Below are 54,315 nucleotides of genomic sequence, written 5' to 3'. Positions count from 1 at the left end.
CCACATGAGTCAGCTTCAAGCCGTCCAGCTTGTTCGGCAACAGTTTCAGGAAGGCCTCGAAATCGTCGGCCTCGAACTTCTTGGTCGGTGCGAACTGCCAGAGCAGCGGCCCGAGATGATCGCCGAGCTCGGTCAGGCCCTGGGTCAGGAATTTTTCGATCGACTCTCCCGCCTCGGCCAGAACCTTGCGGTTGGTGGTGAAGCGGCTGGCTTTGAGCGAAAAGATGAAGCCGTCCGGCACGTCCGACGCCCATTTGGCGAAGGTCTCCGGCTTCTGCGATCCGTAATAGGTGCCGTTGACCTCGATGACCTTCAGCTTGCTTGCGGCATATTCAAGCTGTTTTTTCTTGGCCAGTTTTTCAGGGTAGAATGTGCCTTCCCACGGCTCGAAGGTCCAGCCGCCGATGCCCGTGCGAATAGTGCCGGCTTTGGTCATGAATTCCCTCCCGTATGCGAAGAATTACTCCGCCGCTTCCACCTTCTTCATCGGCCGACGCTCCAGCAGTTCTTTCAGGAAATGGCCGGTATAGGAGCGCTTTTCCTTGACGATCTGCTCGGGCGTGCCGGCCGCGACCACTTCGCCGCCGCCCGTGCCGCCTTCCGGGCCGATATCGATGATCCAGTCGGCCGTCTTGATGACTTCCAGATTGTGCTCGATGACCACCACGGAATTTCCCTGGTTGACCAGTTCGTGCAACATTTCCAGGAGCTTGGCGACATCATGGAAATGCAGGCCGGTTGTCGGTTCGTCGAGAATGTAGAGCGTGCGTCCCGTCGAGCGTTTCGACAATTCCTTGGCTAGCTTGACGCGCTGCGCCTCGCCACCCGAAAGCGTATTGGCCTGCTGGCCGACCTTGATATAGCCGAGGCCGACATCGAAGAGCGACTGCAGCTTGTCGCGCACCGCCGGCACTGCCGAGAAGAACTCGACGCCTTCCTCGACCGTCATGTCGAGCACGTCGGCGATCGACTTGCCCTTGAAGGTGACGTCGAGCGTCTCGCGATTATAGCGTTTCCCGTGGCAGACGTCGCAGGTGACATAGACATCCGGCAGGAAGTGCATCTCGATCTTGATGACGCCGTCGCCCTGGCAGGCCTCGCAACGGCCGCCCTTGACGTTGAACGAGAAACGGCCGGGCTGGTAGCCACGAGCTTTTGCCTCCGGCAAGCCGGCAAACCAGTCGCGGATCGGCGTGAAGGCGCCGGTATAGGTCGCCGGGTTGGATCGTGGCGTACGGCCGATCGGCGACTGGTCGATATCGATCACCTTGTCGATATGCTCGAAACCGTCGATCCTGTCGTGCTCGGCCGGGATTTCGCGCGCGCCCATGACGCGGCGAGCGGCGGATTTATAAAGCGTCTCGATCAGGAAGGTCGACTTGCCGCCGCCGGAAACGCCGGTCACGGCGGTAAACACGCCGAGCGGAATGGCGGCTGTGACATTCTTGAGGTTGTTGCCGCGGGCGCCAAAAACCTTAATTTCCTTGCCCTTCTTCGGCTTGCGGCGCTCCATCGGAACCGGCACGCCGAGTTCGCCCGACAGATACTTGCCAGTCAGCGACTTCGGATTGGCCATCACTTCGTGTGGCGTGCCTTCGGCCACCACCTGTCCGCCATGAATGCCGGCTGCCGGGCCGATATCGACGACGTAGTCAGCCGACAGGATCGCATCCTCGTCGTGTTCGACGACAATGACCGTGTTGCCGATGTCGCGCAGGTGTTTCAGCGTATCGAGCAGGCGGGCATTGTCGCGCTGGTGCAGGCCGATCGACGGTTCGTCGAGCACGTAAAGAACGCCGGTCAGGCCCGAGCCGATCTGCGAGGCGAGTCGGATGCGCTGGCTTTCGCCACCGGACAATGTGCCGGAATTTCGCGACAGGCTGAGATAATCGAGGCCGACATCGTTCAGGAACCGCAGGCGTTCGCGGATTTCTTTCAGAATGCGGACTGCGATCTCGTTCTGCTTGGCATTCAGCTGTTCCGGCAGCACCTCGAACCAGTCGCGGGCGAGGCGTATGGACATCTCCGTGACCTGGCCGATATGCAGCTTGTTGATCTTGACTGCCAGCGCTTCCGGCTTCAGGCGATAACCGTTGCAGGCCGGGCAGGGCGCCGCCGACATGTAGCGTTCGATCTCCTCGCGGGCCCAGGCGGAATCGGTTTCCTTCCAGCGGCGTTCGAGGTTCGGCACGATGCCTTCGAAATTCTTGACCGTCTTGTAGGAACGGGCACCATCGGCATAGTGGAACTCGATCTTTTCCTCGGTCCCTTCCAGGATGGCCTTTTGTGCTTCTTCGGAAAGTTCGTTCCAGCGGCTGGACAGCTTGAAACCGAAAACTTTCCCGAGCGCTTCGAGCGTCTGGTTATAATAGGGCGAGGTGGATTTCGCCCAAGGGGCGATCGCGCCATCCCGCAGCGTGCGGGCGGGTTCCGGCACGATCAGCGCTTCGTCCACCTTCTGCTGTGAGCCGAGGCCGTCGCAGGTCGGGCAGGCGCCGAAGGGATTGTTGAACGAAAACAGCCGCGGCTCGATTTCCGGAATGGTGAAACCGGAGACGGGGCAGGCGAATTTTTCCGAAAACAGCACCCGCTCGTGCGTTTCGTTGAGCGACTTGTTGGCGGAGCCCCCGGCTGAGGTATCCTCGGCGCGCAGCGGCTTGTCGGCGAATTCGGCGACGGCCAGCCCGTCGGCCAGTTTCAGCGAGGTTTCGAGACTGTCGGCCAGGCGTGCGGAGATGTCGGAGCGTACCACGAGGCGGTCCACGACGATATCGATATCGTGCTTGTATTTCTTGTCGAGCGCCGGAACGTCGGCGATCTCGTAGAACTGGCCATCGACCTTCACCCGCTGAAAGCCCTTTTTCATCAGGTCTGCCAGTTCCTTCTTGTACTCGCCTTTCCGGCCGCGGATCATCGGCGCCAGAATATAAAGACGCGTGCCTTCCTCGAAAGCGAGGATGCGGTCGACCATCTGGCTGACCGTCTGGCTTTCGATCGGCAGTCCTGTTGCCGGAGAATAAGGCACCCCGACACGGGCAAAAAGCAGGCGCATATAGTCGTAGATCTCGGTAACCGTGCCGACCGTCGAGCGCGGATTGCGCGAGGTGGTCTTCTGCTCGATCGAGATTGCCGGCGAAAGCCCGTCGATCTGGTCGACATCCGGCTTCTGCATCATCTCCAGGAACTGGCGTGCATAGGCCGAAAGGCTTTCCACATACCGCCGCTGGCCTTCCGCATAGATCGTGTCGAAGGCGAGCGACGATTTGCCCGAACCCGATAGGCCGGTCATGACGATCAGCGAGTTGCGCGGCAGATCGAGATCGATGCCCTTCAAATTGTGCTCGCGCGCACCACGTATAGAAATGCTCTTCAGTTCACTCATCTTCATGCTCTCGGGAGGATTGAAGGTCCTTATGTAGTGATAGATCCTCGGCTGTCGAGACGAAACTGCTGCGATGCGGCGCCGTTCCCGAGTCGGTTGACAGCACTATAGGAATAAACTAGAACAAATAAAGAACAAATTTGCCTGTGGATTAAAGGTCGCAAAAACCCCAATGGCTGCGCCCGATGGGCTAAAGTGCCGCGATTGATTTTTGGTGCCGCCGGGCGGGTGGCAGATGAGGTGACGAATATGGCTGGTAGTGTGAACAAGGTAATCCTGGTGGGGAATGTGGGGGCTGATCCTGAAATCCGCCGGACGCAGGACGGCCGGCCGATCGCCAACCTTCGCATCGCCACGTCCGAAACCTGGCGTGATCGCAACAATGGCGAACGCCGCGAGAAGACCGAATGGCACACGGTCGTCGTCTTCAACGAGGGCCTCTGCAAGGTCGTCGAACAATATGTGAAAAAGGGCGCCAAGCTTTATATCGAAGGCGCGCTGCAGACCCGCAAGTGGCAGGACCAGACAGGCAACGACCGCTATTCGACGGAAATCGTGCTCCAGGGCTTCAACTCGACGCTGACCATGCTGGACGGTCGCGGCGAGGGCGGCGGCGACCGTGGTGGTGCTGGCGGCAATCGTGTCGGCAATGACTTCGGCGGCAACGATTTTGGTGGCGGTGACGATTACGAGCGCCGGCCTGCCGCGGGCGGTGCGAGCCGTGGCGGTCAGTCCTCGGGCGGTCAGCCGGCCGGCGGTAATTTCTCGCGTGATCTCGATGACGACATTCCGTTCTGATCGGTCGGTCGCCATCGATTTCTGAAACGGCAGCTGCCTGAATTATTGCTCAGGCGGCCGCCTTGTCGGCGAGCATCGCGACCAGGACGTCGGATTGCGACAGAATGCCGACCAGTTTGTTGTTCTCCCGGGTTACCGGCAGGTAGTGCAGCGCCTCTTCGGCGAAGATAACGATCGCGTCTGCGATCGGCGTGTCCGGGCCAACCGTTTTGACCGGCGTCGTCATGATGTCCTTGACCGTGTCGTTCGGCGCGCTGGCGCCCGACAGAACGAGGCGCAGGCGCTGCGCAAATCCGATTTTTGGCCGGCCTCTCGTCCAATACGCCTTGTCGAGAAAATCGGTCTGGGTGACGATGCCAACCACTTCCGCCCTGTCATTGGTGACCGGCAGGGCCTTGAAATGGTGGACGCGCATCAGATCATGTGCCTCCTTCAGCGAATTGTCCGGAGCCACCGCCACCACATCGCGTGACATGATGCTGGCGCAATCGAGATGACCGGCGCGCCGGCGATAGGAGCGCAGTTCCGTCCGCCGCAGGATCGTTTCGAGGTCGTCGCGGTCGATATCCAGGAACTCGTCGTATTCTTTCAGGACATCGTCGAGGTCGGCGGAGGTGAAGCCGATGCGCTGGATCGAGGCGGGATCGGTCGTGCCGTGATCGGCCGCCGGCTTGGCCGCGTGCGGGTACCGACGTCCCGTCAGATTGTTGAAGACCAGCGCGATCAACAGCAGGGCCAGCGAATTGCCGGCGATCGGCCAGATCACGAAGCCATATCCGAGTTCGTGGATCGCCGGTCCGCCGAGCACGGCGGTGAGCGCGATCGCGCCACTCGGGGGATGCAGGCACCGAAGCGTCATCATCGCGGCGATGGCAACAGCGATCGCCACCGCCGAGGCCAGGAACGGGTCGGTTATCAGAAGAGCGGCGGTCACTCCAACCAGGGCCGCGACGATATTGCCGCCAAGGATCGACCAGGGTTGGGCAAGCGGGCTGGAAGGCACCGCAAACAGCAGCACGGCCGAAGCGCCCATGGGGGCGACCAGCGCCGGAAGCGTTGCATCTGCTTTCAAAGCCAGGCTTCCCAGCAATCCCGTCACCAGAATTCCCGCAAGCGCGCCAAGTGCTGCGCGCAGTCTTTCCCTGGGGCTGACGGGGGTGGCTTCCGGCAGGAGCCGGCGCAACAGACGGCGCATCATGGAGACCTTCGAGTGAGGTGGGATTGAATCGCGTTTTATCAGAAAATTCCGCTCTGTCGCCCGTGTCTTACCTAAGGCTGGGTCTTGCCCAAAGACTGAGGCCTAAAGATTGAAGGCCGAGCGCACCCCGTCGACCACGAACTGAACGGAGAGTGCCGCGAGGATGACGCCGAGCAGGCGGGTGAGGATTGCCCTTCCGGTGACGCCGAGGAAACGGTCGAGCCGCTCGGCGACCAGAAGCGTCGCGTAGACGAGCAGCATGATCAGCGCGATGACGCCGATGAAGAGTGCACGGTCGACAATGCCGGGCAGGGTGCCGGAAAGCAGGACGGTGGCGGAGATCGCGCCCGGTCCGGCAATCAGCGGCAGCGCCAGCGGAAAGACCGCGATATTGTGGATATGGTCGATGGTAATTGCCGCCTGGGATGTCTTCTCCTTCCGCTCCTGGCGTTTCTCGAACACCATTTCGAAGGAGATCCAGAAGAGCAGCAGGCCGCCGGCAATGCGGAAGGCACCGATCGATATCCCGAGCATCCCGAGCACGCTGGAGCCGAACAGCGCGAAGACGGCGAGGATGCCGAAGGCGATCAGCGATCCGCGGAAGGCGACCTGGCGCCGCTGGACGGCGGTCATGCCGACGGTCAGGCCCAGAAAGACCGGCGCCAGCCCCGGCGGATCGAGTGTCACGAGCATCGTGGTCAGGGCATTGACCAGCATATCGGGGGTCGCCATATCCTCTCCCTGTCGGGCTGCAATCCTTGCAGTCGCATGCGAAGATTGTTAGGACAGGCCGGCAGCGAAAGAAAGCCCACCCTATTCGCGTCGCGGCATGTTTCGGCCTCGTTCAAAAGCCGCGTCAAAGCCGCAAAAGCTGTTCAAAACCATCGTGGAAATTGGCGCTCGGAACCGCTTTCCGCTATAAAAAAGAAACTGATTCCGAACAGAGATCGTGATCCGATTTGACTGAGCAAAGCACACCCGGCGGCGGAAAGCTGCCTCCAGGCATCGAACCCATTTCCATCATGGAAGAGATGCAGCGGTCCTACCTCGATTACGCCATGAGCGTCATCGTCAGCCGCGCCCTTCCTGACGTCCGCGACGGATTGAAGCCGGTTCACCGGCGTATCCTCTACGGCATGTCGGAACTCGGCATCGACTGGAACAAGAAATACGTCAAATGCGCCCGTGTGACCGGGGACGTGATGGGTAAGTTCCATCCGCACGGCAACTCGGCGATCTATGACGCGCTGGCGCGCATGGCGCAGGATTGGTCGCTCCGCCTGCCGCTGATCGATGGTCAGGGCAATTTCGGTTCGATCGACGGCGACCCGCCGGCGGCCGAACGTTACACCGAGTGCCGCCTCGAGAAAGCGGCCCACGCCCTGCTCGACGATCTCGACAAGGAAACCGTCGATTTCCGCGACAACTATGACGGCACGCTGTCCGAGCCCGTCGTGGTGCCGGCGAAATTCCCGAACCTGCTGGTCAACGGCGCCGGCGGCATCGCCGTCGGCATGGCGACCAATATCCCGCCGCACAATCTGGTGGAAGTGATCAACGGCTGTATCGCCCTGATCGACAACCCGGCGATCGAACTTCCGGAAATGATGGAGATCATTCCCGGTCCGGACTTTCCGACAGGCGCATTGATCCTCGGGCGGGCCGGCATCCGTTCCGCCTACGAGACCGGTCGCGGCTCGGTGATCATGCGTGGCGTCGCAGCGATCGAGCCGATGCGCGGCGACCGCGAGCAGATCATCATCACCGAAGTTCCCTTTCAGGTGAACAAGGCGACCATGGTCGAGAAGATCGGCGAACTGGTGCGTGAAAAGCGCATCGAGGGCATTTCCGACCTGCGCGACGAATCCGACCGCCAGGGCTACCGGGTCGTCGTCGAACTGAAGCGCGATGCCAATGCGGACGTGATCCTCAACCAGCTCTATCGCTACACGCCGCTGCAGACCTCCTTCGGCTGCAACATGGTGGCGCTGAACGGCGGCAAGCCGGAACAGCTCGCGCTGCTCGACATGCTGCGCGCCTTCGTGTCCTTCCGCGAGGAAGTGGTTAGCCGGCGCACGAAATATCTGCTGCGCAAAGCTCGCGAACGCGCCCACGTCCTGGTGGGCCTTGCGATCGCTGTCGCCAATATCGACGAGATCATCCTTCTGATCCGCCGCGCGCCCGATCCGCAGACGGCGCGCGAGCAGTTGATGACCCGTCGTTGGCCGGCTCAGGACGTCGATGCGCTGATCCGCCTCATCGACGATCCGCGCCACCGTATCAACGAGGACGGCACCTACAATCTCTCCGAGGAACAGGCCCGCGCCATCCTCGAGCTCCGTCTCGCCCGCCTGACGGCACTTGGCCGTGACGAAATCGGCGACGAACTCAACAAGATCGGCGCCGAAATCAGCGACTATCTCGACATCCTGTCGTCGCGCCTGCGCATCCAGACGATCGTCAAGGAAGAGCTCGCTGCCGTGCGCGACGAATTCGGCACGCCGCGCCGCACGCAGATTCTCGATGCCGGCCTGGAAATGGACGATGAGGATCTCATCGCCCGCGAGGACATGGTCGTCACCGTTTCACATCTCGGGTATATCAAGCGCGTCACGCTCGGCACCTATCGCGCCCAGCGTCGCGGCGGCAAGGGCCGTTCCGGCATGGCGACGCGCGACGAGGATTTCGTCACGCGCCTGTTCGTGGCCAATACCCACACGCCGGTTCTGTTCTTCTCCTCGCGCGGCATCGTCTACAAGGAAAAGGTCTGGCGCCTGCCGATCGGCACGCCGCAGTCCCGCGGCAAGGCGCTGATCAACATGCTGCCGCTGGAGCCGGGCGAGCGCATCACCACGATCATGCCGCTGCCCGAGGACGAAACGACCTGGGAAAACCTGGACGTGATGTTCTCGACGACCCGCGGCACCGTTCGCCGCAACAAGCTGTCGGACTTCGTGCAGGTGAACCGCAACGGCAAGATCGCCATGAAGCTGGAGGAGGAGGGCGATGAAATCCTCTCCGTCGAGACCTGCAAGGGTCCGAACCTCGACCTCGGTGAACCCGGCGACGACGTGCTTCTGACGACCGCGCTCGGCCAGTGCATCCGCTTCCCCGTCGACGACGTGCGTGTCTTTGCCGGCCGCAATTCGATCGGCGTGCGCGGCATCTCGCTCGGCGAAGGCGACCGTATCATCTCGATGACGATTGTCGGCCATGTCGATGCAGAACCGTGGGAACGTGCGGCCTACCTCAAGCGCTCGGCTGCCGAACGGCGTGCGGCAGGCGTCGACGAGGAGGATATCGCGCTGGTCGGCGAAGAAGTCACCGAAGAGGGACAGCTTCCCGATGATCGCTACGAGTATCTCAAGGAACACGAGCAGTTCGTGCTGACGGTGTCCGAGAAGGGCTTCGGCAAGCGGTCGTCTTCCTACGACTTCCGCACCTCTGGCCGCGGCGGCAAGGGCATCCGCGCCACCGATACCTCCAAGACCACGGAGATCGGCGAACTGGTTGCCGCCTTCCCGATCGAAGACAACGACCAGATCATGCTCGTGTCCGATGGCGGCGTGCTGATCCGTGTGCCGGTCAACGGTATCCGCATTGCCAGCCGCGCGACGAAGGGCGTTACGATCTTCTCGACCGCCAAGGACGAGAAGGTTGTTTCGGTCGAACGTATCAGCGAGCCGGAAGGCGACGAGGAAAACGGCAATGGTCTGCCGGAGGAAATCGTCAGCGAGACCGGCGATCTCGGCGCCGCCGCGCCGGAAGCCGGCCCGACGGATGAGGGTGCGGCCGAATAGGCCGCACTCCCATCAAAGCTGGGCAAAATAAAAAGCCGGAGGATGAAAATCCTCCGGCTTTTGTGTGAACCGCTTGCGACGGGAAGTCTGCGTGAACGCGGTTCGCTACCGTCAAATCGTCAGAATGCGCTGTGGCGGCGCGCGAAATCACTGAAATCCTTCATGTCCGCGCGTTCGCGCCGGAGCTCGGAAATCGTTGAGGCCACGGAAGCCACGAACATGATGCTGATCAAACCTGCAAGTACTGTCAACGTCACGAACATGGGATTCCTTTCTCGTCCGTGTATCCGCCTCAGTAATAAGAGAGATCGCTATAACGACCGGTTACCTGCGGATAATTCAGATCTGCCAATTGGGATTTATCTTGATAAAGGGTTACTGTTGCCGTCAGCATCACCGCAATCATGGCCGTCCAGACCAGGTTGATCATGGTGATCTTGTCCAGCATGACCGTTTTCCTTCTCGCGATCATCGCCATCTGTCCTTCTTGTTAGCCTGAACGCGCATCGCGCAAACAGGTTCCACCGCATTTTGAGAGATACTTAACCTTGTCGCTCTGAAGCGTCCTTGAATGCTCTGTTCATCTGGCGTTCAGAATTCGAAGTCTTTCAGGCTTCTTCCGGTCCGAAGGCAACAACGAAGGCCTCCAGTGCAAAAGCGATAATCACGGCTCCCATCACCATCAAAGCCAGCATTTCCGGTCGTTTCTCCCGAGATACGGACGGGTCTTTCGCCCGCCACGATCGTCATAAGACCACGGTGCCGCTGAAACGCCCTTGAACGGGCCATTCATATTTCGTTCAGAATTGGAGATGCTTGCGGTAAAGCGGCTTCCGTGACAAAAGGCGCGTGAAATTTCGCTGAAACAGGCCCGGACTTCGGCATGACCACTGCTTTCTATCCCGGTTCTTTCGACCCGATGACGCATGGCCACCTGGACGTACTCGTCCAGGCGCTCAATGTGGCGGACAAGGTGATCGTCGCGATCGGCATTCATCCGGGTAAGGTGCCGATGTTCACCTTCGAGGAGCGGGCAGAACTCATCAGCGCCTCGCTCAGTGAGGCGCTGCCGGGCAGGGCCGGCCATGTTTCGGTCGTTTCCTTCGACAAGCTGGTGGTCGATGCCGCCCGCGCCAATGGCGCCGGCCTTCTGATCCGCGGCCTGCGCGACGGCACCGATCTCGACTATGAAATGCAGATGGCCGGCATGAACCGCCAGATGGCGCCGGATATCCAGACCGTTTTCCTGCCGGCGGGCACCGCCTCGCGGCCCATTACGGCCACATTGGTCCGGCAGATCGCGGCGATGGGCGGCGACGTCAGCGCCTTCGTGCCTGCCGCGGTCCTCAAGGCCCTGAACAACAAGCTGAAACGCTGATCGTTTCCGAAACCCGGAGTTCTTTCCATGAAACTGCTTCGTCTTGCCGTCGCTGGCGTTTTCGCCCTTGCATCGATGGTCCTGCCGGCGCTTGCCGCACCGGATGATTTCCTGACCATCCAGTTGAAGGACGGTCCGGTGGTGATCCAGCTGATGCCGGAAGTCGCGCCGAAACATGTGGCGCAGATCAAGGCGCTCGCCGCCAAGGGTGAATACGACAATGTCGTTTTCCACCGCGTCATCAACGGCTTCATGGCCCAGACCGGTGACGTCCAATTCGGCAAGCAGGGGGGCAAGAGCTTCAACCCGGCTCGCGCCGGCATGGGCGGATCGGAAATGCCGAATATTCCGGCCGAATTTTCGAAGGTACCGTTTGAACGCGGCGTCGTCGGCATGGCGCGGTCGCAGGACCCGAATTCCGCCAACTCGCAATTCTTCATCATGTTCACCAAATATCCGAGCCTGGACGGCCAGTACACCGTCGTCGGCAAGGTCGTGTCGGGCATGGAACTCGTCGACAAGATCAAGCGCGGCCAGGGTGGCAATGGCGAAGTCACCGATCCCGACAAGATGATCAAAGTCACCGTCGGCAAGAAGTAAGCCGCAGGAATTAAACGAAGGGCGCCCCGTCGCTGACGACAATCGGGCGCCGTACCAAGGAGAAAGCATATGGCCGAGATCAAGGATCCGGAAAACACCCTCATCATGGAAACCACCAAGGGCAAGGTCGTCATCTCGCTTCTGCCCGACCTGGCGCCGGGCCACGTCGCCCGCATCAAGGAACTCGCTCGCGAGAATGCCTATGATGGCGTCGTTTTCCACCGCGTCATTCCCGATTTCATGGCCCAGACCGGCGACGTGAAGTTCGGCAAGCAGGGTGGTGCGGACTTCAACCCGGCCCGCGCCGGCATGGGTGGATCCGAGAAGCCGGATCTGAAGGCTGAATTCTCCGCCGTTCCGCACGTGCGCGGCACCTGCTCCATGGCCCGCTCGCAGAGCCCGAACTCCGCCAATTCGCAGTTCTTCATCTGCTTCACCGACGCCCCGTGGCTGAACAAGCAGTACACCGTCTGGGGCCAGGTCATCGAAGGCATGGACTTCATCGACCAGATCAAGAAGGGCGAGCCGGTCAAGGATCCGGACTCGATCGTGTCTGTCCGCGTCGCCGCCGACGTTTGATCTCACTTAAACGAATAACCCGCTCCGTCTGTCGGCGGGGCGGGTTTCTTATTTCTGGAAAGTCCATGCGCGTCGACCTCTTCGACTTCGATCTGCCAGAAGAAAACATCGCGCTGAGGCCCGCAAGCCCGCGCGACAGCGCCCGGCTGCTCGTCGTCAGGCCGGAAGGCGAGCCGGTGCTTGCCGATCACCGCGTGTCGGATCTGCCGGGTTTTCTGAGACCGGGCGACGCACTGGTCTTCAACGACACCAAGGTCATACCGGCGCAGCTCGAAGGCATCCGCCACCGCGAAGGAGCTGGCGGCCAGCAGGTTTCCGCGACGCTGCACATGCGCGTCGCCCCCGATCGCTGGAAGGCCTTCGCCAAGCCGGGAAAACGCATCAAGATCGGCGACCGGATCGAATTCGGCCATGGTGGCAATGCCTGCCTGATCGGTTCGCTTGCGGCAACCGTGGAAGACAAGGGCGAGGGCGGAGAAGTCACCCTTCGCTTCGATCTTTCGGGTCCGGTGCTCGACGAGGCGATCATGTCGGTCGGGCACATTCCGCTGCCGCCCTATATCGCGGCCAAGCGCCCGGAAGATGCGCAGGACCAAAAGGACTATCAGACCATCTACGCCCGCGAGGAGGGTGCCGTCGCGGCCCCGACCGCCGGCCTGCATTTCACGCCGGACCTGTTCTCGGCCCTCGACGCGGCCGGCATCGAGCGGCATTTCGTGACGCTGCATGTCGGGGCCGGCACCTTCCTGCCGGTCAAGGCCGACGACACGGCCGAACACAAGATGCATCAGGAGATCGGCTATGTGAGCGCCGAGATCGCCGCACGGCTGAATGCCGTGAGACGCGCCGGCGGCCGTATCGTCTGCGTTGGCACCACGTCGCTGAGGCTGATCGAAAGCGCCGCAGCCGATGACGGCACGATAAAGCCCTGGAGCGGCGCGACGGGCATTTTCATTACTCCCGGTTACCGCTTCAAGGCGGTCGACATGCTGATGACCAATTTCCATCTGCCGAGATCGACGCTGTTCATGCTCGTCTCGGCCTTCTGCGGGCTGGAAACGATGCGGTCGGCTTACGCCCACGCGATCGAAACCGGCTACCGCTTCTATTCCTATGGCGATTCCAGCCTGCTTTTCCGGGACGACCGATGACCGAGACTTTCCAGTTCAATCTCAAGGCCACCGATGGCGGCGCCAGGCTTGGCGAGATCACCATGCCGCGGGGCACGATCCGCACCCCGGCCTTCATGCCGGTCGGCACGGTCGGCACCGTCAAGGCCATGTATCTCGACCAGGTACGCGATACCGGCGCCGATATCATTCTCGGCAATACCTATCACCTGATGCTGAGGCCGGGTGCGGAGCGCGTCGCGCGGCTGGGTGGCCTGCATGAACTGATCCGCTGGAAACATCCGATCCTGACGGATAGCGGCGGCTTCCAGGTCATGTCGCTCTCGGGCCTGAGAAAGCTCGACGAAAAGGGCGTCACCTTCAAGAGCCATGTCGACGGCAGCCTGCATCACATGTCGCCGGAGCGCTCGATCGAGATCCAGGGACTGCTTGGCTCCGACATCCAGATGCAGCTCGACGAATGCGTGGCTCTGCCGGCCGAGCCGAAGGAGATCGAGCGGGCGATGGAACTGTCACTGCGCTGGGCCGAGCGCTGCCGCGTCGCCTTTGGCGATCAGCCGGGCAAGGCGATGTTCGGGATCGTCCAGGGCGGCGACCAGCCGGACCTGCGCATCCGCTCGGCCGAAGGCCTGAAACAGCTCGACCTGAAGGGTTATGCGGTCGGCGGCCTTGCCGTCGGCGAACCGCAGGACATCATGCTGAAGATGCTGGAGACGACGTTGCCTGTCCTGCCGTTCGAAAAGCCGCGTTACCTGATGGGCGTCGGCACGCCGGACGACATGCTGAAATCCGTGGCGCGCGGCATCGACATGTTCGACTGCGTCATGCCGACCCGTTCGGGCCGCCATGGGCTCGCCTTCACCCGCCGCGGCAAGGTCAACATCCGCAATGCCCGCCATGCGGAGGATATGCGGCCGCTGGACGAGGAATCGAACTGCCCGGCCGCGCGCGACTATTCCCGCGCCTACCTGCACCATCTCGTGCGCGCCGACGAAGCGCTCGGCGGCATGCTGCTCTCCTGGAACAACCTGAACTACTATCAGGACCTGATGAAGGGCATCCGCCAGTCGATCGCCGAAGGCCGCTTTGCAGATTTCTACGCGGAAACCCAGGAAATGTGGGCGAAGGGCGACATCGATCCCGTCTGACGCGAGGCTGTCAGATGCCCTGGCTGGCGGTGTTGCGGATCATCCGCACGCCGTTGACCTTATAGGACCCGTCGTCCATCAGCCGCATCTCGTAGATGGCCGTCCAGTCCTTGCCCTCCTTGGCGCTGATCATCACTTCCTGCAGCACCACTTCGCCACCGCCGATCATCTTGGAGCGGCCAAAAGCATAGTTGCCGGCATGATAGACCGGCTCGTAGGCCTTTCTCACCATCGCCAGGAATTGATCCTTGTTGGGATAGAGGCTGCGAATGCCGGGGGAGGCGAGAGAATAGGCCTTTTCCGCATCGTCGAGCCGAAGTGCGGCGATCTGGCTGGAAATCACCGCCTGGGCATCCGCGACCGGATCTTCGGCCCTGGCGGCGGTAAGGGAACAGAGAGCGAAACACAGGACGACAGCAACAAATCGAACGAGCATCGGGCTTTCTCCAGGGGCGAGCACCAGAAGGCTAGCGCCTTTCGGCGGAAGGAGAAGATGGCGCCTGCAAATTTTTCGTGCAACGCCTTTCTTCAAGGCAGGCGAATCCGAATGATTACAGAATGATGACGCCTTGAGGCAGAAGCAGCCGTTATCTGCACATTTTCGTGATATTCCGCCCGCTGGTGGCGCAGGGCAGGGTCCCGGTATCGTCGCTTGTCGATGGGTAAAGACGCTGTCACGAATCCGGCGGGGAGTTCGATTCGCCCGGACATGCAATTTCGATGAAAAGCCTTTTACCGCCCGCTCTGCTCTATTTCAGCAATGCGATCCTGTTCATTTCGCTGTTCACCCGGCTGCCGGCCATTCAGGCCTCGATGGGGATCGACAAGGCCGCGCTCGGTCTGGCCCTGCTGAGTGCTCCTCTCGGCACATTTCTCGCCCTGCCGCTTGCCGGTCGCATCAACGACCGTTTCTCCCCGCGGCTGACGGCGCTCGTGACCTTGCCGATCTGCGCCCTGCTCAGCCCGGCGCTCACTGTCCTGCCGGTCGCGGGCTTTGTGATCTGTTTCTTTTTGTTCGGCTTTTTCCGCACGATTTTCGATGTTGCCGCCAACATGATTTCCGCCGGCATCGAGCAGCGCACCGGCCGGAAGGTGCTGTCGCGCAGCCATGGTTTCTGGTCGATCGGCCTGCTGGTCGGATCCTTGTGTTCCGGCTTCCTCGCCGAAAAGGCGGTGACGCCCTTCGTCCAGCAGACGCTCGCCACCGGTTTCGTCATCGCCGCCTGTTTATTTGTCTTCTGGGTTACACCGAAAGACCCGGCACCGGAGACGCCGCGCGACCGCAAGGGTTCGGCCTACGTGCTTCCCGACAGGAAGATCCTGCTGATCTGCGTGATGGTTTTCGGTCTCTGTATCGTCGAGGGCGCGATTTACGACTGGGGCATCTTTTTCCTGCGCGAACACTTGAATGCCGATCCGGCGATTGCCGGCGTACTCTACGCCGCCTTCACCATCGGCATGGGGTTGACGCGGCTCTGCGGCGACATGCTGCGAGATAGTTTTGGCCCGAGGGTTCTGGTGCGTGCCTCGGCCGTTTCGGTCGCAGCCGGGGTCACGCTTCTGGTGGCGACGCCGGACCTGACGCTTGCGGGTGCGGCACTTTTCCTGATCGGCTGTGGCGTGGCGCTTGCTTTTCCGCTGGCGGTCTCGACGACGATCGCACTCGGCAAGGGCAAGCCGTCGGAAAACCTTGCGGCGCTGTCCCTGACGCTGATGCTGTCGACGATTGGCGTCCCTCCGCTGCTTGGCTTCATCGCCGAACATATAAGCCTGGTCGCGACTTTCCTCGTGCTTCTGCCCTGCGTGCTGGTCAGCTTCCTGATGGCACCGGTCGCCGAAGGCAGACGCCTGACCTGGCCGCGCGGCATCGCTGGGCCAAGGCGGATAGATCAAGAGAACTAGTCTGTGGGAAAGACAGGCAGGGGCATGACCCTGCCCATAATTGGCCACAAGAGTCGGTGAGGGGTTGAGACCGCTGGCCTTAGCCGTTAGACAATGAAACCGGATTTGCCGAAAACAGGTGACACTGTGATCGACCCTTATGAGATGCTTGGTGTTTCGCGCGAGGCGGATGGCGTAGCCATCAAGTCTGCCTATCGCAAACGCGCGAAAACGGTTCATCCGGATGCCGGCGGCGACGTCGATGCATTCGGAAAACTGACCGTGTCCTATGAACTGCTCTCCGATCCGGTACGCCGAAAAGTCTACGACGACACGGGTTACGACCCTGAGCTCGCCGACACGAAGGACCTGCAGGGGCTGGTGATTCTCGAAACGCTGGTCAACGAGATCATTCTCGACGAGCGCGAGCCGGGAAGCTTCGATCCCGTCGCCGCCATAAGGCGCAAGCTTACTGACAAGATCGTCAATGCCCGTTTCCACATCCTCGAAATGGAGCGGCACCGCGCCCGCATCCGCAACCATATCGATCGCATCGGCCGCAAGCCGAATGCGGATGTGCTGGGGCGCATGTTGCGGTCCCGCTGCGAGGCCATCAACGACGCGATCGGCAAGGCCGAGACCGAGATCGGCAACATCGAGCAGGCCTATGGCATGCTTGACGGCTATTCCTACGAGGTCGAAGTCATCGAGATCAAGACGGCCGCCGAGTGAGCGCCGAGGCACATCCCTTGACACTGAAGCTCGCCTCAAGACATAGCTTCAGCCCATTCAATTCAAAGGGTTTTCGATGGTGTTGACCATACGTGAGGCCGTCCGCCAGGATGCGGCGACGCTGCTCGGTTTCATCCGCGAACTGGCGATCTACGAAAAGGCCGAGCACGAGGTTGCGGCGACCGTCGAGACGATCGAGAGCTCCATTTTCGGCGAGACGTCGGTAACCCGGGCACTGGTCTGCGAGCAGGACGGCGTCCCCGTCGGCATGGCCATCTGGTTCTTCAGCTATTCGACCTGGCAGGCGAAGAACGGGCTTTATCTCGAAGACCTGTATGTGACGCCGAAGGCGCGCGGGTTCGGCGCCGGCAAGGCGATGCTGCAACGGCTCGCGCAGATCGCCGTCGAGAACGGCTGCGGCCGTTTCGAATGGAGCGTGCTCGACTGGAACGAGCCGGCGATCCGGGTCTACGAAGCGATCGGCGCCGAACCGATGACCGAGTGGATCCGCTACCGGCTTTCCGGCGAGACGCTGAGAGGTTTTGCTAAGGGTTGACGAGGTCGGGCTCGGTATCTTTCCCTCGCGAAAGGCAAATGGCCCGCCTCGTTAACGACGATCGGCGATCGGATTGACGGAAACCGCCTTTGCCAACGGCAAGCATGGCGGGCCGTGCGGGATAGTGATGAGAACTATGCCTGCGCACCATAGCCCTCCAAATTCCTCTCAGGTGGTGGAAGACGTCCGCAAAGAGGTGGAAGTCGAACCTTCTGAGATCGAATGATCCTCATCCACCGGAGCGCTTCGAGGCCTTGGAGCGAGTTCACGCAAAGCCCGCGCCTCTGTCGCGGCATCTGCGGGGAAGAAGCACTCGATGCGCAGCTCCTGTAGCGTCACATCCTGCGGCGTGCCCAGTGTGGTAACGGTCGAGAAAAAGTTGAAAATGTGCTCATCCTTGCGAAAGCATACCGGTATCACCGGCATCGATGGCGTGTTCGGATTCGGCCGGCGCAGGTGCTTTGGTACGTCCGCGTAAGCCAGCACTTCTTCCAGCAACCGAGCGGTCGCCGGGTCGGTCACACCACTAACGGCCTCGCGATGCACACGCTGAATCAGCGCCCCGGCCACCGTCTCCCAGTTGCTGACAAACGGACGCAGGCCGTTCGAATTGAACATCATCCGCACCACGTTGGCCGGCCCGGCGGACGCGGGCTCGCCAAGCAGCAGGCCAAAGAAGCGCTGGGCGGCCTCGTTGGTGTGAAGGATGTCCCAGTGCCGGTTCATGACCACCGCCGGAAACGGCTCCTGCTGGCGCAGGATTGCGCGTAACGCCGTCTGCACCGCGCCGAGTTCCGGCGCTTCGAGCGCGGTCTCGGCATACACAGGCGCAAAGCCGGCGGCGAGGAGCAGTACGTTGCGCTCGCGCAAAGGAATATCGAGCACGTTGGAAAGCAGCAGCACCATTTCGCGGCTCGGCTTCGCGCGACCGGTCTCAAGAAAGCAGATGTGGCGTGGCGACACCCCGGCCTCATGCGCCAGCGCCAGCTGGCTGAGGCTGCGTGTCTTGCGCCAGTACTGCAGCAGCGAGCCAATCTGCGCGCCTGCCGCGACCGACGCAGAGGAAAGTGGAGCGAACATGATGTGCGACATATCTCTTCCATGGACGGGGTCAATTCCCTGTCAGGTAAGCGGCAATTCAGACGCGCGACAAGAGTACCTTTTCCAATCGTTTCCGCGACCAACTTACCTGACAGGGAATTGAGGCTCAGCCCGTGCCGGCCAACAGTACAGCCAGCGCAGCATCTGCCGCGTGCTCATCCCCTCATAGGATTTCACCATGCACCAATATCGCGTCCACACCCTCGAATCTGCCCCCGAAAAATCCACGCTCGCCTTGCAAGGATTAAAGCAGGCGGTCGGCCTCATTCCCAACTTGGCCGCGACGATGGCGGAGTCACCGACACTGATCAACGGCTTCGTCGGTGCCTTCGGCAATTTCCACGGCGGTAGTTTCAACGGTCCGCAGAAGCAGGTGCTGCTGTTGACCAACGCCGTTGCCAACACCTGCGCATGGGCCGTCGCCTTCCATTCGACGATGGCACTGAAGGAAGGGGTCGACGCCGACGATGTTGGCGCAATTCGCGAAAGGCGGTTGCCGAAAGATGCCAAATACGCCGCGCTCTCCAGCTTCACGCGCGTGTTGATCGACAAGCGTGGCCATGTGGGCGAACAGGACATTTCCGCGTTCACCGGCGTGGGCTTCGGGCAGGATCAAGTACTGGAAGTGATCGCCGGGCTTGCGGTCTCGGTGATGGCGAATTACGCGGGGAATATTACCAACCCGGCGTTGGACGAGCCGTTTGAGGCGCAGTATTGGAAGGCTTAGGCACCGGCCCAACGTTATGACGTATTCGTCGGCGCGATCACTTTGAGATGCATCAAGGGCCGGGCAGCCACTTTCGCTTGTGAAGCAGCCGTCTAAGCGGGCAACGGAAGCGAAATCTGCGGCGGCTTCGAGCCGAATGCCGGCTCTTACCGTTTCCACGCGAACCTCGGCGATATGGCGAGAGCTCAAGAGTGTCTCAGTCAGTGTCAGGCTCAGCCAGACAGCGACGCGGTAATCGGCTGATTGGCGGAAGAGGTGGGATTCGAACCCACGGTACGGTCTCCCGCACGCCGGTTTTCAAGACCGGTTCCTTAAACCACTCGGACACTCTTCCATCCGATTGAAAAGGTTGAGAAATCCACTTTCTGTTGAATTCTCGAAAACGGCACTTGCTACCGATTTGCTACCCAATCACTCGATGGCTGGCTTTTTAGCAGCTTTGATCGCAGCGTCAACTTGCTCCGCAGCATTCGCTTGCATCCCGGGCATGACGTGCGAGTACAGGTCGAGCGTGATCCCGATCGTCGAATGCCCGAGGCGCTCGCTTGCGATCTTCGGATGGACGCCGGCGGCCAAGAGCTGCGTGGCGTGCGAGTGCCTCAGATCGTGGAAGCGGATGCGGGGCAGGGACGTCTTCGCGAGCAACCTAGTCCACTCGTGCGTGAGCGAAACCGGCTTCAGCGGGCGGCCGTCGGCCTGAGCCACCACGAAAGAATCATCACCGGGCCGAATCCCGATCTTAAGCTGTTCCTCCGCCTGGGCGAGCCGGTGGCGCTTCAGTTCCTCAAGGACGGTCGAAGAGAGCGCCACAGTGCGGGCCTTACCCGACTTGGTCTCTTTGTACCGGACTTCCGTCCCTACCTGTTCGGCGCTCTCCCTGACCGCTACAGCGGCGTTCGCGAAATCAATGTTCCGCCAACGGAGAGCAAGGATCTCACCCCTCCTGAGACCACAGAGCGCCGCCAGCAGAGCAGGGATGAATACCCGGCTCGATCGTAGGTCGTCGAGCATGACGGACGTTTGCGGGGCGTCGAAAGCCTCCATCTTGGAACGCTCGACCTTTGGCGGCCGAGTGACGGCTACGGGGTTCCTTTTCATCAGATCCCACGTCACGGCCTGCTCCATAGCAGTCAGCATGACGCGGCGGCAGTGTCCGACTGTGCGGGGAGATAATCCCCCCTTTCCATCCCTACGACCGCTCTCGAGCAACTTGCCCCAGGCCCCATCGATCTTCGCCGCGGTGAGCTTGTTGAGCGTGATGGAGCCAAGTATCGGGGCCACGTTCTTCAGGAGCAGCTCTTCGTAACGTTGGTGCGTCTTCGGCGATACGTTCGCCTTCTCGTGCTTCAGCCATTCGACGAAGAATTCCCGCACCGTCGTTTTGGCCGGCTCGATGTAGCTTCCACCGTCCAATTCGGCGATCAGGCGAGCGCACTCGGTCTCGGCCTGGCGCTTCGTTCCGTGGAAGGTATGCCACTTGCGGCGGCGCTTGCCGGTTTCTGGGTCGGGCACGTCGAGGACGATGGCCCATTTGCTGGGAGAGCGTTCTGTGATGTGGCCCTTCATAACTCAGGCTCTCCGTCGGGCCGGACTTCTGACGTCTTAGGGCCTTTATACGAAATATCACTGAGAACAGACATTGTTGCCCGACGTTGCACCCTTAGCTCACGCATCTTTGCCATCGTCTCGTTTGCAGTGCCAAGCGCGGCACTGGCAAGTCTCTGCCCCTCGTCGCTATCGTGGGTAGCGATGCCGATCGCACCGGAGTACAAGCCCACCAGAGCGCTAGATATATCGGAAGCTGCCGCCTCGATTTTTTCGATACGATCGAGGATCCCTTGGAGCAGGGATAGGACAGCTTCGCGGTTAAGTTTGTCCCCTTTATTCGCCGGGTCGGCAATCAAACCCCAAAACGAAAAAGTCTCATCATCCAGGTCACGCAAGGCGTCGGACATCTTGATCGTGATGTCACTGAGACCATCAAGCTCTCCGCCGACCAGCAAGCCGATTTGGCATAGGCGCCTGACAGCTTCCGACTTAGACCGGATTTTGTTATGCCACGCCCAGTCGTCGATCGCTTTCATTTCCGACGGTGACATGAACATATTGAAACGTTCCGTCTTCTGTTCGTCCTTTTCGCTCTCGTCCGGCATCTTAGAATCCCCGTTTGTATGAACCTATGTAACTTACGCAGAAATCAGTTGCAAGCGGGTCGGTTCGTGTTAAAAATTCCTACGTAGGTTGCGTAACCTCATAGGAGAGCTGATTGTGACGTTAGAAGAAGCTTTGTCCCGTCCGACCATTCCCGTCGTAGATGCGGGTCGACTGTTTTTTGGAATTGGGCGAAATGCGGCTTATGCCGCTGCGGAACGCGGTGACTTTGATACCATCAAGGTAGGTGGGAAAATCGTAGTACCGGTGGTTCCGCTCGCGGCAAAGCTCGGTTTGCAGACGACGTTCGGGAGGGCGGCATGAACGACCTCAGCCCTCCCGAGCACCAGCACTCCGCCGCTGTCGAGCAGGCCGCCCAATGGCTTGCAGACGAACAATCGCCGCCTCAGCCGATCATCCCCGAGTTGCGCCGCCGATTCGACCTCTCCGCCCTGGAGGCGTCTGAAGCTTGCGCGATGGCGCAGCGCTTCCGGATGCTGCGGAAGGCTATGAGCTGATGGCGGCGGAGCTTTCCGAGAAAGAGGTGCAGAGCTTTACATCTTGGAAGCTCGATGTGATCGACGCAATCACCTGCGATACCGCCCTCCAGGACATCGACACCCGCGTTGCATTTCGGCTCATGCAGCACATCAACGCCAGGACACGAGACGCGAACCCATCTTTGGAGCGGCTCGCTGCGCAGCTAGGCTGCCATCGCGATACAGTGCGGCGTAGCCTCGACAGGATGTGCGATCCAAATAGCGGCTGTCTGTGGCTTGTGAGACTGCGTGAAAGCCGTACGGCCACCTACCACTACAGTTTTGTCACCGACCGCATGAACCTAGTGATTGATGGCAAGATGGACCGCGAAGACCGTGCTCGCGAGGCAGCTAAGGAGCGCCGTAGAAACCGTCTCGAAGTTGCACAAGAGCAACCTCGCGAAGTTGCAGCGGTGCTTCCTCATGAGGTTGCAGCGGTGCAATCCTACGAGGTTGCAGGCGTGCTACCCAAACACCTACCTGATAACTACCTTAATAGAACACCTTCAGATTCTTGCTCTGAGGGTCGAGAGGGTACGTATACGCGAGAGACCGAGATATCTCGTTCCCTGTCCACTTATTCGCTTGCCCATTCTGGCGACGAGGCAAACCTACCACTACCAATACCCAAGGATAGCCACGAAGCAGACATCATGATCGACGCCATCTGTGATGGCCAAGACGTCGGCGAGCCGGTGCGGACTATTCTGGCTCGCATGCTCGGCAGGGGAGTTCTCACCCTGAAGATGGCCAAGAATATCATTCTGCCTGCGAACACTAGGGAGGATGCCGCGTGAAACAGCTGGATCTTTTTGTTTGGGCGGATAGCAAGCCCGCAAATGTTGTTGATGCTCGTCAGAAGTTCGAAGCGAGAGCAGTGGCATTCGTCCGGCAGGTAATGGCTGCCGGGTCTATGCCGCCGAGCCTCGACGGAAAAGTGATCACGCCGTTGCAGTTTCAGCATGAGAGGGACGTGGCATGAACGCCGCGCTCTTCACCCACAGCGAGCTCCTCGCATGCGAAGGCCTCGGCCTGGCGCCGATCCTCATGCGCAAGGATGAGATTATCAACCTCAAAACGGCCGTCCACGTCACCGGGCGGAGCGAGAAGACGATCCGCAACTGGTGCAAGGAGTTCGGTATCGGTGTGCAGCCATGCCCAGGCGCTCCTCTGGAGATTTCCGCGCCGGCGCTTGAGATGGTCAGGCATGGAGATGTCGCCGCGCTCGAGCTCCTCCGAGAGGGAAAGCGAAACCATCCGCGCGTTAGGCGGGTGTTTGAGCACTTAGGCCTGCCGTGATTAACCGTAAACGAACTGCTTCAGAGCCTGGAGAAACACCGCGACCGCAGCCAGCGCAGCTCCCCAACCGTTCCAGACGCTTTGGCGACGAAGTGGACCGACGATGTCGGCAAGATCATCATTCAGCTTTCGTTCCATCATTGGTTTGGCGTCCAAGGGAATATAGGCGGAATACGCCCAACAACCCGCAGACAAGACCGATAGGAGAAAGCTCCCCCACGTCAGTGCCCAATTCCATCCAAGTCCGAAAAAACTCATTAGCGTCCCCTAGATGTAAGTCTCTGATGGAAATGGGACTAGCAAAAGCCAGTTCTGAACTCATTAACGCGGACGGCTAGAAGTAATACGCTACCGGACGCTGCCAATCCTCAGGGGCGGTAAACCGTGTTCTTCTGCTCCTCGAAATGGAGATCAGGAGATAGCGGAAATGACCAACATCGCTTCCAGACCGCGCCAGCAGAAAGACCCGATCGTCAACGTGATGTTGAACGGTGGCCGGGTGACGTCGGGCTTTCGCGCCGCGCTCTTTGCAGCCGCCAGCCGTGCCGGCGTGTCCGTAAACGAATTTGTGCTGACCGCAGCCGCCGAGAAGCTTCGTGCCTCCGGTAGCCAGTTTTCGGGCGTCTTCGAGCCGGGTGATCTCCTCGACCTCAACGACAACACGAGACAGGAAGTTACCAGCCGTGAAGCCTGACCTTGAGACCCGCATTGCCGATGCCTTCGGCGCCGAGCTTTCCTCGAAGCAGCTTTCCGACCTCCTGGCGGAAGTGGCGCAGGCAGATCGAGATGCGCAGACCGCCAGCGAGAAAGCTCGGGAAACCGCGCTGGATCCCGCCACCCGCGCCGAAGCGGTCGCTCAGGCCCGCAAGGATATGGAGGATGCCGACTTTCGCCGGCGCCGCCTGGAACGCGCAACTGCCAAGCTGACGGAGCTGAAGACCCAGGCCGTTCAGCGCGAGCAGAAAGCCATTCGTGATGCTGCTCGGGCCGCGGCGATCGAGGCTCGGGACCAGGTGGCCAAAGATCTCATCGAGTACGAAGAGCTATCCGTAAAAATCACCAATCTCCTCATTCGTCTGAAAGCGAGTAACGACCAGGTTAGCCCGCAAGAGACAGCCGAGGCGATCGCAAGGCAAGCCGGCGACCGATGGCTGGTCAATGTCGATGACACTTTGCCGAAGCTCCTCGAAACCGTTCGGTTGCCCAAATTCAGGCGCGACGGGTCGAATATCGGCTACCTGTGGCCGCAACGAATGCCTGGTGCTTGGTAACCGTCGGGCAGCGCGGCGAGGAGGGCTATCATCTTCACCTCCTCGCCGCACCAATTCGAGAGGAACTGCAATGATCATCTGCGATTGCTATAACCACGGACACAAGAGCTGCATCTGCGGCGCGTTCAAGGACGGGGTGCTGGCCGACGGGGCCACGGTGCGCGTCTCGGTGTTTCTGAGAGATGGTGACGCAAACGCCTCAGCCCCAAGAAAGGAACTTCACATGATGACCGACGCCGAGAAGCTGAGCATGCGTGACAGCGTCCGCGGGATGCCGCTTTCCAAGGCCAAAGATTTGCCGATCTATGACGAGTTTCGTTCCTTCTGGAACGGCGGCATGCCGGCGAACGAGCTGCAAGCGCTCTATGACGGCGCGATCGTTGAGCCGCGGGAGATGACCGCCGATGAGGCCAAGGCGGAAGCGTACCGGGACCACATGATCGAGCAGATGTCCGGAGCATACCGGGCGCCAGTGAATGACAATCGGACGCCGGCTGCTCCTCAGTTTGCCCGCGACGGCCGGCCGATGTCCCAGCTCGCCGACCATGAGCGGGCTCGCGAGGAAATGATCCACCGGCAAACGAACGCCTGGAAGGGGGAGTGAGGGGACCGAGAGGTTTTTCTTAGCTTACGGTGCGACCGGACGAATGGGCTAGTTGATCTTTATGTAGTAGTATATGCCAACGTTTTTCGGGCGGGTTTCCGGATCACCACCCGCTGAGATACTGACATTGTGAAAGTGGCTTCCAGCAGGACCGGTATCTCTCGCTGAAATCGTCCAGTAATTAGTACCCCCGGCATTGTATCGGTCCACAGTACTTCGAGCTGCCCCCAGTGGATGGGTATGCTCCCCACCAGCATCGGTCACTCCGGAAAATGGCGAACTGCGAGGCAGAGCTGTAGCAGAATCTTCTATCGAACCGGCAACACGTCCGCTGGAGGGGTCAATGCCTCTAAGGAATATCCCTCGCAAATCGGGAACAGATTTTCCTTTTGTGTCGATCGCGTATTTGGTCCCCTCGACCGCGCGCCCGTCAGCCAAGACCCAGGTCCGTCTGTTAATTTGCCAGCCGACACTTTCACCGATAGCGCTCGCGAAGTCTTCCGGAGTCAAAACCGACGAGACGACCGTGCCTATAGGGGCGAAGTCTCGCCGGAATCGGTCGATAACTGAGGTTTCAATCACTTGGGAGATTTGACTGTAAAGAGTCACGACTGCAGTTAGCAAAGCGACAACTGCTGATATGCCCGCGATTGCCGCTCCGACGCCCAGATCTCTCCGCGTTACAGGCATGACGTTCCCCTCTGCATTTTGATCGCGTCCCAGGAAAGGTATAACTTAAACGTGTATTTGTTAGGAGTACTTCTTATTGATGAAGTGCGAAGCATGGTGGATGGTCATCCAGATGTAAGGGCTCGCGATAACGCCCTCGTACGAGGCAAACGCTACCGCACGCTTCCAATTCAAAGCCTTAGCCCTCTGTGGTCTTCTGCGATCAACACGACATGCGGCTCTGTCCGCCGCCCGATCCGCCCTTAGGCAAGGCGCTCGCCAACGTCGGACGACGTGGGCAATCCCTTAGATGGAGCCTCCGATGCCGCCAATGACCGCCAAGCAGCTTTTCGCAGATGGTCCGGTATCCCACCCATACGAGCCTGAAAAGCCGGAGCTGCGGAAATATTTCACCGCGATGGAGGCATCGACCAAACTCTTCGACGGTCTCGATATCCGTCAGTACGCGACCGAAAAAGACCTGTTTGGGCAGTACGCTGTCGAGAAGATCCAGGAAGCGATCGACGCCGACGAAACCGATCTCCTGACGTTCCCTGCCGGTATCATCCCGATCGCTGATAGCGTCATCATCTGGCGCACCATGACATTCCGGGGGATCGGCGACGGTAACTTCTGGCGCGAGGTCGGTGACAGCACCGGCGGCGTTGTTCATCCCAAGGCCGGAACGATCTTCTGGACGGAAGGCGCCGGCGTGTCTCGTGTTTGGACGTCCAGGACGGATGCCGACGACCCGATCAACCCCATGTTCGTTCGCCTCGGCTCGGCTATCCTGTTCGAAGATTTCGCGATCCGCACCGGCCCTCGTTCCAGCACGCCCGGTGATCCGGGTTATGCCGCTGGTCTCTCGGGCTCGGCTGCTGGCTGGCATTCAGCAGTTTTCGACGCTGGCACCCGCGGCCACCGCAACCGCCGTGTGAGTGCGCAGGGCCTGGGCAATATCGGGTTCCAGCATGCCCGCTATATCGACGGCACCAACTCCAAATATAACACAGCCCTGCTGGCGCTGCCGCACTACAGCAAGATCGACGCGAACCTCTTCGACGTCGGCCCGACCGACATCAAAGACCGCGAGTGCCTCTGGTCGGCGGTCAAGTCCGTCACGGTCAAGGGCCGTGAAGGCACGTTCCCTGGTGGGCAGAACCCATACGGGCCGAATGGCGTGTCCGATCTGGATATCGACGCCTACTACTACAACGACGGGCCGCTTGCCGACCGCATGGACCACGGCGCCCTCGTCGATGTCGACTACAAGATGTCCAGCAACTGGGCCGACGGTTCGAATGGCGGCCAGAACCTTACCTTTAGCGGTCGCTTTGATGCTGCTGGTAAATACTCGCTGAAGCTCGGCCACTGCCGTAAGGTGATCGTCTGGGCCGATTACTGCGAAACCGGGTCGAAATATCAGCAGGATGTGACGGATTATAACACGGCGAACGGTACGACGCTCAACACACGCGCTATCGTCCAGACCGATAGCACCTGCACCGGCTCGTTCGGGATCTACTCCAAGGGGTGGTTCTCGAACATCCGCGTCGATACCGGGAGCGATGTTCCGCCATACAATTTCGTCGCCATCCCCAAGCTCGGGCAGATGATGGAATATGACGGGCTTGGCAACGGGGAGCGCAATGGCCTCCTATTGAGGTCCGGCGGCTTCGACAACAACGTCATTCCGGAGTTTGGCTCGCCAGCTACGAACGGCGAGATGCGCGACGTCTACAAGGACAACGTCGGCAAGGACACCTTCATTCGCCGCCGGCGCCGGTCCGCCGGTAAGGGCGAGGTCAGCTACGACGGAGTCTCCTGGTTCACCTATGAAAAGGATGTTTGGACGCCCGGCATTGCCGGCAAGACGACGCCTGGAACGTACGCTCTCACATCCGGGGGGCGGTGGATCAGGAAGGGTTCCGAGGTGACGGCCCGTGGGTGGATCTTGCTTTCTGCGATCACCGTTGCCGCGACTGGTCAGATCGTCATCACGGGCCTGCCGTTCATGTCGCTGAATAACTCGGGGGCAGTCGCAGCTGCGAGCTTCGCCAATCTGAATGGCTTGGCGCTGACCGCCAACACTGTCCTCGCTGGTTACGTCGCACCGAATACGCAGATCATTGAGCTTTCGATGCGGGGTAACACCGCCGACGCGAACGTGCAGTCGGCCAACCTGTCGGCGACGTCTCGTATCTATTTCGAGGTGACATATGAAATCGCGTGAGCGGGCGGCGGGCATCTCACGCCTACAGTACCTTGATCTTCAGTGTGACCTGCCCCTTCACACTTTCCCCAGCCGCAAAGGGTCCGGACACGAACGTGATGGTAGGACGCCCGAACGCGAGTTTGATGGGTGGCTTAAAGGAAAATTTCCGCCCTGGCGTGCCAGTGCCTGTTGAAGCAACCTCGCCGTTGACGCTGACCGTGAACGTTTTTTCAGCGTCTTGGGGCGTTTCGTCGTTCAGCTCGAGCACTGCCGATACGATTGCAATCCGAGTTGGTATCAGCGGCTTCGATGTCACTGTGATTTGCCCGTCTACTGCCTTGGCTTCGAAGCTCTTTGTTATCTTCATAAACTCGTCTCCGCCCGTCGGTGTTGTGGCTTGCCGGTCAAACGCTACCGCACGCTTCCAATTCAAAATACCCCGCCGGTGGTGTTCTCTCGTTCAAAGAAACGCGAGGTCGACATGAGCAAACCCATCTACGGCATGCATTCCTCAGGCGATATGCTGCTGGCGACGTCCTCAACCGCCATATCTTTGGGCAACGCGATCGTCATTGCGATGACCGAGAAGCTACTCGACAAAGGCGTCTTGTCCAAGCCTGAGGCCCAGGGCTTAGTGTTGGAGATCGTCGAATTGGTGCGCCAAGGGACCGATAATCCGAAGTCACTCCACGTTGCCGATATGCTCTGCCACGACTTGGAAGAGTTCGCCGCGGGGCTGAAGGAGTAGTTATGAGCGTCGCAAGGCTTGGATACGAAATCGATAGCTCGCCGCTGGCCGAGGCAGTGGCCGGCCATGAGCGGTTTGTCACCTCCGCAGGGAAGGTAGAACAGGCGGCGGGGCGTGTCGGTGGCGCTGGGACTCGCATGTCCCGGGGCTTTGCTGACCTGAACCCCACCCTCGATAAGATCGTAGGATCACTTGCCCGGCTCGACGCCACGACCGTCTCAATCGACAAGCGCCTCGCTGCCATGGCGAGCGCCGCTAACAATGCCGCCAAGGCGAACGGCAATCTCGATCGCTCGGCGATCGAAGCCTCGACGGCATACAAGCAGCTCGAGGCGTCGTTGAATGCCGTCACCGCCGCGCAGCGCAAAAGTGATGCAGCGAACGCGACCTCATTGTCGCAGATCCAGAAGCAGCGAGACGCGATAGCAGCGCTGAACGTCGAGCTGCAGAAGCTCCGCGCCGCGCCGGCTGTCCCAGGAAGCGGCCGCCCGTCGCCGGCGAACAACAACGGCGGCCAGGCTGGTGTCGGCAACGTAGCGGCCCAGCTTTTCGATACGCTTTCCACCGCCCCCTATATGAGCGCCGGCACAATCGGCTTCCAGCAGGGCCCGCAGTTCGCGCAGGCTTTTGCGGGGCAATCGGCCAAGCAGGCGCTTTCCGGCCTCGCGGCGGGCGTGGCTGCAATCGTGAGCCCCGTGTCGCTTGCTGCTATCGGCTTGACGGCCGCTGCTGCGGCCGCTGTTCAATTTGGCTCCAGCCTGTTTAACTCCGCCAGCAAGGCGCAGGAAGTGCTGGAGAAGCACGAAGCGACTATGGGTCGCATCAAAGACTTGTACGAGAAGGCAGGGGACGCGGGCGAAGACTACGGGCGGCGGGTTAGCGATGCCGTCAACTTCGAAGGAAGGCAGGATCGGAACAGGCTGGAACTTCTGCAGCGATTGCAATCGCGCGACCTGACCTCGCAGCTCGGCATTGACTTCTCGCGCATGGGTAGCGGCAGCAACCTCATCGGCAACGCCCCCAGTGAGGCCTACCTAAAGGGGCAGGCGCAAGGCAAGTACGGCCCATATGGCGACGCCATCCTGAAATACGCAGAAGCGGCGAAGGATGGTCGCGGCGACGTTAAGGAACTCAATGACGAGATATTCAGAATCGCCAACGACAACTCAACGGTTAAGAAGTGGCAGGAATATGCGACCACTCTTCTCGGGTGGACGGCAAGCCTAACCACGACGACGGAACGAGTCCGAGAGCTCAATAAGGAACTCTTCAAGGCACAAACAGGACAACGCGGCGTGATGATTAACACGCCCGAATATCGCCAGATGCTGGACGATATGTCTAATTCCGACGCGGCAGAACGCAATGGCATCCGTGATCTAAACCTGAATTATTCTGCGGAGGTCGCGAGCTTGAAGGCTCGTTCACCGCAGCAGCGAGCAGCGGCAGCCAGGCAGGCAGCGGCAGCAAGAACCGTACAGGGCGAGTCCGGGCCCTTACGTGACGCGCGCATTGAGGCGGCGGGGCGGATTGAACTAGCACGTGCCGAGCAGCAGCTTTCTGAAGCGCAGAGAGACCGCGCGCTCAACCTCGACAAGATCCTCGACGACCAGCGCATGGACATCGACCTCATAGGCAAAACTGGCGGCGCTGCTGCCGCTCTCCGCAAGCAGTACGAGCTTACATCGCAACTTCGCATGGAGGCCGCCCGCAACGGCACTGAGGTCGACCAAAAGGAACTTGACCTCATTCATCAGAAGACCGCGGCCTTGGCGCCGCTGTGCGATCCCTACGACCAGACGGCATTCGCCGCCGGGTTCAACATCGAAAACGAGGAATGAACCATGAGCGCCGTCGTTTCAATCGAGACCCCGACTGCCGTTTTCATCATCACCGACGGCGCGATCTATGACGCCGATAACATCCTGCTCGACGTCCGGCGCAAGGTTACCGTGAGCGAGCGCGTCCCCGCCGCCGTGGCGACCCGGGGCAACCAGGGCGTTGGCGATTACTTCGCGGCCAAGATCATCGATGCCATCGAGCGTATGGGATTCGACGCGGCCATGATCGCCTTGGCCGATGTCCTTCCTCAGTTCGCTGACAAGGACCGCATGACGAAGTTCGAGGCAACAATTGCCGGGATATCGGAAGAATATGGGCCGCGCCGGCTCGTCTTCCGGTCGGATGTCGATCCGCTCGCACTGGAGCACGATGGCGTCGGCAGCTCGTGCGCCACCTCTGACGCCGGGCTCGTCGAGATGGGTATCCGCGGCCGCGCGCCGCTTGAGCCGTGGAAAGGGTACATTCGAGAAATCGCAATCCCCATTATGCAATTCTACCGCGAGGCGGCAGTTCCAGGCGTCAAGGGCGAAACATTTGCCCAACCTGCACACCTGGTCGGCGGACAGGTGGATTTCACTATCATAACGCGGCAGGGCGTGACGGTTGAGACCATCCACCGATGGGATGACAAGCTTGGCGAGCGCATCGCTCCATTCGTCAAGCGCCAGACCGTTAAAGCCTTTCCCGGCTTAAACCGGCAGCAACGCCGGGCCGCCGAGCGCGCGCTGAGCAAGACAGCGTGAGGTGAGCGATATGTCATCTTTCAAAAGCCACTACGAGGATATGCCGTTCGAGGGATTCTTCTGGTGCGTTGTGAAGGCCTCCGGCTGATGAGTGGCGACCAACGGAATTCTCTCGACGATAAGCTCGCCAAGACAGTGGCCATCGTCGCCCGCCTGGCGGCTGGCGAAAGCGTCGAAGACATCAAGGCAGGCCCGGCGCCGGAATACGAGCCGAAGCCTCACGAGCTCGAAGCCGCTCAACAGTTTCTCGGCAACCCCGAGCGGCTTCCGAAATACTGGATAGTGCCTCACATCGAGAAACTGGCCTTCCACCATCCTCGGCAGGAGATTGCCCTGGCCGTTGTCATGAAGGCGGTGGGTGTCACCGACCAGACTATGTTCGAGGGGCTCATCGGGCAGATCACAAACGCTCTGTCGAAAACGCAGCAGCCTGACATCGGAGAGCTGAACACCGCTATCGCGATGGTCGCAGGGGTGAAGCCGCGGGATAACCTGGAGGCGATGCTCGCCTTTCAGATGGCTGCCGTCCACATTCTCTCCTTGCGGCACACGAGGGCCATGGTGACGTCGGACACCCTGGAGCAGCTCGACCTGCAGGAGCGTGTCGTCAACAAACTCATGCGGACCTTCACCAGCCAGATGGAAGCGCTCCGGAAGCACCGGAACGGCGGCAATCAGAAGGTGGTCGTCGAGCACGTCCATGTCCACGAGGGCGGCCAGGCGATCGTCGGGAATGTCACCCACGGGGGGGAGGGTCGGAAAAGAAGAGGTGCGCAATTCCATGAACAAGGTGATTTATCCATTTCAACTGGCGCCGCGGTGCTCAGCCACATCGAAGCGGACAAAATCCCAATGCCAGGCGCCGGCGGAGCGCGGCAAGAAGGTTTGCCGGTTTCACGGGGCAAGAGCCGGAGCGCCAAAGGGTAAGCGGAACGGTGCCTATAAGCATGGCCGTTACACCTGCGAGATGATCGAGATCCGGAAGGAAATCGCCGATATCGGCAGGCGGCATCGGGATCTGATGGCACTCATCAAATAGCGTCTTCCGGAAGGCGGTATCATCCGTTTGGGGAAGTCAGCACCGAAAACGATGGAATTGAAATGAGCCATCGATCTGGGTTATATGTTCTCGATGCGACCACGGATGAACTGGCGCGAAGGATGGGCCGGCCTTTCGGGGTTCGGCCTTTCTTTTTGCCGACATCGAAAAGATGTTGTCCGACCTCGGAGAAGATGCGCTCAAGTTTGAGCACATCTTTTTGGACAGCATGAACCGCGAACACACCGAATAGTCATGAGGACCCCTTGGCAGATATCTTCGCTCTCGCAGAAGCCCTTTCCAACAGCCATCATCGCTTTCTGACGGACTTGCAAATCGGTGCCTTCCGGCGCCACTACGGGGCTTCCCGTGACGAGGTTCGAACCGCTGCTATCATTGCCGATCGTCTTCGCCGGCAGCGGCAGCTTGAGGAGCGGCCGAACGGGTTCCGCGTGGAGCCGCAGATCGCCCCGGACGCGCCGATCGTACTCCAGCCGCAGCAGAAGGCCCGTCTGCGCTAGAAACGCGTCACTGAGGTGCTCTGAATGGAAAAAGGCTTGCCCAGATGCTCGCAAGTATGTCCGAAGGCCGGTGTGCGTTTGTTATATCAGTCCCCGATAGCGCCCTTAGGACGCTTGCGACATCTGGGCTTCCTTGGGCGAAAGTCAGATAATCGCTGATATTCAAAAGCGTGAAATCATGACATCATTGCTCATTCATATCTACGGAGTGATTTGCCTCAGTAACCATAGATTGCAGCAAGGACGAAACTCTGTCAGCATCCTGCCAACAATCTTAGCGTTGAGGGTCGGGCAGCATGAGGGGTATTCTCCGTATAGTCGGCGTGTTCGTGATCGTCGCTTATCTCTCTTTCATGGGTTCGCATCCCGCATTTTCGCAGGGTTCGACGCCAGCTGGCCTACCTAGCTGCACTTGCAGCCCCGGCGTTGAGATCCAATATCCTGCTGGTCCATCCGATAAACGAGTTTTTGCGGCCAATTGCATCTGCGGCCCGCAGTTCTGTGCAGCCACCTGGAACGATGACATTTCCCTGCAGTGCACTCCCGGAGCCGCCGCCCCTGGCCTACGCCCGGATTGCGCCGACTTTACGCGAATGCCGCTAGGCAAATATGGCAGGCAGATGAAGGCAGGGCTCTTCGATGTGGTCGCCCTTCCGTCTCAACACAGGCCCAACGACGAACTTGAAGTGCGGTTTGACGAAATCAATACCAATCCGGTTACGAACGGGCCTAACGGCTTGCACGCTTCGCCCGGGAGCAGCTTTACCTACCCCCTTCTCTTTAGAACGGCCCAGATCGCACTCGCGACGTACATGGGTGGTGGAAACTATCTCACCATTTTGACTGGCAAGAACAATCTTGAAAATGTACCGTACGACGCCGATCCCATTCATGGGAAAACCATCAACCTCACAGTTCAACACGCCGATGGGATCAAGGCCATTCGGTTTCCGGAGAACGAAGTCCTCATCTTCGAGGTCTGCGCCCAGGCAAAAATGTGACCACGAGATCTAGAGAAACCCGTCGCGCCGATCAGTTCAAGGACCATGCTGGCGACGGCTTCCTATGATGCTCTGAGAGGAGGAATTGGAAGGATGGGGATCAGGGCGCAAGTGGTCCTGTTCCAAACAAAGCCTGAAGCTTCGGAGCTAGGATGAGCAGGGCTCCGAAAAGCGTGACGAGACCAGCAATACCCTTGTAGATAAATTCCTTGCTCGGCAGGTGAGACACCCGCTCCGACAAGACGGCCGTTTGGGTTTTCAGATCCCCAATATCTTTCGACAATCCGTCGACCTTGGTCTCGAACTTTTCAAGCCGCTTTTCTAGGGCTTCGATTTTTCCATCCATGCCCCCATCATTGCCACCACTTCCGCCGCCACGCAATGTCTCTCGTTCGAGCTTGTCTGCCTGGCGTTGCCAAGCTTCGACGCCCTTCTTGATCACGCTGCCGTCACTCATCCGATTTCTCCGGCTGTTCGCCTGCCAGTTTAATCAACCCGTCACCGATCGCATGTTGGAACTTGTTGAGGGGCATTTCTTCTTCGTTGAAGTGGCGTGCCTGTTGCGATGTGAGAGGCATAGTGGCGATGACCGCCGCTTGCGTCATGACTATGTCTCGAAGGTGAACAAGGATTTTGTATAAATCCGCGACTTGCTCACGCGTGACCGGCGTGGTGTCGCCCCTGAACTGATCTTCTATTGCTCCCAGGATCCTTTGGCTCGCATCCACCCGCGGGTTTTCATCGCTCAATGCGTCGTCCCTCCGCGCCTACTTGCAGACATAGAGATGCTCGTACTCAGGCCGCCAAATCTCTGAACTGGTCTTGATTTCGCATATTCGTCCAGTCTTTGCGAACCACATTTGAGCCACGGCTTGGTGAGCCTGGACAATGGGATCGAGCTTCACGAGTCCCAGTGTCATACCGCTGAATACAGCCGGCCCGGCTATCGTGCCCGGTGTCGGGGTCGTGAGGATTTTGCCGAGATCCGGGCGGTCGAATACCCAGAAATTACCCCCAGGCGTCACGACGGTCTGCTTCCCGACCTTGTTGTAAGTGTCCATGATGTAACCGGCATTCTGACACCCAGCGACCATCACGCACAAAGGCAGCGCCAGCAAGAATCGAAAGTTCATTTGAAGTCCCCACTTCGATTGCAGGAGTGAAGCAAATCACCAATGGGTTGTCTACTTTCAAAAATATTCGGCAGCTGTAAAGGTTCGTCCCGTTACTTCGCCTTCTGTCCCTCATCGATGATCGCGTTCGCGAGATGCCCGGTTATCGTCTGGTGGAATAAACCGAAATGCTGAAGACTGAATGCGCCATCATCCTGGCCGTTGGACAGGCCCGCCTGCTTCAAATAAATCAGCAGATCATCGGGTGACTTGTAGCAACCGAGCGTCTTGGTCCACAGGTAGAGCTCGGTAAGAGCGGGGGCGGCCGGATTTTCAACAAGGTGCCCAAAGAGTGCGGCGCAGTTTTCAGCTGTTTCAGATAGGCTTCTGAGGGCGTACTCGGGCGTGGATAGGGCTCGGGCTATGCGTGCCCTGTCAGTTGTTGAAAGCTCTTTGATCAACCATTCAGTCACCGCCGGTGAGTTCCGAGGGATACGGCTTTCGAAGCTTTTCCAGTAGGCAAGGCCGGCCTTTGATAGTGCCTGGCGATCCGGGCGTGGCATAGGAGCCATGCCATAGTGGGTGGCGGTGGTAACTGCGGCATCGAGTTCCTTTGTACTCGCCCATGTCGCGCAGGGAACTAGGAGAAGGGCGAAAGCCAACCCAGTTACCTTCATTTCCCCACCCTTACGCCCGGACCGCCCGCTGCTTCGAGCAGAATGTTCCTGACCCAGTCGCTAACCGATGCGGCGCCGGCCGCTTGAGCCGCTGACGCCAACGCGGACAGTTCATCATCGGTCATCATAACCACAAGGCGCTTGTCTCTTTTCAGGTGCGATAACACCGGCGGTCTTCCCATGTCGGTTACCTCTTTTCAGCAATCCCACCAACGATAGCTGGGCGGAGTATATTTTGCAATAATTATGCACATAGCTATTGACGCCCACATTAATCATGGTAGTTAATATGCACATAGAAACTACGAAAACGGGAGAACTCCCAATGCCTAAGACTTCTCTTCAGGCCACCGGCGAAGCTATGCCTGTCCGCCTTTCCAGCCTCTTCTCCAACCCGGCCCTCAAGGCAGCCTTCGAGCGTGCCGAGCGCGACAACGGCGCTGCTCTGGTCGTACCGGCTCCCCGCCCACCGCGTTTCATCGGCGGTGCCGGTGCCTCGTTGCAGTGGCGCCAGAACCTCGAAGCCCTCGAGCTGGCATAGAGCCTGTCTGTCCCCAAACGCAACGCGTACATGGCGACGGAAACCGCGCTCTCACCCTATTCACCAAAACCGTTTGTGCCGGGAGCCAGTTCAACCGACACAACCCGCGCTTCCCGGACGCAAGAAATTCCATCGGCCGCACAGGGTGCTCGAACACCCCGCACGACCCGACCCTAACCGAACCTAAGGAGTTCGATCATGGCTGCAAAATCCAACACCACGAAGCCGAGCGGCGGAAACCGCGGATCACGGGATCAGCTGAATGTCGCAAAGAGTATCGCGACCATGATGGCGGCAAACGTTGATGCCGCGGCTGCGGCAATCCCGGCCGCTTCTTATACCGGCCACTCCCCCGAGTACGGGGTTGCATGGCAGAAGTGCCGTGACCTCGGCAAGCAGTTGTCCTTGGCACTGGCAGAGACCGGCGACCAAGAGTTCGCCTTCATTCAGCCGGCCGGCAACGACTTCGCAGTCGGCTTCGGGCAGCTGAACAGCGACACGACGCGGCTAATCGAGTATCCGGTCGAGACTGTTGATCGGCTTTCAACAAGACTTGCCCTAGCCCTCGATGATTGGTCGGAATACACGACATGGAAGAGTGCAGCTCATGTTTATCCTGCCTCTACGGGCCGAGGCGTATGGTACAGGAACATCGACACCATCGACGGGCGTGCAGACGCGAAGTCTCTCGCTGATCTTGTTGATCGCCACCGCAAAGCATTGGCGGCCTGGGATGCCGTAGAGCACACCGTCCCCGATGACCCAATCGAAATAGAGATGGTCGCCAGCCGGAAGGCTCTGATCGATTTCCGGCCCGCTTCCATGATTGGCATGCATTTGAAGGCAGATGCCATGCTAATGTTCCGATCGATCTTCGAATGGGACGAATTGGATCGCGCTGAGATCATCCGCGCCTTCACCGATGGAAAAGAGGTGCTCCCATGAACGAGCGCGTCATCATCACCACGCGCCGGCGCCTGGAGGCGAAGATCGAGGAGTTGATCGACCTTCTCGACATGGTCGACGGCGATCCGGACCTCGAAGAAAACGGCGATGCGGAGCCGGAAGAAACCGACGAGGATGGCGACGAACAGGATTGCAGTCATACTGAGGATGAGTGGTCGCCTTACGCCGGCGGCTCGCTGCAGTTCGATGGCTCTGGGGTTGATGTAGCTGAAGAGATGATCCGCAATCTTCGGATAGGGCAAAGACCACGTCTTCCGGATCGGGCACTTGAGCCATGCTGACGTCACGCTGAAATGGTCGGCGTTTCTATTTCCTGGTGGATGCGTTCTTGAAGCGCTTCCGCAACGGCTTTTAAAAATTCCTTGCGGCGGTGATCTAGCGTAACCTCAGCATCAATCTTCAGGGGCCCACGGATCTTTTCCATGAACCCCGAGTGGTCAAAGCGATCGGAAGCCACATTCACTTCGACCTCATCCATGAAATGAGCAAGAAGAGGCGTCAGGTCGATGTCAGGATCCTTCTGATATTGGATTGCCATCTGCTGAGCGAGTTTGCGCATTTGTATGTATGGGCCGAATTCGGCAGTCATCTAAATCTCCTGTGATCTGGCCTGAGCTGCAATAGCCTGTCAGCGTCGAGTGCCGCGGTGTTCGATATGCCAAACGTCCGTCGAAACTATTTTGTCGCTCCCGTCAGAGTTTGCATAGGTCACCAATCATAAGCTTGCCAAGTCGCTTCGAGCATTCGATGCTGCTCCGTCCATAGGAAACCGGCAAGCGCGATGATTGACCAACCCGAAAAACCCAAACTGTCTGTCGTCGCACAGAATACCCAGCAGCAGATCGAGACGAATGAAGCCCAGGATCAGGTCAATGCTGCGCTCCTGGAACTCGCAGCAAATATCATTCGCGTAGTCCGCGGCGCGGGAAAGCCAGAACAGATCCTTCACCAATGCTCCGATGTGGTGAACGCAGCTGTCGAGTACCGTGATGCCGCCGGCAGGCTGCCTTCGCCAGCAACATTAGCTTCAGCGATCCTCCTTGAGCGTGAAGTGATCGACTACAACGACTCCTTCTGGGCTGCCCGCCAGATCGCTTACCGTCGAATTGTTAGAGGTTCATTGCAGGTGGCGGCCTCAAAGCTTCTGGGGCAACGCCTGCAGATCGATCGGGGGGAAGACGAGATCGATGAATCAATCCAGGAACTTGAACATCTGCGCGAAGAAATTCGAAGGAAAAGGGCAGCAGAGCAGCGGGCAATGCGACCAAAAATTTCGCCGAGAAAACGAACGTTGAAACCAAAGGGGACCAAGAAGGTCTGAGCTTCCCTTCGACGAACATTGAGAGAACGGGAGTGCTACCATTTTGCTACCCAACTCGGTAGCATCGATCGGGAGTATGAGGGAAAAGGAGATACAGGTCACATCAAAACCCGGTAAATCCCGGCACTTCCCAGCACTGATGCAGACAGGGAAAGACGCCGCGAACCGAATTTCAAGACCGGTTCCTTAAACCACTCGGACACTCTTCCCTGTGCGCTGGCTTTATAACGGTCAAGGGTCCAGAGTCAACCTGAGCGAGGCATCCAATCTTGTGATCGTATCATGGTACCGTCCGCCGCGAACACCGAGACCCTCATCGTGGCTCCACCGAGAGGCTCAGATAGGTTGGATCGAATTCTGCGACTTCCTGCAACCGGTCCCAGTCGAGAATGGTGATCGTCTGGTTGGTCCAGGAGATCAGGCGTTCTCGCCTGAGCGCCTGGATGACGCGGTTCATGTGGACGAGCGACAATCCCAGCACATCGGCCATCTCGCCTTGCGACAGCGGAAGGTGAAAGCTCCAGCCGTTGATGCGGCGGACCACGCCGAGACGTACGTAGAGTTCGCAAAGGATGTGGGCGAGGTGCGAGACTTTGGAGCGCCGCCCCATGGCGACGATCCAGGCGCGGTGGATCGATCCGTGCACCAAAGTGTCGAGCCACAGCATGCGGGTCAGGTGCGGGTGGCGTTCTGTCACGATCTTGAGTTCCGCATGGTCGGACAAGCCGACATGGCATGGGGAGAGGGCGATGACGCCGTGATCCATGGTTTTCAGCAGGAAGGCGTGCAGGTCGACAAAATCGCCGGGGACGTGGATCGCCGTGATCTGCCGCGTTCCTTCTGCCGTCAGTTTGTATCGGGCCGCGAACCCGTCGACGAGCAGGCTGCTGTAGCCGGGTCTCGAACCCTCGACCACCAGATCTTCCCCGGCCGGAAAACGTCTTTCACGGGCCACGATGCGCCTGAGGATGTCGCACTCTTCATCGGTAAGAACGTCATGCTGTTCGAGATTGAGAAGCAAAGGGTCGATCACGGCTATCCTCGGCGGGCATCGTATCCAGGGGAAACGGATGAGGAGGCTATATAGATCCATCGGAAAGACCGACCACGGGGCGGGAACAAATTCCCGCACCGGCAATTCGGTCCATCATATTCAAGGCAGTGAGCAGGGCATGGCGCGATATTTCTTCGATCTTACCAATGGCGACGGGCCTGTCCGTGACGATCAGGGGCAGGAAGTATCGACACGCGAGGGGATAAGCCGGGAAGTGAGCCGGATCCTGGCAGACATTGCCCGCGAGGAACTGCCCGACCGGGGAAACGGCGCGATCTCCATCGAAGTCCGCGATGAACGTGGCCAGCCGGTGTTGACCGGCTGCCTGTCGTTCCAAACACGATGGCATGATGAACCTGAGCATTGATGCGCAATGCCCAACTTCCCCCGAGGATAAGCTTGATTTTCGGGAGGAGTCATTAGTCAATTGTTAACCATATTGAATAGAATTTTATCTATGTGCCCAAATTCACTCGCATTTCTACCGCGTTACTAGCAAAAGTTCATTTCCATTGTGTTCGGCGGCGTAGGGGTATGTCCCGAACAGGTTCAATGGCTGTGAAAAGCGGCACGGTTACGAGGACCGTTCGCAGCGTATTGCAGTGAAGGCGGCATGGGACGGATGAGTTTGGGTTTGAGTGGCGGCAAGCTTTCGCTGGGTGCGAAATGGCTCGGGATAACGATGGTCTGCGCGGGGATGGCATCCTGTGCCACAACCGAGGCACCGAAGCCTAATAAGCCCAGAAGCAAAGAGTATTTTTCCGAAAAGGAATATGGCGTTAAGGCCAGCCCGCGCGTGGTCGGCGACGGCCGGCCCGTGCCGAAGGGGGGCGGGCGCTTCATGGTCGGCCAGCCCTACGAGGTCAAGGGCCAGACCTATGTTCCGAAAGAAGATCCCAATTACAACAGAAGCGGCCTTGCCTCCTGGTACGGTTCGGCTTTCCATGGCCGCTTGACCGCCAATGGCGAAGTCTATGACAGCGAACACCTGTCGGCCGCGCATCCGACCTTTCCGCTGCCGAGCTATGCGCGCGTGACCAATATCGACAACGGCACCTCGGTCATCGTCCGGGTCAATGACCGAGGCCCCTATCATCCGGGCCGCATCATCGACGTTTCAGACAAGACCGCCGAAATGCTCGACATGAAGCGGATCGGCACGGCTCACGTTAACGTGCAATATGTCGGCCGCGCCCGCATGGACGGGAAGGACATGCCGTTCCTGATGGCATCCTACATCCGCAAGGGCGATCGCATGCCGTCGATCCGACCGGAAGGCCAGATCGCCACCGGCGTCATGGTCGCGTCGAACCAGACATTCGGCGACCAGCTCCAGAGCTACGGCTCGGCCATGCCGCGTCCGATCGCGCTGGCAGGCCGCACGCCGAGCGGCCCGGCGCCGGTTTCCGCCGCGCCCCAGGCTTTCGAGGCCTTCGAGAATTTCTCGATGTTGCCGCAGGTCGGTCCGCTTCCGATGGAGCGGCCGGTTGCCGGCGGTGGTCTCGCGCAGACCCGGCAGGTTGCTCCTTCCTATCCGGTTGAGGCTCAGGCAAGGCCATCGCAGGCGCGGAACCTCGAATCCGCCTATGCATCGGCACCTCAGGCGAAAACTCCGCAGGTCATGTTCGGCAACATGGTGCTGGAAGGTCCCAAGGCCGCTCAAAAGCCCGTGCGCTAATCCAAGTGGCGATTGCGGGGTGCAATCGCCACTGCTACGCATGGGACAGAACGGTTCATGGGGTGATCATGCGGCGCCTGCTCATTCTTCTTTGCCTGGTATTCCTGCAAGCCGGCGCGCTTTCGGGAGCCGTCCACGCGCAGGAACCGCCACCCGCTTTCGTGACCAAGGCCAAGCAGGTCTATATGGTAGAGGCCAAGACCGGCACCGTCCTGCTTGCCTCCAATGAAAATCAGGGCTTTCCGCCGGCCTCACTCGCCAAGCTGATGACCATGGAATTGGTCTTCAGTGCGTTGAAACGCGGCGAGATCAGCCGCGACACGATCTTTCCGGTTTCCGAATTTGCCTGGCGCACGGGGGGCGCGCCCTCCGGCACCACGACCATGTTTGCAGCCTTGAAATCCCAGATACGCGTCGAAGACCTCGTCAAGGGCGTCGTCGTCCAGAACGGCAATGATGCCTGCATCGTGCTGGCGGAAGGTATTTCCCATTCGGAAGGCGAGTTTGCAGCGCGCATGACGGCGCGCGCCAAGGATCTGGGGCTCGGACGTTCCGTCTTCGGCAATTCCACCGGTCTGCCGGACAAGGACAGCCGTACGACCGTGCGCGACCTCGTCGAACTCTCTCGCCATATCTTCCGCGAATATCCGGAATTCTATCCGATCTACGCGCAGCCCGATTTCACCTGGAACAAGATCTTCCAGCGCAACAAGAACCCGCTTTTCTCGCTCAATATCGGCGTCGACGGCCTGGGTGCGGGCTTTGCGGAAGGTTCGGGTTATGCCCTGGTGGCGTCGGTGGCACGCAACGGCACGCGGCTCTTCCTCGCCATGGGTGGGCTCGCAAGCGACAAGGAGCGGTTGGAGGAGGCGAGACGAGTGCTCGAATGGGGGCTTTCCTCGTTCGAGACCAAGGTCCTCTTCAAGCAGGGCGAGGTGATCGGCCAGGCGAGCGTCTATGGCGGCACGTCGAGCCATGTCGACCTCGTTGCCAAAGAACCGGTCGATATCTACCTGCCTGCCAACAATCCCGATCGCCTGTCCGGGCGAATCGTCTATCGCTGGCCGCTCAGGGCTCCGGTCGCAGAAGGTCAGGATGTCGGCGTGCTGAGAATTTCGGCGGGCGACCGGGTGGTGCGGGAAGTGCCGCTGGTGACGGCGAAATCGGTCGGAACGGGCAGCCTCGTCAGCCAGGCGACGGACGCGCTGCTTGAACTGATGTTCTTCTGGCTTTGACAACACGATGTTTCGCAGCACACCCATATGCGTTATAAGCTTGAGCATAAAATGAGTGCGGAAAGACGCGTGGCAGAACATTCCGGATTGTTCGTAACTTTCGAAGGCGGCGAGGGGGCTGGCAAATCCACCCAGATTCGCCGGCTGGCGGATCAGCTGCGTCGCCGCGGCCATGATGTGCTGATGACCCGGGAGCCTGGCGGCTCGCCGGGGGCGGAAGCTGTGCGCCACGTCCTGCTCTCAGGTGCTGCGGAAGAGTTCGGCGTGCGGATGGAGGCGATCCTGTTTGCCGCGGCCCGCAATGACCATGTCGAGGAAGTAATCCGGCCTGCGCTCGAAAGCGGCGCCATCGTGCTGTGCGACCGGTTCATCGATTCCTCGCGCGTCTACCAGGGCGTCACCGGCAATCTGGAGCCTGACTATATCGAGGCCCTGCAGCGGGTGGCGATCAATGGTGTGGTACCGGATTGCACGCTGATCCTCGACCTGCCGGCCGAAGTCGGGCTGAACCGCGCCCGCAAGCGCGGCGCCGACAGCGCTCCCGATCGCTTCGAACGCGAGGAGATCGAGACCCACGAAAAGCGCCGCGAGGCCTATCTGGAGATCGCCGAAGCGGAGCCGGAACGCTGCCAGGTGGTCAATGCCGAGCGTTCGGAAGACGAGATCGCCGACGAGATTTTCTCGATCGTCGAACCGCTGGTACGCGAACTGAGCTTTACCCAGAAGAGCAGCGCGGAATCGGTCGGATGAGCGAGGAATCTGCCGGCCTCCTGGAAGGCGCCGTGCCGCCGGCGCGCAATCCGCATCTCTATGGTCATCACGCTGCCGAGGATTTTCTGGCACGCAGCTACCAGTCGGGCAAAGGCCATCACGCGATCCTGATCGAAGGGCCGGAAGGCATCGGCAAGGCGACGCTTGCCTTCCGTTTCGCCAACCACGTTCTGTCCCATCCCGATCCTGCGATGGCGCCGGACCATCTCGCCGATCCCGACCTCAACTCGCCCGTCAGCCGCCAGATTGCTTCCGGAGCCTCGCACAATCTCCTGCATCTCGCCCGCCCGGTGGACGAGAAGACCGGCAAGACGAAAACCGCGATCACGGTCGACGAGGTGCGCAGGGCCGGGCATTTCTTCTCCCAGACGTCAGGCACCGGCAATTGGAGGATCGTCATCATCGATCCGGCCGATGACCTGAACCGCAATGCGGCGAACGCCATCCTGAAGATTCTCGAGGAGCCGCCCCGGCGGGCACTCTTCCTGGTCCTTTCCCATGCGCCCGGAAAACTGCTGCCGACGATCCGCTCGCGATGCCAGTCGCTGCGCTTGTCGCCGCTCGGTGACCAGGACCTTTCGACGGCGCTCGCGGGCCTGGGCATGCCGCTCGACGGCGGCAAGACGCAAGAGATGGTGCTCGGCATGTCCAAGGGCAGCGTTTCCCAGGCACTGAAACTCCTGAACTACGGCGGCACCGAAATCATTTCCGCCTTCGACGAGGTGATCGCGGCCGACGGCCCGACGGCCCGCAAGGCGATGCACCGGCTGGCGGACGTGCTGTCCGGCAAGGACAGCGAAGTGATCTTCGGCTTTTTCCTCGAGCACCTGAGCGACCACCTGATCGATCGCGCGCGCCACGCAGCCTTGGCCGGCGATCTTTCGACAGCCGACAGGCAGGCAAAACTCGTCAGCGACATGACCGAGAAGATCACCATCGCGCAGGCCTATAATCTCGACCGCAAGCAGACGATTTTGTCCATCCTTGACGCCGCGCGGCGTTGATCCAAGGGCAGGGGCGGGAACCCAACAAGGAACTTTGTGTTTCGCATCCGCGAAACATGCGCTAAGAGCGGCATGATCTAAATCCAAGTGCCCGAGTGCCCCTGATGTCCGATAAGACGCCCTATTACATCACCACTGCGATTTCCTACCCGAACGGCAAGCCGCATATCGGCCATGCCTACGAGCTGATCGCGACGGATGCCATGGCGCGCTTCCAGCGCCTCGACGGCAAGGATGTTTTCTTCCTGACCGGTACAGACGAACATGGGCAAAAGATGCAGCAGACGGCGCGCGCCGAAGGCATCACGCCGGAAGCCCTTGCCGAGCGCAATTCGAGTGAATTCCGGGGGATGGGCAAGCTGCTCAACGCGTCCAACGACGATTTCATCCGTACCACCGAGCCGCGCCATCACCAGGCCTCCAAGGACATCTGGAACCGGATGGCCGACAATGGGGACATCTACAAGGACACCTATGCCGGCTGGTATTCGGTGCGCGACGAGGCGTTTTATGCCGAGGATGAAACCTCGGTGCGCGACGGCGTCCGCTACGGGCCGCAGGGAACGCCGGTGGAATGGGTGGAGGAGTCGAGCTACTTCTTCAAGCTATCCGAATACGGCGACAAGCTGCTGAAGCACTACGAGGAAAACCCGGATTTCATCGGCCCCAACGAGCGCCGGAATGAGGTGATCTCCTTCGTGAAGTCCGGTTTGCGAGACCTGTCCGTGTCGCGCACGACCTTCGATTGGGGTATCAAGGTACCGAACGATCCGGCGCATGTCATGTATGTCTGGGTCGACGCGCTGACCAACTACCTCACCGCCACCGGCTACATGGAAGACCCGAACGGCCCGCGCGCCAAATACTGGCCGGCCGACGTGCATATCATCGGCAAGGACATCATCCGCTTCCACGCGGTCTACTGGCCGGCTTTCCTGATGTCGGCCAGGCTGTCGCTGCCGAAGCGTGTCTTTGCCCACGGCTTCGTGCTGAATGCCGGCGAGAAAATGTCGAAGTCGGTCGGCAATGTCGTCGATCCGTTCGAGCTTCTGGAGAAGTTCGGGCTCGACTACGTGCGCTATTATCTCTGCCGCGAGATTTCCTTCGGCCAGGACGGCAATTGCAACGATCAGCTGATCGCCACCCGAGTGAATGCGGATCTGGCCAACGGCATCGGCAACCTTGCCAGCCGCTCGCTGTCGATGATCGTCAAGAATTGCGACGGCCATGTTCCGGAACCGGGCGAGCTCACCGACGCCGACAAGGAACTGCTTGCGGCGACAGACGGCCTGATCGCCGTCTGCCGCGAGGAGATGGACAAGCAGCTCATCAACCGCGCTCTTGCGGCGATCATCGGTATCGTTTCCGAGACGGACCGTTATTTCGCGGCGCAGGCGCCGTGGGTGCTGAAAAAGACCGATCCGGCCCGCATGGGCACGGTGCTCTACGTGACGGCGGAGGTGGTGCGCCAGATCGCCATTCTGCTGCAGCCGTTCATGCCGGAATCGTCGGCCAAGCTGCTCGATCTCGTGGCTTCTCCGGCAGATAAGCGAGATTTCCTGGCGCTCGGCGAAGCCGGTCGCCTGAAGCCCGGCACGCCGCTTGAAGCGCCGACGCCGGTCTTCCCGCGTTATGTGGCGCCGGAAGCGAGCGCATAAGGCCTTATCCATGTTGATCGATACCCATTGCCACCTGGACTTTGCCGATTTCGCCGAGGAGCGCGACGCGATCGTGTTGCGCGCCCATGCGTCCGGCGTCGGCCAGATGGTGACGATTTCAACGCGGGTGCGAAAACTCGACGGCCTGCTGGCTCTCACCGAGCAATATCCGTCGGTCTTCTGCTCGGTTGGAACGCATCCGAACAATGCCGGCGAAGAGCTGGATATCCAGACGGAAGACCTGGTGCGGCTTGCCAATGCGCATGAAAAGATCGTTGCGATCGGTGAGGCCGGGCTCGACTATTTCTACGACACGCAGACGCCGGCCGACCAGAAGACCGGGCTGATCCGCCATATCGCGGCTGCCCGGGAAACCGGCTTGCCGCTGGTCATCCACAGCCGCAGCGCCGACGAGGACATGGGCGAGATCCTGACGACGGAAAGCGGGAAGGGGGCCTTCCCTTTCATCCTGCATTGCTTCTCGTCCGGCGCAGACCTTGCCCGGATCGGCGTCGAGCTCGGCGGCTACGTCTCGTTCTCAGGCATCCTGACATTTCCGAAATCGGAAGACCTGCGCACGATCGCCAAAACCGTGCCGCTCAACCGCTTGCTGGTCGAAACCGACGCGCCGTATCTGGCTCCAAAACGCTGGCGCGGCAAACGCAACGAACCGTCCTACGTCGTGAACACGGCCGAAGTGCTCGCCGAATGCATGGGCGTCAGTTACGAGGAGATTGCCGAGGTTACCACGGAGAACGCGTTCCGCATCTTCTCCAAGATGCCGAGGCTCTGATCTGTGGCGAGATATCGGCGGCGTTTCACCATTCTAGGCTGCTCGTCGTCGCCCGGCGTGCCGCGGCTGAATGGCGACTGGGGCGCCTGCGATCCGAACAACCCGAAGAACCGCCGCACGCGTGCCGCCTTCATGGTCGAGCAGATCGCACCCGATGGTGGCAGTACGGTGGTCGTGGTCGATACCGGCCCGGACTTCCGCGAACAGATGATCGCCGCCAGGGTCCAGCGGGTCGATGCGGTTCTCTATACCCACGCCCATGCGGATCATCTGCACGGCATCGATGACCTGCGCGGTTATTTCATCCTGCAGCACCATCGTATCCCGATCTATGCGGATCCGGTCACCATGGACCGGATCCGCCAGGGATTTGGCTATTGCCTGGAAACGCCGCCTGGCGGCAATTATCCGCCGATCGTCCGGCCGTTTCTGATCGAGACAATGGACGAGCCCATCGTCATAGACGGGCCGGGCGGACCGATCCGTTTCCTGCCGCATCTGCAGGTGCATGGCGACATCCATTCGCTGGGTTTCCGGATCGGCGACGTAGCCTATTGCAGCGACGTCAGCGACTTTCCGCCTGAGAGCGTCTCGAGGCTCGGCGGGCTTGACGTGCTGATCATCGATACGCTGCAGTACAGATATCATCCGAGCCATCTGTCGCTGGAACAGGCGCTCGAATGGATCGCGAAATTTGCGCCGAAGCATGCGATCCTGACGCATATGCATCTTCCGCTCGACTACGACACGGTGATGGCAGAGACGCCGCAGCATATCGAACCGGCCTATGACGGCTTGACGTTCGAAGTCGCCGTCGATCTCTGATCTGGCCGCGTGGATGGAGTGACCAAATCCTTGGTTTCCAGGGCTTCCGGATATATCGTTTAGTTCCATAATCTATCTTATGCGATAATTGTATCAAATCGGGAACGTTGGCGACGGATGCCCGTTCCCTCTCGCTGAGCTTGCTGACGGGTCGGCATCCTCGTCAAGCTCGGCGCAAGCAAGCGCTCCTACCATCAACCTCATCCGGAATGATTCCGGTTTAGATTGAGGACAATGATATGTCGAACGAAGCCAATACCCACCCGCCGTCCGAACAGTCGCTCGCGCTCTTCCTTCAAGACAACGACGCCGATAAGCTGACCGATATCCTTGTCGAGGCGCTCTACGAAGCCTTCCGTATTCTTGAAGACGAAATCCGTCCCGGGACGCTCCACTGAATTTTATCGTGCTGTTCGAGCGTCAAGCAAAGCGCTCGGACATCGCGGAAATACTGCTATCCCGTCACCCTCGCCCAGCAGCGATTTTGTCTGGGATTTGAGTTTCGGGAATGCAGCGAGCCGGCACAAGCGATTGAGACCCAGGCCTGGGCGAAAATCAGCTTGAAATGTTCATCATTTGTTCTAATAATAAGGAATGCAGATAGCTTTCGATTTCGGCACGCCGACAGACATAACGTTGATGCGCGACCGCCTGCGTTCCATGCTGAGCGGTTACCGCCCCCACAATTTGCGCGAACCGATCGGGCAGATGATCAAATCCTTGATCAGCAGCCGTACCAAGGACGAAGTCTCTCTGCGCGCTTACGAGCGTCTGATCCGCCGTTATCCCCGCTGGTCGGATCTTGCGCAAGCGCCAGCCACCGAGATCGAGGCGGTCATCGCCAAGGTCACCTTCGCGGATGAAAAGGCGCGAAATCTGAAGGCTGCGCTCGGCATTATCGCCGTGCGCAACCCCGATTTCGATCTGTCGTTTCTGAAAAACATGCCGACCCCGCAAGCCCTTGCCTGGCTCGAAGCGCTCCCGGGTGTCGGCCCCAAGGTCGCGGCCTCGACCCTCAATTTCAGCACGCTCGCAATGCCGGCCTTCGTGGTCGATACCCATGTGCTGCGCGTTCTCGCTCGGTTTGGCATCGTCGGAGCCAGGGCGGATATCGAAACCGCCTATGCCAGGGTCATGGCTGCGGCCACGGACTGGACGGCGTCGGATTTTTCCGAATTCCACGTTCTCGTAAAGCGCCTTGGCCAGACGGTCTGCCGTTTCGAAACGCCGCTTTGTAACGAATGCCCGTTGAAGCGGGACTGCCCCACGGCGAAGTCCGCAGCCCCCAAAGCCCGATTTTCGCCTGAGCGGTATGACGCCGCATACCCGGCTCCACGTTGACAAGCCGGCTTGTCTTTGATGGACGAACGTGGTTGCCGTAGGCATCAGCAGCCTCTCACGGATTCTCCCATCATGTTCGCAAATGCCACGCCCCTCCTCACCATTGGCCTTCTAATTCTGTCGAACGTCTTCATGACGTTCGCCTGGTATGGGCACCTGAAATTCGAGAGCAAGCCGCTTTATCTCGTCATCATGGTGAGCTGGGGCATTGCCTTCTTCGAATATTGCGCCCAGGTGCCGGCCAACCGCATCGGCTACGGTTACTTCAATGCGGCGCAGCTGAAGACCATTCAGGAGATCATCACGCTCTCGGTCTTCGTGATCTTCTCCGTGCTCTATCTCGGCGAACCGATCCACTGGAAACAGATCGTCGGCTTTGGTTTCATCGCGCTCGGAGCCTTCTTCATCTTCACGAAATAGACGTCCCACGAAGGTCCTTGCAACAGGTCGCGGACGCCTTGGTTCGGCGTTCTACGGATCGTTTCCGCTTTTCCGTCAGCATGCCTTCATTTCTATCTCGGTTTGATTTAGAGACTGTCCTTCAATCCGCCTTTTCCGGCGGCAGGACTGTTCGCAAGGTATGTTGATCGATGCTTGATTCCCTCAGAAACGCCGCCCGCTCCTGGGTTGCCAAGTCGCTTCTCCTGCTTCTGGTTGCCTCGTTTGCCATCTGGGGTGCTTCTCAGTCGCTGGTGACGACCGGCGGCAACACGGTGATGACCGTCGGGGACCAGCAGATTTCGGCCCAGGAATTCCGCCTCGCCTATCAGCGCCAGATCGCCAATCTCAGCCGTCAGTTCGGAACGCAGCTGACCGCCGAGCAGGCCCGTGCCTTCGGAATCCAGAACGAGGTCTTCACGCAGCTCGCCGCCGGCGCCGCACTCGATCAGCTTTCCGACGACATGAACCTCGGCCTGTCGGAAGACCGCCTTGCCAACCTGATCGCCGAGGACCCGGCCTTCAAGGGCGTCAACGGCCAGTTCGACCGCAACCTCTTCACCTCGCGTCTTCGTAATGCCGGCATCCGCGAAGACGATTACATCAAGGAGCGCAGCAAGGTCGCGGTGCGCAGCCAGATCGTCGAGGCGGTTTCGGATGGCTTCCAGCCGCCGAAAGTGCTGGTCGATGCCTTGAAGAGCTATCGTGACGAGACCCGCTCGATCGACTACATCCTGCTGTCCAACGCCAATATCGACCCGGTCAAGGCGCCGGCAAACGATGTGCTCGCCGCCTGGTTCGAAGGCGTGAAGACCCGTTACCGCGCACCCGAATACCGCACCTTTACCTATGTGAAGCTGCAACCGGGCGATATCGCCGACGCGTCTTCGGTCACCGACGATGCCGCGCGCGCCGATTACGAGAAGCGCAAGGACAGCTACAAGACGCACGAGACCCGCACGATCGAGCAGCTCCCCTTCCCCAACAAGGAAATGGCGCAGGCCGCCGCGACGCAGCTGAAGGACGGCACCGCCACCTTCGACCAGATCATCAAGGATCAGGGCAAGACCGCGACGGACGTTCTCCTCGGCGATTTCACCAAGGAGAACCTGCCCGATCCGGCCTTTGCCGAACCGGCCTTCAAGATCACTGCAAGCGGCGGAACGACGTCTGTCATCGACGGCACGTTCGGTCCGGTCATCCTGCGCGTCACCAATATCCGCCCCGAGACGACGCGTTCCTTCGACGAGGTCAAGGAAGAGATCCGCAAGCGGCTTGCCGTCTCTTCCGCGTCGCAGGAAGTCTTAAGCGTCCACGATCGTTTCGAGGATATGCGCAGCGGTGGCACCTCACTCGAGGACACCGCCAAGGCGCTCAATCTCAAGGCGGTCACTGTCACCACCGATGCCTCCGGCCGTAACGAGAAGGAGCAGCGGATCACCGAGCTTCCGGCGTCGAACACGCTGCTGGGTGAGGTTTTCCGTACCGATCCGGGTGCCGACACCATTCCGGTCAACCTCGGCAATGACGGTTATGTCTGGTTCGACGTGCGCAACATCGCGCCGGAGCGCGACCGCCCGCTCGCCGACGTGCGCGACAAGGCCGTCGCCGACTGGACCGCCGAACAGCAGCGCCAGGCGCTTGCCGCCAAGGCGACCGAACTCAAGGGCCGCCTCGACAAGGGCGAGACGCTTGCCACTATCGCTACCGAGCTTGGCGTTGCGGTCGAGAACAAGCAGGGCCTGCGTCGCGGCGCCGAGGACGCGATCTTCGGCAACGAGGCGATTTCGGCGGCCTTCGCCGGCCCGGTCAACACCACCGCGTCCGCGCTGGGGTCCGATGGCGAAAGCCGCCTTCTGATGAAGGTGGTTGCCGTCGACCAGGCGACCACGGATGCGCTCTCCGGCGACCAGCAGCTGCAGCAGATGGCGAACGCGGCCGGTGACGACATGCTCGATCAGATGGTCAACAGTCTGAAGGACAGCTACGGCGTGTCCGTCAATCAGACTGCTGTCGACCAGGCCATGCTCCAGTAAACCAGAGGAATGGCCGACCATGCCTGAGCTGAAACCCCTGCTTGCCAAGGTTGCCAACGGCGAGAGCCTCAGTCACGAAGAGGCACGCGGCGCTTTCGAAATCCTGATGTCCGGCGAGGCGACGCCGTCCCAGATCGGCGGCTTCCTGATGGCGCTGCGGGTCCGCGGCGAGACGGTTGCCGAGATTACCGGCGCGGTCGAAACCATGCGTTCGAAGATGCTGCCCGTCTCCGGCCCTGCCGACGCCATCGACATCGTCGGTACCGGTGGCGACGGCCTCGGCACCTACAACATCTCCACGCTGGCCTCCCTGATCGTCGCCGGCTGCCGCGTCCCGGTCGCCAAGCACGGCAACCGGGCGCTGAGCTCGAAATCCGGCACGGCCGACACGCTTGGCGTTCTGGGGGTCAATCTGGAGATCGGTCCCGACCAGATCTCCCGTTGCATCCGGGAAGCCAGCATCGGCTTCATGTTCGCCTCCATGCATCACGCAGCCATGCGCCATGTCGGCCCGAGCCGCGTCGAACTCGGCACCCGCACCATCTTCAATCTGCTCGGCCCGCTTTCCAACCCGGCCGGCGCCAAACGCCAGCTTCTCGGCGTCTTCGCGCCAAAATGGATTGGCCCGATCGCCGAGGTCCTGCGCGATCTCGGTTCGGAGACGGTGTGGGTCGTCCATGGCGGCGGCATGGACGAGATCACCACCACGGGCGTCACCCAGGTAACGGCGCTGGAAGGCGGCAAGATCCGCTCCTTCGAACTGACCCCGATGGATTTCGGCGTGCAGCCTGCAACGCTCGACGAGCTCAAGGGCGGCGATGGTGTTCACAATGCCGCGGCCTTGCGGAGCGTGCTCGCCGGTGCCAAGAATGCCTATCGCGATATTTCGCTCTGCAATGCGGCTGCCGCGCTGGTCGTCGCCGGCAAGGCGGAGACGATCGCCGACGGCATGAGGCTTGCCACCCGGTCGCTGGACAGCGGCGAAGCGGCCGCCGCGCTCGACCGTCTGGTCGCCGTCTCGAATGACAAGGATTGAGGCCATGACGGATATCCTCAAGAAGATCGAAGCGTACAAGCGCGAGGAGATCGCGGCCGCGAAGGCGAGCGTGCCGCTTGCCGACCTGAAGGCCCGCGCCGCGGACCAGCCGGCTCCGCGCGGTTTTCATCGTGCGCTGAAAGCCAGGCAGGATGCCGGTGCCTTCGGCCTCATCGCCGAGATCAAGAAGGCGAGCCCGTCCAAGGGCCTGATCCGCCCGGATTTCGATCCGCCGTCGCTTGCCGCGGCCTACGAAGTCGGTGGCGCCACTTGCCTCTCCGTTCTCACCGACGGGCCGAGCTTCCAGGGCGCGCCGGAATTCCTCACCGCCGCCCGCAACGCCTGTTCGCTGCCGGCGCTGCGCAAGGATTTCATGTTCGAGACCTACCAGATCCACGAGGCCCGCGCTTGGGGCGCCGACTGCATCCTGCTGATCATGGCCTCGCTCTCCGACGACGAGGCGCGCGCGCTTTACGACGTCACGGCCGAACTTGGCATGGACGCGCTGATCGAGGTGCATGACGAGGAAGAGACCGAGCGGGCGCTGAAGCTCCCCTCGCCGCTGATCGGCATCAACAACCGCAATCTGCGTACCTTCGAGCTCAGCCTTGAAACGAGCGAGCGGCTGGCCCCGATGGTGCCGGCCGACCGGCTGCTCGTCGGCGAAAGCGGCATCTTCACCCATGAGGATTGCCAGCGCCTGAGGAAGGTCGGCATCAACACCTTCCTCGTCGGCGAAAGCCTGATGCGCAAGGACGACGTGGCCGCCGCAACCCGGCTTCTCCTGACCGGCGAGGCTGCGGCCCAGGCGGCGGAATAATGACTGGCCTCACCCATATCGGCGCCTCCGGCGAGGCGCATATGGTCGATGTCGGCGACAAGGCCGAGACCACCCGTTCGGCGACCGCCGAGGGTTACGTCCGCATGCTGCCTGAGACGCTCGCGCTGATCTGCGAGGGCAATGCCAAGAAGGGCGATGTGATCGGCACCGCGCGGCTGGCCGGCATCATGGCCGCCAAGAAAACCTCGGATCTTATCCCGCTCTGCCACCCGCTGATGCTCACCAAGGTGGTCGTGGATATTGCCGAGGACGAGACCCTTCCGGGCCTGCGGGTGACCGCGACCGCAAAACTGACCGGCAAGACCGGCGTGGAGATGGAAGCGCTGACGGCCGCCTCGGTGGCCTGCCTGACGATCTACGACATGGCCAAGGCCGTTGACCGGGCCATGGAGATCGGCGGCATACGCCTTCTCGAAAAGACCGGTGGCAAATCCGGAACCTACCGCGCGGAGGATTGAGACATGGCATTGCTGCCCGTTTCCGAAGCGACGAACCGGCTGCTCGCCCATGCGACCCCGATCGAAGCGGTGGACGCCATCTCTCTCGGTGAAGCAAACGGCCGGGTCCTTGCGGCGGATCTCGGCGCCCGCCTGACCCAGCCGCCCTTCCACGCTTCGGCTATGGATGGTTACGCCCTCAATGCCGCAGATGCGCCGTCGATCGGTTCGGAGCTGACCGTGATCGGCACAGCCGCGGCCGGCCACGCTTTCGATGGTGCGATCGGCAAGGGCGAGACCGTGCGGATCTTCACCGGCGCTCCCCTGCCCGATGGCGCGGATTCCATCCTTATTCAGGAAGATGCCGAAAAGCTCGAAGGCGACCGCATCCGCACCAAATTCGAAGTGGTGAAGGGCCGGCATGTCCGCCCCCGCGGTCAGGATTTTGCCGAAGGCGAAACGGTCCTGCCCGCCGGCACCCTCGTCGACTTCTCGCACCTGACCGTCGCTGCGGCCATGAACCACCCTGAGCTCTCCGTCTACCGCCGCCCGCGCGTCGCGATCCTGGCGACCGGCGACGAACTGGTCCCGCCCGGTGCCACGCCTGGAGCAGCGCAGATCATCGCCTCCAACACGTTCGGTGTCTCCGCGCTGGTGCGTGACAATGGCGGCGAGGTCCTCGATCTCGGCATCGTCCGCGACCGGCCCGAGGATATCACCGCAGCCATTGACAAGGCCCGTACGGCCAAGGCCGACGTACTGGTGACCCTCGGCGGCGCCTCGGTCGGCGATCACGACCTAGTGCAATCGACGCTGAAAGCCGCCGGCATGGAGCTGGATTTCTGGCGCATCGCCATGCGGCCGGGCAAGCCGCTGATGGTCGGCGCGCTCGGCGATAT

General features: G+C 60.3%; 66 protein-coding genes and 1 tRNA gene (2 of these 67 running past the window's edge). 47 read left to right on the top strand and 20 right to left on the bottom strand.

Annotated features, from left to right (window positions below; translation table 11 throughout):
• Together PMI07_RS27835 and uvrA are read right to left on the bottom strand one after the other, a co-directional pair.
• A protein-coding gene (locus PMI07_RS27835) for a DUF72 domain-containing protein (RefSeq protein ID WP_007763730.1) crosses the window boundary here: on the bottom strand, nucleotides 1-436 show its 5' portion. It extends 377 nt beyond the left edge of the window; 436 of the gene's 813 nt are visible here — the first part of the coding sequence; it begins with the start codon at nucleotides 434-436; its stop codon lies beyond the left edge, outside the window.
• Between the two features lie 24 nt (nucleotides 437-460).
• Complete coding sequence (uvrA, locus tag PMI07_RS27830) at nucleotides 461-3,382, bottom strand: excinuclease ABC subunit UvrA (protein WP_007763734.1); 2,922 nt, start codon at nucleotides 3,380-3,382, stop codon at nucleotides 461-463.
• Nucleotides 3,383-3,631: 249 nt separating this feature from the next.
• Between uvrA and PMI07_RS27825 the strand changes: the two genes are divergently transcribed.
• The gene (locus PMI07_RS27825) at nucleotides 3,632-4,180 is read left to right on the top strand and encodes a single-stranded DNA-binding protein (RefSeq protein WP_007763736.1); all 549 of its coding nucleotides are present in this window, start codon (nucleotides 3,632-3,634) and stop codon (nucleotides 4,178-4,180) included.
• A 49-nt stretch (nucleotides 4,181-4,229) separates the two neighbouring features.
• On the opposite strand, the gene PMI07_RS27820 is transcribed toward PMI07_RS27825, so the two are convergent.
• Together PMI07_RS27820 and PMI07_RS27815 are read right to left on the bottom strand one after the other, a co-directional pair.
• Nucleotides 4,230-5,375: an HPP family protein gene (locus tag PMI07_RS27820; protein WP_037088662.1), complete on the bottom strand. Its 1,146-nt coding sequence runs from the start codon at nucleotides 5,373-5,375 to the stop codon at nucleotides 4,230-4,232.
• A gap of 105 nt (nucleotides 5,376-5,480) precedes the next feature.
• Nucleotides 5,481-6,110 (bottom strand): MarC family protein, encoded by a 630-nt coding sequence (locus PMI07_RS27815; protein ID WP_007763740.1) that lies wholly within the window; start codon nucleotides 6,108-6,110, stop codon nucleotides 5,481-5,483.
• A 227-nt stretch (nucleotides 6,111-6,337) separates the two neighbouring features.
• Here PMI07_RS27815 and gyrA point away from each other — a divergent pair, with 227 nt between their 5' ends.
• Nucleotides 6,338-9,178, top strand: coding sequence for a DNA gyrase subunit A (gene gyrA, locus PMI07_RS27810; protein ID WP_024164216.1), 2,841 nt, complete (start codon nucleotides 6,338-6,340; stop codon nucleotides 9,176-9,178).
• Between the two features lie 119 nt (nucleotides 9,179-9,297).
• Here gyrA and PMI07_RS35460 read toward each other — a convergent pair whose 3' ends face one another.
• Together PMI07_RS35460 and PMI07_RS35150 are read right to left on the bottom strand one after the other, a co-directional pair.
• Entirely contained in the window at nucleotides 9,298-9,441 is a 144-nt protein-coding gene (locus tag PMI07_RS35460; protein WP_007763744.1) for a hypothetical protein, read from the bottom strand.
• Between the two features lie 29 nt (nucleotides 9,442-9,470).
• Complete coding sequence (locus PMI07_RS35150) at nucleotides 9,471-9,626, bottom strand: hypothetical protein (protein ID WP_155414821.1); 156 nt, start codon at nucleotides 9,624-9,626, stop codon at nucleotides 9,471-9,473.
• 119 nt (nucleotides 9,627-9,745) lie between these two features.
• Here PMI07_RS35150 and PMI07_RS35145 point away from each other — a divergent pair, with 119 nt between their 5' ends.
• From PMI07_RS35145 to tgt, 6 genes are all read left to right on the top strand, one after another.
• On the top strand, nucleotides 9,746-9,958 hold the full coding sequence (locus PMI07_RS35145; RefSeq protein WP_155956668.1) for a hypothetical protein: 213 nt from the start codon (nucleotides 9,746-9,748) through the stop codon (nucleotides 9,956-9,958).
• Between the two features lie 103 nt (nucleotides 9,959-10,061).
• A complete protein-coding gene (coaD, locus tag PMI07_RS27805; protein ID WP_007763749.1) occupies nucleotides 10,062-10,556 on the top strand; it encodes a pantetheine-phosphate adenylyltransferase in 495 nt (164 codons plus the stop codon).
• 27 nt (nucleotides 10,557-10,583) lie between these two features.
• Complete coding sequence (locus PMI07_RS27800) at nucleotides 10,584-11,156, top strand: peptidylprolyl isomerase (protein ID WP_007763751.1); 573 nt, start codon at nucleotides 10,584-10,586, stop codon at nucleotides 11,154-11,156.
• 69 nt (nucleotides 11,157-11,225) lie between these two features.
• A complete protein-coding gene (locus PMI07_RS27795; RefSeq protein WP_007763754.1) occupies nucleotides 11,226-11,735 on the top strand; it encodes a peptidylprolyl isomerase in 510 nt (169 codons plus the stop codon).
• Between the two features lie 65 nt (nucleotides 11,736-11,800).
• The gene (gene queA, locus PMI07_RS27790) at nucleotides 11,801-12,886 is read left to right on the top strand and encodes a tRNA preQ1(34) S-adenosylmethionine ribosyltransferase-isomerase QueA (RefSeq protein ID WP_007763756.1); all 1,086 of its coding nucleotides are present in this window, start codon (nucleotides 11,801-11,803) and stop codon (nucleotides 12,884-12,886) included.
• Nucleotides 12,883-14,013, top strand: a complete 1,131-nt coding sequence (tgt, locus tag PMI07_RS27785; protein ID WP_007763758.1) for a tRNA guanosine(34) transglycosylase Tgt — start codon at nucleotides 12,883-12,885, stop codon at nucleotides 14,011-14,013. Before queA ends, tgt begins: the two co-directional genes overlap by 4 nt.
• 10 nt (nucleotides 14,014-14,023) lie before the next feature.
• On the opposite strand, the gene PMI07_RS27780 is transcribed toward tgt, so the two are convergent.
• The gene (locus tag PMI07_RS27780; protein ID WP_007763760.1) at nucleotides 14,024-14,449 is read right to left on the bottom strand and encodes a DUF4864 domain-containing protein; all 426 of its coding nucleotides are present in this window, start codon (nucleotides 14,447-14,449) and stop codon (nucleotides 14,024-14,026) included.
• A 284-nt stretch (nucleotides 14,450-14,733) separates the two neighbouring features.
• Here PMI07_RS27780 and PMI07_RS27775 point away from each other — a divergent pair, with 284 nt between their 5' ends.
• From PMI07_RS27775 to PMI07_RS27765, 3 genes are all read left to right on the top strand, one after another.
• A complete protein-coding gene (locus PMI07_RS27775; protein ID WP_007763761.1) occupies nucleotides 14,734-15,915 on the top strand; it encodes an MFS transporter in 1,182 nt (393 codons plus the stop codon).
• Nucleotides 15,916-16,008: 93 nt separating this feature from the next.
• The gene (locus PMI07_RS27770; protein WP_155956667.1) at nucleotides 16,009-16,626 is read left to right on the top strand and encodes a J domain-containing protein; all 618 of its coding nucleotides are present in this window, start codon (nucleotides 16,009-16,011) and stop codon (nucleotides 16,624-16,626) included.
• Between the two features lie 76 nt (nucleotides 16,627-16,702).
• Entirely contained in the window at nucleotides 16,703-17,182 is a 480-nt protein-coding gene (locus PMI07_RS27765) for a GNAT family N-acetyltransferase (protein WP_007763770.1), read from the top strand.
• A gap of 168 nt (nucleotides 17,183-17,350) precedes the next feature.
• Here the strand turns inward: PMI07_RS27765 and PMI07_RS27760 are convergent, their stop codons facing one another.
• A complete protein-coding gene (locus PMI07_RS27760) occupies nucleotides 17,351-18,274 on the bottom strand; it encodes a helix-turn-helix transcriptional regulator (RefSeq protein WP_007763773.1) in 924 nt (307 codons plus the stop codon).
• A 187-nt stretch (nucleotides 18,275-18,461) separates the two neighbouring features.
• On the opposite strand from PMI07_RS27760, the gene PMI07_RS27755 reads away from it, so the two are divergent.
• Nucleotides 18,462-19,010 (top strand): carboxymuconolactone decarboxylase family protein, encoded by a 549-nt coding sequence (locus PMI07_RS27755; protein ID WP_007763776.1) that lies wholly within the window; start codon nucleotides 18,462-18,464, stop codon nucleotides 19,008-19,010.
• A gap of 244 nt (nucleotides 19,011-19,254) precedes the next feature.
• On the opposite strand, the gene PMI07_RS27750 is transcribed toward PMI07_RS27755, so the two are convergent.
• The 3 genes from PMI07_RS27750 to PMI07_RS27740 all read right to left on the bottom strand — a co-directional run bounded on the left by PMI07_RS27750 (nucleotide 19,255) and on the right by PMI07_RS27740 (nucleotide 21,163).
• A tRNA-Ser gene (locus tag PMI07_RS27750) sits at nucleotides 19,255-19,344 on the bottom strand.
• Between the two features lie 77 nt (nucleotides 19,345-19,421).
• Nucleotides 19,422-20,576, bottom strand: coding sequence for a tyrosine-type recombinase/integrase (locus PMI07_RS27745; protein ID WP_007763788.1), 1,155 nt, complete (start codon nucleotides 20,574-20,576; stop codon nucleotides 19,422-19,424).
• A complete protein-coding gene (locus tag PMI07_RS27740) occupies nucleotides 20,573-21,163 on the bottom strand; it encodes a hypothetical protein (RefSeq protein ID WP_007763791.1) in 591 nt (196 codons plus the stop codon). Before PMI07_RS27740 ends, PMI07_RS27745 begins: the two co-directional genes overlap by 4 nt.
• Before the next feature lie 115 nt (nucleotides 21,164-21,278).
• On the opposite strand from PMI07_RS27740, the gene PMI07_RS34560 reads away from it, so the two are divergent.
• From PMI07_RS34560 to PMI07_RS27720, 5 genes are read left to right on the top strand one after another with little or no spacing between them, the layout of a single operon-like run.
• On the top strand, nucleotides 21,279-21,485 hold the full coding sequence (locus PMI07_RS34560) for a DNA-binding protein (RefSeq protein WP_245277246.1): 207 nt from the start codon (nucleotides 21,279-21,281) through the stop codon (nucleotides 21,483-21,485).
• On the top strand, nucleotides 21,482-21,679 hold the full coding sequence (locus PMI07_RS27735; protein WP_007763795.1) for a hypothetical protein: 198 nt from the start codon (nucleotides 21,482-21,484) through the stop codon (nucleotides 21,677-21,679). The genes PMI07_RS34560 and PMI07_RS27735 overlap by 4 nt, the downstream gene beginning before the upstream one ends.
• Complete coding sequence (locus PMI07_RS27730) at nucleotides 21,631-22,497, top strand: helix-turn-helix domain-containing protein (RefSeq protein WP_007763801.1); 867 nt, start codon at nucleotides 21,631-21,633, stop codon at nucleotides 22,495-22,497. The genes PMI07_RS27735 and PMI07_RS27730 overlap by 49 nt, the downstream gene beginning before the upstream one ends.
• Nucleotides 22,494-22,682 carry a hypothetical protein gene (locus PMI07_RS27725; protein ID WP_007763802.1) on the top strand — a complete coding sequence of 63 codons (189 nt, stop codon included), beginning with the start codon at nucleotides 22,494-22,496 and terminating at the stop codon, nucleotides 22,680-22,682. Before PMI07_RS27730 ends, PMI07_RS27725 begins: the two co-directional genes overlap by 4 nt.
• Nucleotides 22,679-22,999: a hypothetical protein gene (locus PMI07_RS27720; protein WP_007763803.1), complete on the top strand. Its 321-nt coding sequence runs from the start codon at nucleotides 22,679-22,681 to the stop codon at nucleotides 22,997-22,999. Before PMI07_RS27725 ends, PMI07_RS27720 begins: the two co-directional genes overlap by 4 nt.
• Here the strand turns inward: PMI07_RS27720 and PMI07_RS35140 are convergent, their stop codons facing one another.
• Nucleotides 23,000-23,257, bottom strand: coding sequence for a hypothetical protein (locus PMI07_RS35140; RefSeq protein ID WP_007763804.1), 258 nt, complete (start codon nucleotides 23,255-23,257; stop codon nucleotides 23,000-23,002).
• 169 nt (nucleotides 23,258-23,426) lie between these two features.
• Between PMI07_RS35140 and PMI07_RS27715 the strand changes: the two genes are divergently transcribed.
• The 3 genes from PMI07_RS27715 to PMI07_RS27705 all read left to right on the top strand — a co-directional run bounded on the left by PMI07_RS27715 (nucleotide 23,427) and on the right by PMI07_RS27705 (nucleotide 24,874).
• Nucleotides 23,427-23,693, top strand: coding sequence for a hypothetical protein (locus PMI07_RS27715; RefSeq protein WP_007763808.1), 267 nt, complete (start codon nucleotides 23,427-23,429; stop codon nucleotides 23,691-23,693).
• Nucleotides 23,683-24,270 (top strand): hypothetical protein, encoded by a 588-nt coding sequence (locus PMI07_RS27710; protein ID WP_007763810.1) that lies wholly within the window; start codon nucleotides 23,683-23,685, stop codon nucleotides 24,268-24,270. Before PMI07_RS27715 ends, PMI07_RS27710 begins: the two co-directional genes overlap by 11 nt.
• A 70-nt stretch (nucleotides 24,271-24,340) precedes the next feature.
• A complete protein-coding gene (locus PMI07_RS27705) occupies nucleotides 24,341-24,874 on the top strand; it encodes a hypothetical protein (RefSeq protein ID WP_007763813.1) in 534 nt (177 codons plus the stop codon).
• Nucleotides 24,875-24,922: 48 nt separating this feature from the next.
• Here the strand turns inward: PMI07_RS27705 and PMI07_RS35135 are convergent, their stop codons facing one another.
• A complete protein-coding gene (locus PMI07_RS35135) occupies nucleotides 24,923-25,564 on the bottom strand; it encodes a hypothetical protein (protein WP_007763821.1) in 642 nt (213 codons plus the stop codon).
• 301 nt (nucleotides 25,565-25,865) lie between these two features.
• Here PMI07_RS35135 and PMI07_RS27700 point away from each other — a divergent pair, with 301 nt between their 5' ends.
• Nucleotides 25,866-27,776, top strand: a complete 1,911-nt coding sequence (locus PMI07_RS27700; protein ID WP_007763833.1) for a hypothetical protein — start codon at nucleotides 25,866-25,868, stop codon at nucleotides 27,774-27,776.
• 22 nt (nucleotides 27,777-27,798) lie between these two features.
• Here the strand turns inward: PMI07_RS27700 and PMI07_RS27695 are convergent, their stop codons facing one another.
• Nucleotides 27,799-28,125: a hypothetical protein gene (locus PMI07_RS27695; protein ID WP_007763843.1), complete on the bottom strand. Its 327-nt coding sequence runs from the start codon at nucleotides 28,123-28,125 to the stop codon at nucleotides 27,799-27,801.
• A 30-nt stretch (nucleotides 28,126-28,155) separates the two neighbouring features.
• On the opposite strand from PMI07_RS27695, the gene PMI07_RS27690 reads away from it, so the two are divergent.
• The 6 genes from PMI07_RS27690 to PMI07_RS35130 all read left to right on the top strand — a co-directional run bounded on the left by PMI07_RS27690 (nucleotide 28,156) and on the right by PMI07_RS35130 (nucleotide 33,652).
• Entirely contained in the window at nucleotides 28,156-28,506 is a 351-nt protein-coding gene (locus PMI07_RS27690; protein WP_245277245.1) for a hypothetical protein, read from the top strand.
• Between the two features lie 2 nt (nucleotides 28,507-28,508).
• Complete coding sequence (locus PMI07_RS27685) at nucleotides 28,509-30,347, top strand: hypothetical protein (RefSeq protein ID WP_024164215.1); 1,839 nt, start codon at nucleotides 28,509-28,511, stop codon at nucleotides 30,345-30,347.
• Between the two features lie 3 nt (nucleotides 30,348-30,350).
• A complete protein-coding gene (locus PMI07_RS27680) occupies nucleotides 30,351-31,091 on the top strand; it encodes a hypothetical protein (RefSeq protein ID WP_007762228.1) in 741 nt (246 codons plus the stop codon).
• 87 nt (nucleotides 31,092-31,178) lie between these two features.
• Entirely contained in the window at nucleotides 31,179-32,018 is an 840-nt protein-coding gene (locus tag PMI07_RS27675) for a hypothetical protein (protein ID WP_037088545.1), read from the top strand.
• A 378-nt stretch (nucleotides 32,019-32,396) separates the two neighbouring features.
• Entirely contained in the window at nucleotides 32,397-32,651 is a 255-nt protein-coding gene (locus PMI07_RS27670) for a hypothetical protein (RefSeq protein ID WP_007762234.1), read from the top strand.
• A gap of 296 nt (nucleotides 32,652-32,947) precedes the next feature.
• Nucleotides 32,948-33,652, top strand: a complete 705-nt coding sequence (locus PMI07_RS35130; RefSeq protein WP_007762237.1) for a hypothetical protein — start codon at nucleotides 32,948-32,950, stop codon at nucleotides 33,650-33,652.
• A gap of 100 nt (nucleotides 33,653-33,752) precedes the next feature.
• Here the strand turns inward: PMI07_RS35130 and PMI07_RS27660 are convergent, their stop codons facing one another.
• The 4 genes from PMI07_RS27660 to PMI07_RS27645 all read right to left on the bottom strand — a co-directional run bounded on the left by PMI07_RS27660 (nucleotide 33,753) and on the right by PMI07_RS27645 (nucleotide 35,441).
• Entirely contained in the window at nucleotides 33,753-34,109 is a 357-nt protein-coding gene (locus tag PMI07_RS27660) for a hypothetical protein (RefSeq protein WP_007762239.1), read from the bottom strand.
• Entirely contained in the window at nucleotides 34,102-34,401 is a 300-nt protein-coding gene (locus tag PMI07_RS27655) for a hypothetical protein (protein ID WP_007762241.1), read from the bottom strand. The genes PMI07_RS27660 and PMI07_RS27655 overlap by 8 nt, the downstream gene beginning before the upstream one ends.
• Before the next feature lie 18 nt (nucleotides 34,402-34,419).
• Nucleotides 34,420-34,785, bottom strand: coding sequence for a hypothetical protein (locus PMI07_RS27650; RefSeq protein WP_007762243.1), 366 nt, complete (start codon nucleotides 34,783-34,785; stop codon nucleotides 34,420-34,422).
• A 92-nt stretch (nucleotides 34,786-34,877) separates the two neighbouring features.
• Nucleotides 34,878-35,441 (bottom strand): hypothetical protein, encoded by a 564-nt coding sequence (locus PMI07_RS27645; RefSeq protein ID WP_007762245.1) that lies wholly within the window; start codon nucleotides 35,439-35,441, stop codon nucleotides 34,878-34,880.
• 325 nt (nucleotides 35,442-35,766) lie between these two features.
• Between PMI07_RS27645 and PMI07_RS27635 the strand changes: the two genes are divergently transcribed.
• From PMI07_RS27635 to PMI07_RS27625, 3 genes are all read left to right on the top strand, one after another.
• Entirely contained in the window at nucleotides 35,767-35,982 is a 216-nt protein-coding gene (locus PMI07_RS27635; RefSeq protein ID WP_007762251.1) for a hypothetical protein, read from the top strand.
• Nucleotides 35,983-36,180: 198 nt separating this feature from the next.
• Nucleotides 36,181-36,927, top strand: coding sequence for a hypothetical protein (locus PMI07_RS27630; RefSeq protein WP_007762254.1), 747 nt, complete (start codon nucleotides 36,181-36,183; stop codon nucleotides 36,925-36,927).
• Nucleotides 36,924-37,229, top strand: a complete 306-nt coding sequence (locus tag PMI07_RS27625; protein ID WP_007762261.1) for a hypothetical protein — start codon at nucleotides 36,924-36,926, stop codon at nucleotides 37,227-37,229. The genes PMI07_RS27630 and PMI07_RS27625 overlap by 4 nt, the downstream gene beginning before the upstream one ends.
• A 2-nt stretch (nucleotides 37,230-37,231) precedes the next feature.
• Here PMI07_RS27625 and PMI07_RS27620 read toward each other — a convergent pair whose 3' ends face one another.
• On the bottom strand, nucleotides 37,232-37,537 hold the full coding sequence (locus PMI07_RS27620; RefSeq protein WP_007762263.1) for a hypothetical protein: 306 nt from the start codon (nucleotides 37,535-37,537) through the stop codon (nucleotides 37,232-37,234).
• A gap of 192 nt (nucleotides 37,538-37,729) precedes the next feature.
• On the opposite strand from PMI07_RS27620, the gene PMI07_RS27615 reads away from it, so the two are divergent.
• A complete protein-coding gene (locus PMI07_RS27615; RefSeq protein WP_007762268.1) occupies nucleotides 37,730-38,269 on the top strand; it encodes a hypothetical protein in 540 nt (179 codons plus the stop codon).
• 313 nt (nucleotides 38,270-38,582) lie between these two features.
• Here the strand turns inward: PMI07_RS27615 and PMI07_RS27610 are convergent, their stop codons facing one another.
• Nucleotides 38,583-39,302, bottom strand: coding sequence for a Crp/Fnr family transcriptional regulator (locus tag PMI07_RS27610; RefSeq protein ID WP_007762270.1), 720 nt, complete (start codon nucleotides 39,300-39,302; stop codon nucleotides 38,583-38,585).
• A gap of 139 nt (nucleotides 39,303-39,441) precedes the next feature.
• On the opposite strand from PMI07_RS27610, the gene PMI07_RS34555 reads away from it, so the two are divergent.
• The 16 genes from PMI07_RS34555 to glp form a co-directional block, all read left to right on the top strand.
• Complete coding sequence (locus tag PMI07_RS34555) at nucleotides 39,442-39,690, top strand: hypothetical protein (RefSeq protein ID WP_007762275.1); 249 nt, start codon at nucleotides 39,442-39,444, stop codon at nucleotides 39,688-39,690.
• Between the two features lie 255 nt (nucleotides 39,691-39,945).
• Nucleotides 39,946-41,001: a septal ring lytic transglycosylase RlpA family protein gene (locus PMI07_RS27600; RefSeq protein ID WP_007762277.1), complete on the top strand. Its 1,056-nt coding sequence runs from the start codon at nucleotides 39,946-39,948 to the stop codon at nucleotides 40,999-41,001.
• 62 nt (nucleotides 41,002-41,063) lie between these two features.
• Nucleotides 41,064-42,236: a D-alanyl-D-alanine carboxypeptidase family protein gene (locus tag PMI07_RS27595; RefSeq protein WP_037088538.1), complete on the top strand. Its 1,173-nt coding sequence runs from the start codon at nucleotides 41,064-41,066 to the stop codon at nucleotides 42,234-42,236.
• A gap of 69 nt (nucleotides 42,237-42,305) precedes the next feature.
• A complete protein-coding gene (gene tmk / locus PMI07_RS27590) occupies nucleotides 42,306-42,986 on the top strand; it encodes a dTMP kinase (RefSeq protein ID WP_051484276.1) in 681 nt (226 codons plus the stop codon).
• A complete protein-coding gene (locus tag PMI07_RS27585) occupies nucleotides 42,983-44,011 on the top strand; it encodes a DNA polymerase III subunit delta' (protein ID WP_024164213.1) in 1,029 nt (342 codons plus the stop codon). Before tmk ends, PMI07_RS27585 begins: the two co-directional genes overlap by 4 nt.
• A gap of 104 nt (nucleotides 44,012-44,115) precedes the next feature.
• Complete coding sequence (metG, locus tag PMI07_RS27580) at nucleotides 44,116-45,669, top strand: methionine--tRNA ligase (protein ID WP_007770913.1); 1,554 nt, start codon at nucleotides 44,116-44,118, stop codon at nucleotides 45,667-45,669.
• A 10-nt stretch (nucleotides 45,670-45,679) separates the two neighbouring features.
• On the top strand, nucleotides 45,680-46,462 hold the full coding sequence (locus tag PMI07_RS27575) for a TatD family hydrolase (protein WP_024164212.1): 783 nt from the start codon (nucleotides 45,680-45,682) through the stop codon (nucleotides 46,460-46,462).
• Between the two features lie 3 nt (nucleotides 46,463-46,465).
• Entirely contained in the window at nucleotides 46,466-47,287 is an 822-nt protein-coding gene (locus PMI07_RS27570; RefSeq protein WP_007755085.1) for an MBL fold metallo-hydrolase, read from the top strand.
• A gap of 239 nt (nucleotides 47,288-47,526) precedes the next feature.
• Nucleotides 47,527-47,685: a hypothetical protein gene (locus PMI07_RS35455; protein WP_007755082.1), complete on the top strand. Its 159-nt coding sequence runs from the start codon at nucleotides 47,527-47,529 to the stop codon at nucleotides 47,683-47,685.
• Nucleotides 47,686-47,881: 196 nt separating this feature from the next.
• On the top strand, nucleotides 47,882-48,628 hold the full coding sequence (locus tag PMI07_RS27565; protein ID WP_007755078.1) for a putative endoIII-related endonuclease: 747 nt from the start codon (nucleotides 47,882-47,884) through the stop codon (nucleotides 48,626-48,628).
• A gap of 72 nt (nucleotides 48,629-48,700) precedes the next feature.
• On the top strand, nucleotides 48,701-49,048 hold the full coding sequence (locus PMI07_RS27560; protein WP_007755076.1) for a DMT family protein: 348 nt from the start codon (nucleotides 48,701-48,703) through the stop codon (nucleotides 49,046-49,048).
• 170 nt (nucleotides 49,049-49,218) lie between these two features.
• A complete protein-coding gene (locus tag PMI07_RS27555; RefSeq protein ID WP_007755074.1) occupies nucleotides 49,219-51,102 on the top strand; it encodes a peptidylprolyl isomerase in 1,884 nt (627 codons plus the stop codon).
• A gap of 19 nt (nucleotides 51,103-51,121) precedes the next feature.
• Nucleotides 51,122-52,138 (top strand): anthranilate phosphoribosyltransferase, encoded by a 1,017-nt coding sequence (trpD, locus tag PMI07_RS27550; protein ID WP_007755071.1) that lies wholly within the window; start codon nucleotides 51,122-51,124, stop codon nucleotides 52,136-52,138.
• Nucleotides 52,139-52,142: 4 nt separating this feature from the next.
• Nucleotides 52,143-52,958: an indole-3-glycerol phosphate synthase TrpC gene (gene trpC / locus PMI07_RS27545; protein ID WP_007755068.1), complete on the top strand. Its 816-nt coding sequence runs from the start codon at nucleotides 52,143-52,145 to the stop codon at nucleotides 52,956-52,958.
• Nucleotides 52,958-53,437 carry a cyclic pyranopterin monophosphate synthase MoaC gene (gene moaC, locus PMI07_RS27540; protein WP_007755066.1) on the top strand — a complete coding sequence of 160 codons (480 nt, stop codon included), beginning with the start codon at nucleotides 52,958-52,960 and terminating at the stop codon, nucleotides 53,435-53,437. Before trpC ends, moaC begins: the two co-directional genes overlap by 1 nt.
• Nucleotides 53,438-53,440: 3 nt before the next feature.
• Nucleotides 53,441-54,315, top strand: partial view of a gephyrin-like molybdotransferase Glp gene (gene glp, locus PMI07_RS27535; protein WP_007755065.1) — the 5' portion only. The gene runs 340 nt beyond the window's last position; the window shows 875 of its 1,215 coding nt (coding positions 1-875); its start codon is at nucleotides 53,441-53,443; the stop codon falls past the right edge of the window.

The organism is Rhizobium sp. CF080, assembly GCF_000282095.2.
Taxonomy (GTDB): Bacteria; Pseudomonadota; Alphaproteobacteria; order Rhizobiales; family Rhizobiaceae; genus Neorhizobium.
Note: the sequence above shows the minus strand (reverse complement) of the source record. Positions and strands in the feature narration are given on the sequence as shown.

Coding starts and splice junctions, on each gene's coding strand:
- uvrA (WP_007763734.1), bottom strand. CDS start 3,382: ATGAGTGAACTGAAGAGCATTTCTATACGTGGTGCGCGCGAGCACAAT.
- PMI07_RS27825 (WP_007763736.1), top strand. CDS start 3,632: ATGGCTGGTAGTGTGAACAAGGTAATCCTGGTGGGGAATGTGGGGGCT.
- PMI07_RS27820 (WP_037088662.1), bottom strand. CDS start 5,375: ATGCGCCGTCTGTTGCGCCGGCTCCTGCCGGAAGCCACCCCCGTCAGC.
- PMI07_RS27815 (WP_007763740.1), bottom strand. CDS start 6,110: ATGGCGACCCCCGATATGCTGGTCAATGCCCTGACCACGATGCTCGTG.
- PMI07_RS35460 (WP_007763744.1), bottom strand. CDS start 9,441: ATGTTCGTGACGTTGACAGTACTTGCAGGTTTGATCAGCATCATGTTC.
- PMI07_RS35150 (WP_155414821.1), bottom strand. CDS start 9,626: ATGCTGGACAAGATCACCATGATCAACCTGGTCTGGACGGCCATGATT.
- coaD (WP_007763749.1), top strand. CDS start 10,062: ATGACCACTGCTTTCTATCCCGGTTCTTTCGACCCGATGACGCATGGC.
- PMI07_RS27800 (WP_007763751.1), top strand. CDS start 10,584: ATGAAACTGCTTCGTCTTGCCGTCGCTGGCGTTTTCGCCCTTGCATCG.
- PMI07_RS27795 (WP_007763754.1), top strand. CDS start 11,226: ATGGCCGAGATCAAGGATCCGGAAAACACCCTCATCATGGAAACCACC.
- queA (WP_007763756.1), top strand. CDS start 11,801: ATGCGCGTCGACCTCTTCGACTTCGATCTGCCAGAAGAAAACATCGCG.
- tgt (WP_007763758.1), top strand. CDS start 12,883: ATGACCGAGACTTTCCAGTTCAATCTCAAGGCCACCGATGGCGGCGCC.
- PMI07_RS27780 (WP_007763760.1), bottom strand. CDS start 14,449: ATGCTCGTTCGATTTGTTGCTGTCGTCCTGTGTTTCGCTCTCTGTTCC.
- PMI07_RS27775 (WP_007763761.1), top strand. CDS start 14,734: ATGAAAAGCCTTTTACCGCCCGCTCTGCTCTATTTCAGCAATGCGATC.
- PMI07_RS27770 (WP_155956667.1), top strand. CDS start 16,009: ATGAAACCGGATTTGCCGAAAACAGGTGACACTGTGATCGACCCTTAT.
- PMI07_RS27765 (WP_007763770.1), top strand. CDS start 16,703: ATGGTGTTGACCATACGTGAGGCCGTCCGCCAGGATGCGGCGACGCTG.
- PMI07_RS27760 (WP_007763773.1), bottom strand. CDS start 18,274: ATGTCGCACATCATGTTCGCTCCACTTTCCTCTGCGTCGGTCGCGGCA.
- PMI07_RS27755 (WP_007763776.1), top strand. CDS start 18,462: ATGCACCAATATCGCGTCCACACCCTCGAATCTGCCCCCGAAAAATCC.
- PMI07_RS27745 (WP_007763788.1), bottom strand. CDS start 20,576: ATGAAGGGCCACATCACAGAACGCTCTCCCAGCAAATGGGCCATCGTC.
- PMI07_RS27740 (WP_007763791.1), bottom strand. CDS start 21,163: ATGCCGGACGAGAGCGAAAAGGACGAACAGAAGACGGAACGTTTCAAT.
- PMI07_RS27735 (WP_007763795.1), top strand. CDS start 21,482: ATGAACGACCTCAGCCCTCCCGAGCACCAGCACTCCGCCGCTGTCGAG.
- PMI07_RS27720 (WP_007763803.1), top strand. CDS start 22,679: ATGAACGCCGCGCTCTTCACCCACAGCGAGCTCCTCGCATGCGAAGGC.
- PMI07_RS35140 (WP_007763804.1), bottom strand. CDS start 23,257: ATGAGTTTTTTCGGACTTGGATGGAATTGGGCACTGACGTGGGGGAGC.
- PMI07_RS27715 (WP_007763808.1), top strand. CDS start 23,427: ATGACCAACATCGCTTCCAGACCGCGCCAGCAGAAAGACCCGATCGTC.
- PMI07_RS27705 (WP_007763813.1), top strand. CDS start 24,341: ATGATCATCTGCGATTGCTATAACCACGGACACAAGAGCTGCATCTGC.
- PMI07_RS35135 (WP_007763821.1), bottom strand. CDS start 25,564: ATGCCTGTAACGCGGAGAGATCTGGGCGTCGGAGCGGCAATCGCGGGC.
- PMI07_RS27700 (WP_007763833.1), top strand. CDS start 25,866: ATGCCGCCAATGACCGCCAAGCAGCTTTTCGCAGATGGTCCGGTATCC.
- PMI07_RS27695 (WP_007763843.1), bottom strand. CDS start 28,125: ATGAAGATAACAAAGAGCTTCGAAGCCAAGGCAGTAGACGGGCAAATC.
- PMI07_RS27685 (WP_024164215.1), top strand. CDS start 28,509: ATGAGCGTCGCAAGGCTTGGATACGAAATCGATAGCTCGCCGCTGGCC.
- PMI07_RS27680 (WP_007762228.1), top strand. CDS start 30,351: ATGAGCGCCGTCGTTTCAATCGAGACCCCGACTGCCGTTTTCATCATC.
- PMI07_RS27675 (WP_037088545.1), top strand. CDS start 31,179: ATGAGTGGCGACCAACGGAATTCTCTCGACGATAAGCTCGCCAAGACA.
- PMI07_RS35130 (WP_007762237.1), top strand. CDS start 32,948: ATGAGGGGTATTCTCCGTATAGTCGGCGTGTTCGTGATCGTCGCTTAT.
- PMI07_RS27660 (WP_007762239.1), bottom strand. CDS start 34,109: ATGAGTGACGGCAGCGTGATCAAGAAGGGCGTCGAAGCTTGGCAACGC.
- PMI07_RS27650 (WP_007762243.1), bottom strand. CDS start 34,785: ATGAACTTTCGATTCTTGCTGGCGCTGCCTTTGTGCGTGATGGTCGCT.
- PMI07_RS27645 (WP_007762245.1), bottom strand. CDS start 35,441: ATGAAGGTAACTGGGTTGGCTTTCGCCCTTCTCCTAGTTCCCTGCGCG.
- PMI07_RS27635 (WP_007762251.1), top strand. CDS start 35,767: ATGCCTAAGACTTCTCTTCAGGCCACCGGCGAAGCTATGCCTGTCCGC.
- PMI07_RS27630 (WP_007762254.1), top strand. CDS start 36,181: ATGGCTGCAAAATCCAACACCACGAAGCCGAGCGGCGGAAACCGCGGA.
- PMI07_RS27625 (WP_007762261.1), top strand. CDS start 36,924: ATGAACGAGCGCGTCATCATCACCACGCGCCGGCGCCTGGAGGCGAAG.
- PMI07_RS27620 (WP_007762263.1), bottom strand. CDS start 37,537: ATGACTGCCGAATTCGGCCCATACATACAAATGCGCAAACTCGCTCAG.
- PMI07_RS27615 (WP_007762268.1), top strand. CDS start 37,730: ATGATTGACCAACCCGAAAAACCCAAACTGTCTGTCGTCGCACAGAAT.
- PMI07_RS34555 (WP_007762275.1), top strand. CDS start 39,442: ATGGCGCGATATTTCTTCGATCTTACCAATGGCGACGGGCCTGTCCGT.
- PMI07_RS27600 (WP_007762277.1), top strand. CDS start 39,946: ATGAGTTTGGGTTTGAGTGGCGGCAAGCTTTCGCTGGGTGCGAAATGG.
- PMI07_RS27585 (WP_024164213.1), top strand. CDS start 42,983: ATGAGCGAGGAATCTGCCGGCCTCCTGGAAGGCGCCGTGCCGCCGGCG.
- metG (WP_007770913.1), top strand. CDS start 44,116: ATGTCCGATAAGACGCCCTATTACATCACCACTGCGATTTCCTACCCG.
- PMI07_RS27575 (WP_024164212.1), top strand. CDS start 45,680: ATGTTGATCGATACCCATTGCCACCTGGACTTTGCCGATTTCGCCGAG.
- PMI07_RS35455 (WP_007755082.1), top strand. CDS start 47,527: ATGTCGAACGAAGCCAATACCCACCCGCCGTCCGAACAGTCGCTCGCG.
- PMI07_RS27565 (WP_007755078.1), top strand. CDS start 47,882: ATGCAGATAGCTTTCGATTTCGGCACGCCGACAGACATAACGTTGATG.
- PMI07_RS27560 (WP_007755076.1), top strand. CDS start 48,701: ATGTTCGCAAATGCCACGCCCCTCCTCACCATTGGCCTTCTAATTCTG.
- PMI07_RS27555 (WP_007755074.1), top strand. CDS start 49,219: ATGCTTGATTCCCTCAGAAACGCCGCCCGCTCCTGGGTTGCCAAGTCG.
- trpD (WP_007755071.1), top strand. CDS start 51,122: ATGCCTGAGCTGAAACCCCTGCTTGCCAAGGTTGCCAACGGCGAGAGC.
- trpC (WP_007755068.1), top strand. CDS start 52,143: ATGACGGATATCCTCAAGAAGATCGAAGCGTACAAGCGCGAGGAGATC.
- moaC (WP_007755066.1), top strand. CDS start 52,958: ATGACTGGCCTCACCCATATCGGCGCCTCCGGCGAGGCGCATATGGTC.